A 56,311-nucleotide genomic window follows, 5' to 3' on the forward strand; every position below is an offset into this window, starting at 1 on the left:
CGACATTGTTGAGATCATCTCGGGCCCCTTCCGCGGCATGAAGGGCCAGGTGGTACGTGTATCGCCTAGCAAGAATGAGGTAGTTTTAAATGTGCTAGAGGTTGAATACCCACTCCAAATCACGGTGCCAGGTGACTCGGTAAGGCCGAGTAAGGAGGAGAGAGGGAGCAGGTAATGGGCATCAGAGTTATCAACGTCAAGGTTAGGGGTGGCGAAGCTAAGCCCGCCCCACCACTTGCACCAGCAATCGAGAAGCTGGGTCTAGACGTAAACAAGGTAGTAGAAGACATTAACAAGGCTACCGAGAAGTATAAGGGGTTCGAAGTCGCTGTTAAGCTGATAGTCGACGAGAACACCAAGGAGTACGAGATAGAGGTTAAGCCGCCAACAACAACAGAGCTCCTCCTAAAAGCTGTCGGTGCTAGCGAGCCCTCGGGAGACCCGATGCACCAGAAGATAGGTGACCTGCCCTTCGAGAAGATTGTCGAGATCGCTATACTGAAGAAACCATCGCTAAACGCTAAGACACTAAAGGCCGCCGTTAAGACTATACTTGGCTCTGCCAGGAGCATAGGAATAACGGTTGACGGTAAAGATCCAAAACAGGTTACTAAGGAGGTTGAAGAGGGCCTCTATGATGCAGTACTAGCCAAGTACGAGGAGGAGTGGGAGAAGGCTTAGACCCCTCCAGGCCTGGGAGGGCTCGCGGGGAGGGTGAGTAGAATTGTCGTTTGTACCACGAGAAGCTGTTGAGCAAGCCGTTAAGGAGGCACTTGAAATTAGCCCTAAGAGGAACTTTAAGCAGTCAGTAGACCTCATAGTAGTGCTTAGAGACATCGATCTGAGAAGCCCCCAGGGCCGCATACGAGAGGTTGTTATACTCCCTCATCCACCGAAGAAACATGTACGTATCTGCGTAGCTGCTGATGGAGACATGGCTGTTAAGGCTAAGGAGGTTGCAGACCGTGTCCTAACAAGGGAGGAGCTACAGGGACTCGTGGGCAACCGTAAGGCTGCTAAGAAGATTGCAGAGTTCTGCGACTGGGTAATAGTCAAGGCTGACCTAATGCCACTTGTTGGCCGCACCCTAGCACCAGCCCTAGGTCCGCGGGGCAAGGTACCAATACCAGTACCGCCAAACGCGAACATAGCTGAGATAGTTAAGACGTACCGCTCTGCTGTGATGCTAAGGGCTAAGGATCAGCCACAAGTTATGTGCCGTGTTGGCACTGAGGATATGCCGGTAAACGAGATAGTTGATAACATATTTAAGGTGCTTTCAACGCTTGAGGGCAAGCTGCCAAATGCACGCCACAACATAGCTAAGGTAATCGTCAAGCTGACCATGGGCCCACCGGTAGAGGTTAAGCTTAGGTAATAGACTTCGTGGAGGTGTATGTACATGCCTCCCTCGGCCGTGGTGGTGGCTAGGCGCGAACGCAAGATACCTGAGTGGAAGATACGCGAGGTCGAGGAGCTAACAGAGCTCATAAAGTCCCACAAGGTAATAATCATCGTTGATCTAACTAAGACTCCTACTGCTCAACTACAGCGTATCCGTAGGAAGGTTGAGAAGAAGTTTGGCGAGAAGGTAGTAATGAGGGTTGCCAAGAACACGCTCTTCAAGCTTGCACTCAAGCGTGCCGGTATTGATCCCACGCCACTTGAGGAGTACCTTACAGGCACCAACATGTTCATATTCACAAACCTTAACCCATTCGAAGTTGCACTAGCACTAGACAAGATATATACCACCAAGCCCGCGAAGCCTGGCGACATAGCACCCACGGAGATCGTGCTGCCTGCCGGTGATACCGGCTTCAAGCCAGGCCCGATAATGAGCGTGTTTGGTAAGCTCAAGGTGCCAATAAGGGTGCAAGGAGGCACCATATGGATCGCCAAGGATACAGTTGTCGCAAAGCCAGGTGACACTATATCCCCCGAGTTGGCCTCAATACTCCAGAAGCTAGGCATCGAGCCGATTATAGTTAAGCTCAAGCTTAAAGCAGCCTATGATGCCGGCGTAGTGATTCCTGGAGACCAGCTAGTACTAGACCTTGAAGCGTATCGTAAGGATGTAGCCCAGGCTCACCTTGCAGCACTCGCAGTAGGTGTTGAGATAGCATACCCAGTGCCAGAGGTGCTAGAGATAGCAATACCACTAGCTGTGCGCAGAGCCTTCGCTGTAGCAGCTGAAGCTGGCTACGTAACACCAGACAACGCCGGGTATGTGCTAACACTCGCCATATCCAGAGCCCTAGCCATCGTAGCAGCCCTCGGTGATACTGCAAAGGAGCTAGGCATTGAGGTGCAAGTGCAAGCCCCAGCAGCACCCGCTGCCGAGGAGAAGAAAGAGGAGGAGAAGAAGGAAGAGGAAGAGAAGAAGGAGGGTGCTAGCGAGGAACAGCTTGCTGCAGGCCTCGAGAGCCTCTTTGGCGGCTTCTAGCCCTCCCACTACAGCTTTTACAATGTCCATGTGCGGCGGACGTAGCTCCAGCCTATACACTATTAACTACCCGTAGAGCCGCCCCTTCCTCCGGGGGTCTGTATTGAAGCTCGATCCTAAGGTGTACCAGCTAGAATTCTTCCGCGAAAAGGGCTTCACGCGGAAGCAGTGCCGTGTCTGTGGCGAGTACTTCTGGACACTCAACCCCGACCAAGAACACTGCAATGACGCGCCCTGTGTCGAGTATTATTTCTGGGAGCTGCCAAGGGTTCGAGGCTTATCGGTGCGTGATGCTCGTAGGAAGTTTATAGAGTTCTTCAAGAGACATGGCCACGAGTATGTTGAACCTAGGCCGGTGGTTGCTAGGTGGCGCGAAGACCTCTACCTAACCATTGCTAGCATTGTAGCATTTCAGCCTCATGTGACTAGTGGTATTGTGCCGCCACCTGCTAATCCCCTTGTCATAGTTCAGCCCTGCATTAGGCTCGAGGACATAGACTTTGTTGGGTTAACTATTGGCAGACACCTTACAAGCTTCGAAATGGGTGGTCACCACGCCTTCAACTATCCCGACAAGACTGTCTACTGGAAGGAGGAGACTGTACGGTTCGCCTTCGAGTTCTTCACAAAGGAGCTGGGCATCCCAGAGGATATGGTAACGTTTAAGGAGTCGTGGTGGGAGGGTGGCGGCAATGCTGGCCCAAGCTTTGAGGTTACCGTTGGCGGTCTGGAGCTAGCAACACTGGTGTTCATGCAGTACAGGGTTGTGGATGGAAAGTATGAACCCATGGATATACGCGTGGTCGATACGGGCTACGGTATCGAGAGGATTGCCTGGTTCTCCCAGGACGTGCCAACAGCCTTCCACGCAATATATGGCGAGTTACTTGACGAGTTTAGGAAGCTTCTCGGAGTAGCGGAGCCGCCACGAGAGCTTCTATGGGGTGCTGCCAGGGCTGCTGGTAGGCTCGATCCCGAGGATCCGGAGAGTGTTGAGAGGTACTATCAAGTCGTAGCTGAGCGTGCCGGTCTAAGCATTAGGGAGGCCAGGGAGCTACTGGGAAGGGAGGCTGCACTATATACGCTCCTAGATCATACCAAGACCATAGCGTTAATGCTTGGCGATGGCATAGTACCTAGTAATACTGGCGAGGGCTACCTTGCAAGGCTCGTTATACGGAGGGCCCTCCGCACCCTACGCAGACTAGGAGCCGACATAGAACTCGCCGTACTTGTCGAGAGACAGGCGAGATACTGGGGTGCGGACTACTATCCTAGACTACTCAGCCACTTAGACTACATACTCCGCGTTGTACGGCTCGAGGAGGAGAGGTACTCGAAGACCCTTGAGAGGGGCCTGAGGGAGGTTACCAAGCTGCTAAAGCGCAAGAAGAAGCTAAGCATTGATGACCTGATAACACTTTACGATTCCCATGGCGTGCCGCCAGACATGGTTGCTGAGGCTGCATCAAAGCTTGGTGTTAACGTTGATGTGCCCCATAATTTCTACGCGCTAGTAGCCAAGAAGCATGGTGCTAGCGGTGCGGTTGCTAGGGAGGTTGAGGAGAAGCCCAAACTACCCAGGGACATCGAGGAGTGGGCTAGAGGATTCCCGGCTACGAGGAGGCTATTCCACGAGAATCCCTATGCTAGGGAGTTTACGGCGAACCTGTTAGGCGTTAGGGGTAGCCATGTCATCCTGGACGCGACATTGTTCTATCCGACAGGCGGCGGTCAGCTCCACGATACTGGCGTGCTAAGGCTGTGCGGCGAGGAGTATCGCGTCCTGCGGGTTGAGAAGGTCGGCGATGTTGTAGTCCATGTCCTAGACCGCGAGCCAAGCTGTAGCAGCGGAGAGGCATGGGGCCGCATAGACTGGGATAGAAGATACAGGCTAATGAGACACCATACAGCTGTCCACGTACTACTCGGCGCGGCGAGGAGGGTACTGGGAGACCACGTATGGCAGGCTGGTGCAGAGAAGACACCTGAAAAGGCTAGGTTGGATATCACGCACTATGAGTTGCCAAGCCGTGAGGAGATTAGGAAGATTGAAGAATTAGCAAACAGCGCTATCCTGGCCCGTATACATGTCGATATCGAGGAGATCGACCGCAATACCGCCGAGAAACTTTATGGATTCCGGATATACCAGGGAGGCGTTCCAATGACGCCAAGACTGAGAATAGTGAGGATAGGTGACTGGGATGTAGAGGCTTGCTTTGGCACACACGTAGCTAATACTGCTGAGATAGGTGCCATAAAGATTGTCAACGTGGAGAAGCTCCAGGATGGCGTAGTTAGGTTTGAAATCGTTGCCGGCAGCGAGGTTGCAAGATACGCTGCAAGCCTTGAGGATAAGCTCGACACTATAGCCTCAATTGTGGGTGGCGGCCGCGGAGAAGCCGTGAAGAGGGTTGAGAAGCTAGCTGAAGAGTTGAAAGAGGCCAAGAGGCAGGTATCTAGACTGCGTAGCTTCCTTGCAGACATGCTTGTTAAATCTGTGAAAGCCACAGCTAAGAGCATTGATGGCGTTAAGGTATACGTTATGACTGAAGAGCTGCCCGACGAGAACATCTATAGGGAGGTCATGCTGAAACTTAGCAGAGAAGAGCCAGACTCTATAACCATAGCTGTTATCCGCCGCGGAGAAGACCTCCTAATGGAGATAGGTGCTGGTAGCAAAGCTGCAAAACGTGTTGACCTACGAGCTGTCGCCAAGCAGTTGGCGAGCAAAGGTCTCCGGGGCGGTGGTAAACCGAGCCACATAACGCTCTACGGACGCGGGCTCGCAGAGAAAGCCAGCAAGGTTGCTAGCGAGGTTGTAGAGGTGATAGCATCGCTGGTGAGCAGAGCCGGTACAGCATAGCCCTTCCTCCCGAGGCGTTTTACGAGCTATACTTCCTACTCACCCGCGGCTACCCGCGTAGCCGTGCCGTAGAGCTGGTCCGGGAGAGACATAGCCTACGCCGTGAAGACGCGGCACTCCTTTCACGCTGCATACACCCCCTAGACAAGTCTAGAGCCATAGCCTCCAAGCTAGTAGCTGTAGACAGGGTGAAGGGCGAGAAGCTGGTAGTAGACGGGTTTAACCAACTGACAACAGTCTACGCAGCCTATGCCGGGTATCCAGTCTACCTCTGTAGCGACCACCTGCTCCGCGATGCACTACTTGCAGGCCCCAGATACGTCGTCGAAAACATCTCCACCATAGCCCGCCTACTCGCCAAAGCACTTGAGATACTAAAGCCGGGCGAAACACTCGTCGTACTTGACAGCCAGCCAAGCTGGAGCGGTAGGACGGCACAACAGCTACGCGCACTAATACCCAGAGCAACAGTGATACTCTCACGTAACGCGGACAAGACGGTTATCGAGTACGCTGGCAAGGGCTACATAGTAGCGTCAAGCGATGTAGCGATACTAGAACGCGTGGATAGAATATTCGACCTAGCAAGATACATCGTTGAAAACCTACTGGAGGGGCCAGCGAGCATAAACAATATACCCCACCTCATAGAAGGACAGCACTCCAGGTGGTGTAGAGAGGCGGGCCCGTAGCCTAGCCAGGATAGGGCGCCGGCCTTCTAAGCCGGTAGTCCGGGGTTCAAATCCCCGCGGGCCCGCCACCCTCATGATCCCCATCAATATCAAGAAGATCTATGAAGCGAAGAAAAGGTTTGACCCGAAGTGGATATTGGACCCAGGGAAAGTATTACCTTCAAAGCTCGACAAGAATTCCCCGCAAAGGATCTTGCAAAAGTGATTAAAATGGGTGTTGATGCTGGAAGATTTGCAAAGCTAGCTACAATATTCTTGAGTGACAAAAACTGATAAACTCAAGCCTACCCGACATGCTTAAGTACGACTCCTTTGCGTGCGCTCAGTGCGGCTTCTATGAAGCAGTATGTACCGTTTACGATGCTGTAAAATGGCCATCAGCATCACCAAGAGGGAAATTCTACCTAATCAAACAATACCTCCTTGGAAACTATGACTTCGATCAGAGAGCATTAGACATGCTCTACTTGTGTACAACATGTAAGAAGTGTGAGCTTGTATGCCAGACTGCCATACCTATAGTTAACCACTGGCTTGAGATGCATATACCGATGACAGCAAAAGGATATGAACTTACATCACTGAAACAAATAAGAGAAAACGTGCTAACAAAGGGCAGCTTCTGGGGTGTGGATCCGAAGGAAAGGTGGAGCTGGCTTCCAGGGAAGTACAATGAGAAGAGAAAGGGTAAAGTGGCCATCTGGTCCAGCTGTTGGGAATCAATAATCGCCAGAAACATGTCCCAGAATATGATAAAGATACTAGAAAAAAGCTGGCATTGACTTTATCATGTTTGGTGAAGAGCGAAAGTGCTGCGGGCTCTATCTCCTCCTCGGAGGCTACATAGAAGATTTCAGAGAAAAATGATGTAGTACAATATAAAACTATTCAAATCAAGAGGAGTTAAAAGAGGAGTTAAAACAATAATAGTTCACTGTCCAGGCTGCTATGCTACCTTCAGCCACGCATATCCAGAGTTTGCAAAGCTCTTTGGACTCGAATGGGACTTTGAAGTTAAACATGTACTCGAAGTCCTTGAAGAGTTAGTTGAAAGTGGGAAACTCAAGTTTGTAAAAAGCATTAACGCAACCGTCACAGTCCACGATTCATGCCACACTGGAAGGTGGGCAGGACTCTACGATGCCCCCAGAAAGATACTTAGCATGATACCAGGACTGAAGCTCTCCGAAATGAGACATAACAGAGAGAATTCGCTTTGCTGTAGAGCTGTTGCAATGCTATCAAATCCAAAGATTGGGCTCTCAATTGCCGTAAAGAGAGTGCGCGAGGCTGTAGAGGCAAATGCAGACATAAATGTCACCAACTGCTCCGGCTGCCTCTCCGCATTAACCTTTGCTTCACACTACTCAAAGGCTGACGTCAAAGTCAGGGACATCACCGACCTACTAATGGAGGCGCTAGGAATGCAACCCGAGAAAACCAAGGAAAGGATAATCAGTTACATGGAAAAGGCCGCAAAAATGCTCGAAGGTTCGAGGGTTACGCAAGGCAAACAACGCCTCTAACCTTCAAAGAACAAGTCGATCTCACTCTATTTCATAATCTGATAGAATGAGCCTAACCTGCAAAATCCAACACTGGTTTAGCTCAAAGGCCACACAAGGCCAGGAATCCTTACCACGTATAAGTCTACTGTGATCTCACATTCACGTTATGAAGCGCTAATATAACTACATGGAGCTACTCTGAGTCTAAATTTTGATTTCATGTTCATGATAAAATAATATGTTATGGTTTGAGAGGTTTCGAGTCCGTGAAATGAAAATTAGGGTTAAGATGGAGTAAAGAGTAAACACAGCATAGCTAGTGAGAACCCCACTGGGTAATGTGAGGTACAATAGGAAGGCTGTAGCTCTACCCTTGATATATTACAAGAATTTATTTCCATTAAAATTACTCAGGGAACAATCCCGGGCTCTGAAGACCTAGAGGGTGAACCTCCATGGAGAACCTCCAGGAATGCGTCAATCTGCTCTTAACGCGGAGGAGTATTACGAAGGTTTAAGGACGAGGAGGTTCCATGGAGCCTGGTTGAGAAGGTACTCGACGTTGCAAGGTACGCACCCAGCGCGTTTAACAGCCAGCCTTGGGAGTTCGTGGTGGTCACGGACAGGTCACTGCTGGACAAACTCGCCAACATACATAAGTGGGCCTTGCCCTCAAGAGGGCTCCGCTGGGCATAGTGGTTGTCTGTGACAAGACCAAGTCCCCGTCTTACATGCTGGACTGGCCAACGTAACCATGTATATCATGCTTGCCGCCCACGCCTACGGGCTCGGCACTGTGTGGATACAAGCGATAGGTTATCAGAACGCAATCAAAGAGATCCTCGGAATACCAGAAGACAAGGAGCCGGTATCAGTGCTTGCGGTAGGCTGGCCAGCCGAGCAGCCTCCACAAAAGCCCCGTAAACCCCTAAGCGAGATCCTCTACGTAAACAAGTACGGAGAACGCGAGGCCTAGGCCAGTATAGAAATGCTTGGGCTGGTATAGCAGAAGAAGGAGTTGACAATCTCGCGTTGACTAGAACTCTGGCTCCAGTTTGGGCTGACACATGCTTAATTATTTTGCCAAGTTATGTTTTCGGCTTAGGCCATGTGACGTACCATGGTTTTCAATGAATCTGATCTATAGTGCCTAGTTCCCTAGGCCCGGATCCAGGCAATTCTAGTTTTCAGCAAGGGGTTCATAGCTCGTTCTTAGCCGCCATCTAGCCCCAAACAGTTCCATTACTTTAGCCTTGTCTGTAATACCAGCCAGTGCGAAGAGTTCGAGGAACGGGGAGACTACAGCTTCAACCAGATGACCTGCATATACTTCGTCTGGCCTCCTGGCAACTGCTACATGTATGTGGGGCTTGCACTCACCATCCCCACATACAACATTGCCGCTTAAAGCTATCACCTCGAGCACATGACCCTCCAACGGCTGTACATCAACGTAACGGTAGATCGTGCGCACTGAGTCGAATACTGCTATGCGAGCCTTTCGGAGCCCGCCAATACCAACAACGTATACCACATCCGCCCCCAGACTCGATGCAAGCCCGGCCAGAGCCTGGGGGAGTCGGTCACCCTCCTCAAGCTTCACCATGTAGAGGCGTAGACCCTTAAGCTCTACACTCTGCACACAACTCACCACATACATAGGTGTTTGCAGAGCTGTAAATACAGCTACCACTAGCGGCACCGAACACACTGCAAAAGCTAGGGCCTGAACACCACTAGAAGCGGGGTAGGCGAGGGGGTCTACGACTCCATGCAGGGCAGGGTGCTCGTTACAGGCTTCATGGTTTTCGCAGGCTACCAGTTCAATCCGAGCGAATGGATAGCAGCTACCCTAGACGGCCAAGTGATTGAGGGTTATCGTGTCCACAGCCTAGTCCTACCCGTATCACTCCGAAGGGCCCTCCCCATCCTCAAAGAGCACCTTGAGACTCTGAAGCCACAAGTTGTGCTGGGTCTAGGGCTAGCACCACGGGCGAGAAAAGTGACTGTTGAACTTGTAGCAGTGAGCCTAGCGCACTACCCTGACTATCCTGACGAGGACGGTTACCGAGCAGATCTTCAACTTCTGGACAATGGCGGCTTGAGGACGTACACTACACGGATTCCACTCGAAGCGGTGCGTGCATGCCGCGGGAAAGGCTACCCTGTCACCGTGTCGGTTAGCGTTGGCACCTACCTATGCAACGCCGTTGCCTACGCGATACACCGTTACGCCCACCACAACAATGCTATTGGGGGCTTCCTGCACCTGCCCCCCACAACCGAGCTAGCCCACCGTCACGGGCTCACAAACACGACGCCACTCTGGTTGGAGCTAGAAACAGTCAAGTGCATATTGAGGGAGACTATCCGCCTTCTCCACAAAGCTCCCGGAAAGCTTTAGCAACAACATCAGCTATATCCTCCAGGGAGACCCCGACAAACACGCCTCGAGACCCAGCATCTAGGATTCTCCCACGGATGCATCCCACACTATCACAGCCAATAGCAGCCTCCTCAACAGCCTCAACGACATCCTCTGGATACACGAAAAAATCTCCCGCCACAACAAGCCGGGCAACCCTACACCCATCCGAAACCTCCAACACAACCTCCAACGTCTTACCGCCGGAAACGCGTTCCACCATAACCACACGCCTAGTCAAAACAAAGCCACCTACACACCAAGAGGCAGCCACAGAGGAGAAGAAGCGCCAAGAAGCCGAGCTAATGGTGCCGCCGCCGGGACTTGAACCCGGGACCACCGGATCCCCCAGGGACCCCCGAGGCCGACTCCGGGGCTGTGGACCGGGGAGCCCCGTATGAGTCCGGCGCTCTGACCGCGCTGAGCTACGGCGGCACCACTGGCCGGCGGCGGCTAGCCATTTAGACTCAAAATAACTACCCCTAGTAGGGGTTATTCATTCTTTCCCTCTAGCACACCCAACTCAACAAGAACCCGGGCAACACGCTCCACAACACCAGCATCAACGGAGGGATGCAGAGAACGGTATATCGTCACCAACTCACCCACATCCCTAGCCATCCAGCTAAGCCTCAACAACCCAACCAGCACAGCTAAATACAACCCACTATCCGCAATACTGCCGCTATCGCCAAAGCCTCGTAGCACGGCAACACTAGCCAAGCCCTAAACCCCGAGAGGAGAGGGCATGCCGCACAGCGATAGGCTGCAACATCATAGAGTTTACAGAGCACCACAAACCAATGTAATAACACCACAAGTACAAGAGTAGCACCCCACCACAGAAACATAGAAAAACCCCACACAATAAAGCACCAGCCATATACATGGCGGGTAGCCGGGTCGTCTAGCGGCCAAGGATGCGGGGCTCTGGCCCCCGTGACCGGGGTTCGAATCCCCGCCCGGCTACCATTCCTTTCATCCAATTAACACTGTCCGTGGAGAGTAGTATCATCATACACGCTTTTGGCTTCTGGGTTTTGTCTTCATTACCTGTGATTAGGCATCTTCGCAAGTAGCTCTGCTAGTTTTAGAGCTGAGAGCACAGTTGCTTTGAATGGTCTACTGCTTGTGCTAAGCCTCTTCGGGTCCGCATTAATGTCGGCAGGGACTGCCTTCACGTTTGGCATCAGCCTTCCAATGTTTGTAACTCCTACAAGATGTGTTGAAGGCGGGACCGGGCACGACCGTGTGGTGGGCTTCCTCCACGGCTAGGTATAGGAGGGGCTTGCTGTCTGGCCGCCTCCTCTGGAGCAGGTAGGAGGCAACCAGCTGGGCGTATAGGCTGCGGTGGCGGGGCGGGAGCCCGCTGAGATCCACCGCGTAAACCGTGCCGGCACGGGGCCTGCAGGGATCCAGCTTCTTGCCCTGCCCCGGGCTCGAGAAGCTCCAGTACGGGCCGGATGCTCCACAGCCGGCGCACCAGCGCGTAGATACTGTTTCTAACGTCGCTCCTCTGCTCACACCCAGCCATCCCCTCGAGCTCCCCCACGAGGGCCTCGATGCGCCTCCGGGTCCTCGACAAGGCCCTGACCAGCCGCCGGAGGGAAGATTGTCATGTGCACTAGCATGAAAGAAGGTGAAGGTTTTGAAAAGAGTTGTTTTTCACTATGCTCCTCCAGGGGTCGGGGCGCGCCGGAGACCAGGGCCGTAGAGACTGAAATACAGTGCAGTATGCTAGACTCACTATGCAGTACTCCGGCAAAAATACTAGGTGGCTTCACTAATACCTGTCCGATACCGAGAATCAGGAAAAGCTACGCAGCAGCTTGCGGAATGCTAGCATTCATTTATGGTGACGGAATCATAGAAGTGTGCTTAACATCTACGGGGAGAAAATGGGCTGCCGTTAGAGTAAACAGCCTTCGACCTTCAACACTGTTTGCTGGAATTGCTTGGATACTACCATTTACCAGTAAAAGAAGCCATGGCAGCCTATTTTGTAATAGGGGGGTTGCGGTACAAGCATGACTTTTAAAGCAGTACTTGACCTAAAAGCCCTAGAAAGCTACAGCCTAACAGGCATACTAGGAGTAAAACCAGGCATCAAAGAGGATTTATTGAAATGCCTCAAAATAGATGAAGGCCTATTCAGTGTTGTTGCAGGCCTCATAGACTCTGAAGGCCATGTAAGAAAGAAGGCCCGGATAATAGAAATAGGAATGAAGGATGAGGACCTACTAGAAGCCATTGCTGAAGCTCTAAATAACAAAGGTATTATAGTGACTAGTGGCCCCAGGAAGATGGCCAAAGTATCAATGATAGAGATCAAGGTGGACAAAAATGCCAGACCAATCATTGAGAATATGCTAAACCCCGATAAGCGGCTAACAGCAATGCGAATGCTCGCGGACAATAGTGTAACACGAACAAAGCTATACCAGCATGCTCTCAGAGAACTCGTATGGCTGCTTGAAAGAAAAAGAAAACTACCCAAGCAACGCTGCAAAGAATGCGCCAATACAGTACTACAGGAAGCGCGGGCCCTGGTCTCCGCGGGCCTAGAGCCCGCAGAAAGCAAGGGTGGAGAATCTAACTCCACCCCTACCTCTCTACATGTCTTTAATACTACATCACCAACCATATATGCAAAAGCTGTCTCTGCCACAGTTTGATCGAAGTAGCAAGTGGAGATAATTAAGAAAAAGCTTAAACCCCGCTTAACCCTCCATAGGAATCACACACGGCTGAGCACACGCTGGTGGGGCCGTCGTCTAGCTTGGCAGGATGCGGGGCTTGGGCCCCCGTGGTCCGGGGTTCAAATCCCCGCGGCCCCACCACTAAACCCTTATGTGTCCTCCCAACTTCCCTCTTAGTCCTGAGGTGCCAGTCTCCCGATTGTTGACACACTTGTTTGTTGTTCTTGATTTGACGCCACATGCTCCCGGCATGTGTTGTTCTGGTACCTAGTCGTGTAAAGTGGGCGGATCCCGTGTCTCGTGATGCCATGCATGGCTCAGGATTAACCGAGGCTCTCGGCCGAGATGTGCTTCCCCAGGAATGATAGAGCTGATTAGTTACTGATCAATATAACCTAATGAAGTCCCAGGTCTCTGTCTATGTGCTTCTTCTCCCTGGCTAGGCTTGTTACTTTATCGCTTTCGACTAGATGAGGTGGGTTATTGGGTTATGATGGTTATGGGTGCTGGGGGTGTTGAGCCCGGGGGTAAGCCCATATTGGGTTGCTGGGGCGATATGTTCTGTGGGGATGTTTGACACGGTGTCTAGGGTTATCCGTGTGAGATTTGAGAAGGGGGTGTTCAAGCCCCTGGACCGGGTTGACTTTAGGGAGGGTGAGGAGCTAGTAGTGTTTGTGAGGAGGTGTAGGGTGCGGGAGGTACTGGACAAGTACGTTGGACTGTTCGGTGAGGCCACTGTTGAGGAGCTTGAGGAGGAGGAAGCCCAGGTGCAGCGGCCAAGGCATTCATAGGCACAAACATGATTCTACAACCTACTCTCCGAAACAAGGCTCACTTCTCTATACTCTTGGCTGGCGCCGGTAGGCCTGGCATATGGCGGCGTGATATTTCGCAGGTAACTATCGGAGAACCGTTAATCGTTGTTCGGAAGTGTAGGTTGGGGTCTAGCGTTAGGGTTATGGGAGTTTGTTGTATTTTGGATATGGCGGAGATATTGTGGTGGATTGGTTTGACTAGCTTGCTGCATAGGGTGTCTAAGGTACTTGGTGTTGAGGCTGGTGTTTTGGAGAGGGAGGCTCTGTATCGATACATTTTATCCGAGCTTAGGCGTGTTAGGTTAGAGGCTAAGCTCATTATGGCTCGGTATGGCGTGTCAAGTATAGAGGAGTTGGACGAGAGGATTAGACGGGGTGAACTGGAGGAAACAGAGGTCTTTGAGGATCTTACCCGCCTTGATTACCTGCTTGACCGGGAAGAGAGGTTGAAGAGGCTTTTGGAAGAGCTAAGGGGTTGGGGGAGTGGGAGAACGCGGTAATGTAGACGAAATACTTGAGAGGCTTAGGGAGTTTGCTGCTAATTTGTATCCTGAGGTGGTTGTAGACGTAGAAATAGTGTATGGTAAGCTAAGAATATACCTTATCGACGAGAGTTTCATCGATGTATGGATTTCACGAAGACTACCTAATAGATATGCTATACATTGGAAGAGACGTCATATAGATGGCACTATATACCGATGGGATAATACGCCGCATGAAATAAATAGGCACATACCGACATTTCCTCATCACTTCCATGAGGGGAACGACCGCGTGGTAAACCTTTCTATTACCCTGAAAGTATTGAAGACGCGCTTAAGAAGGCTTTAGAATACGTAAAGAAGAGGATTGGACAACAATAGCAGGGTAAAACTAAAAACTAGATTGAAAGAGTGCCTATCACTAATAGACTTACCTTTGAGGGTTCAGGGGTAACTCCTGGATGGCGGCAGCCGATTAGTAAGATAATAATCATGTAGCTGTGGTATGGCAACGGCCGATAATGTTGGAGCCGCAATATACTGTGGCAGAGTGTTTCATTGTCTGGGAAGGCTGGAGCGGGGGTGCTGCGTAGAGGGGAGCCGCCAAAATCTCGATTATGCGCCCATCACGTAAGTGGATTGTGGTGTCTAGAGTTCTTCCAGTTAGGGTTGCGAGAATACCAGCCGGGACAATAGAGGAAGAGTAAGAGGTAGCGGATAGAATTACTGTCCTGCTCTATGATTTACTGATCAGTATGTTTACATAGTGCCTCATTCTTGCTGTACTTGTCATTGTTGTAGGTTTTAGCACGTCTGCCTCTTGTGTGTTGCCTTGGCTGGATAGCACTCTTTATCCTGTTGCTGGTAGCTGCTGTGGTGCTTGGGGTTGGGTTTTCTTGTTGCGTGTCGGTATCGATGTTGGGGGCACCTTTACCGACATTGTCGTGTTTGATGAGGAGTCGGGGAGGCTTGTTGCTGGCAAGGTTTTGACGGTGCCTCGTGAACCTTGGCGTGGTGTTTTGGGGGCCTTTGATGCTCTTGGTGTTAGGGTTTCGGATGTCGGAGTGTTTGTTCACGCTACCACGCTTGGCACTAACATGTTTCTAGGCCAGGTTGGTATTGAGCCGCCTGTCGCTGTGCTCATTACTAATGCTGGGTTCCGCGACGTTATCGAGATTGGCCGTCAGAATAGGGCTGAGCTTTACAACCTGTTCTTCGAGAAGCCCCAGCCGTTGGTGCCGAGGTCTAGGAGGTTTGGTGTCAGGGGCAGGGTTAGCGCCCGGGGAGAGGAGCTGGAGCCGCTGGATGTAGGGGCTGTTAGGCGTATTGCTCGCGAGTGGTGTGGCCGTGCGAAAGTGTTTATCATCTCCTTCCTACACTGCTACGCCAACGATGCGCATGAGAGGCTTGCGGCGAGGGTCGTCCGCGAAGAGTGTCCCGGCGCCGAAGTTGTTACCGGCTGTGAGGTTGACCCGGAGCCTGGCGAGTTCGAGCGCACTAGCACAGCTGTTGTCAATGGTCTTCTCCGCCCCATATTGTCTAGGTATCTTTCGAAGCTCGCGAGGGAGATGGAGCAGCGGGGGTTTCGGGGCAGGTTTCTAGTAATGCAGAGTAGCGGAGGCGTAGCATCGCTAGAGTATGCTGTGAGGTTTCCGGCAGCATTTATCGAGAGTGGCCCTGCAGCAGGTGTTGTTGCTACAGCATACTTTGCCGAGGCTATGGGTATAAGGTATGCGTTGAGCTTTGATATGGGTGGTACTACTGCTAAGGCTGCAGCAATCGTTAACGGCGAGCCAATCGTAGCCGACATGTACGAGGTTGGCGGCAAGGTCCACATGGGCCGTGTACTGCGGGGATCCGGGTACCCTGTAAGGTACCCCTTCATAGACATCGCAGAGGTTAGCGCGGGAGGAGGCACTATAGCATGGGTGGATGCCGGGGGCGCCCTCCGCGTCGGGCCGATTAGTGCTGGCGCTGACCCCGGCCCCGCATGTTACGGGCGTGGAGGCCGCGAGCCAACAGTTACCGATGCCAACCTCGTGCTGGGCCGTCTACCCGAAGTGCTGGCAGGCGGCCGTGTACGTCTTCACCGCAACCTAGCCAAGGAAGCCCTAGAGAAGCTTGCCAAGGCTGTAGGAATGGATACCGTGGAAGCCGCCTTAGCCGTCATACGCATAGCTGACACCGTTATGGCACGCGCGCTCCGCCTTGTCAGCATAGAGAAAGGCTATGACCCTAGGATGTTCACACTATTCGCCTTCGGGGGTGCTGGGCCCCTCCACGCTGTAAGCCTCGCTAGGGAGCTCGGCGTGCCACGGGTCGTTGTGCCGCCCTATACAGGTGTGTTCTCCGCACTGGGGCTACTGCTTACCGACTACCGCCACGATCTACGGAGACCAGTTGTCCGCCGAGCCGACGAGCTCGAAGAGGAGCAACTAAATAAGGTTTTCGATGAGCTGGCAGATGAAGCTAAACGGATACTAGCATCGGAGGGCGTGCCAGAGGAGCGAGTTAGGCTTACGAGGCTTCTCGAAGCACGCTACGAGGGACAGGCATACTCGCTAACCATCCCCTACCACGGCTCGCTCAGTGAGGCCGTAAACGAGTTCCACAAGCTACACGCTGCGAGGTATGGTTACAGCATGCCAGAACACCCCGTGGTCATTGTCTCGGCTAGACTTGTAGCTATAGGAGTCACGCCAAAACCCCGCCTACCACGCAGTAAACCGCTACGACATACACCGGAGCCCGTAGGGTACCGGGAGGTCTACTTCAAGGATGATGGGTGGACCCGTACCCCCATCTATCGCAGAGACAGGTTGAAGCCCGGAGCTGTGCTTAAGGGCCCTGCAGTTATAGAGTCTGATGATAGCACCATACTAATTCCACCAGACAGTGTTGGCACAGTAGACGAGCACCATTCCATAGTTATTAGCGTTGGGGGTGGCAGTGTTGAAGCTTGACACTGCTACCGTTGAAGTTATTAGGAATGCTTCGATATACATTGCCGAGGAGATGGGTGTTGTGCTGAGGAATACAGCGCTAAGCCCCAACATACGCGACCGTCTAGACCATTCATGCGCCATACTCGACGCTGAAGGCAATCTTGTAGCGCAAGCCGAGCACATACCAGTACATCTCGGCAGCATGTCGGTTGCAGCAAGGAATATCGTCGAGTGGCTCGAACGCAACGGTGTCACACTCGACGAGGGCGATGTAGTAGTCTCCAACGACCCATACATAGTCGGCACACATTTGAACGACTTGATGCTCCTCAAGCCAGTCTACGCTGAAGGCAGGCTACTGGGCTACGTGGCTGCTAAGGCCCACCACGTCGATATCGGGGGAGGTGTACCCGGGAGCCTAAGCCCAAATGCGAAGAGCCTCATAGAAGAGGGGCTTGTCATACCCCCCGTCAAGCTCGTGGTGAGGGGCGAGCTTAGGAGGGATATCCTGCGTCTCCTCGAGGCTAACGTGCGTACCCCACGGTATCTCCGCGGCGACCTCCTTGCCCAGATTGCAGCTGTCAACGTGGGGGAGCGAAGGCTCAGGGAACTAGTAGACCGGTATGGCGCCAGTATCGTGATGGAGGCGTGGAAGAGGACGCTGGACTATACGGAGAGGTATGCAAGGAACCGTATACGAGCCCTTGTAGAGAAATATGGCGTTTATGGCAAGGTGTTTACCGCCGAGGACTACCTGGAGCTGGGGAGCGGTCCCGCGCGGATAAGGGTCTCGATACTGTTTAGTGGTGGCAGCATAACCGTGGATTTTGCTGGCTCGAACCGCCAAGTTGATGAACCGTTTAACGCAGTATATGGGGTAACTGTTGCAGCTACAACGTTCGCACTGAAGGCCGTTATTGACCCGGAAATGCCTATGAATCAAGGGTTTTACCGTGTTGTAAACATAGCTGCGCCTAGGGGGACTATAGTTAACCCGGAGCCGCCAGCGCCGGTTGGAGGTGGCAATGTTGAGACCTCGCAGAGGATTGTAGATGTTGTGTTGAGGGCTCTCGCGGATGCTTTCCCGGACCGGGTGCCCGCGGCAAGCTGTGGCACCATGACTAACGTGGCTCTCGGTGGTAGGGGATGGGCTTTCTACGAGACTGTGGGATGCGGTAGCGGCGCTAGACCATGCTGCGATGGAGTTGACGGCGTACACACCAACATGACTAACACTCTTAACACACCGATAGAGGTTGCTGAGGCTGAGTACCCGATACTCTTCCTAGCTTACGAGCTTCGCCCCAACTCAGGCGGATCCGGCAAGTATAGGGGCGGCCTTGGGATTATACGGGCATTTACAGTGCTCGAGGACGGTGTTAAGCTTAGCATCATAGGTGAACGTGTTAGGCTTAGGCCTTGGGGGCTTCGGGGCGGAGGCAAAGGCGCCCCCGCGAGGTTTATCATTGTACGGCGTGATGGACGTGTAGAGCTGTTGGAGTCTAAGGCTAGTGTTGAGCTGCATAGAGGCGATCGTGTCTACATAGCTACGCCAGGCGGAGGCGGCTATGGCGACTCTTGCAGCCGTGACCGCGAGCTAGTTAGGCGTGATCTCGAGGACGGCAAGATAACCCAGTGGCACGCCAGGAGGTACTATTGCTACGAGACTGAGTAGACCATGGCTGAAAGATTCGCCCGAGCAACCCCCACTGGCTACATCTTACTGCTATAACACACGTTTTAGCTGCTACCATGTCTTGCCACCGCTCGAGACTATGGGGAGGCATCGTCGCAGCAATTTTATTTAACACTTCACGCCGTCCAGCAAGCTCGTCAACAAGGGACCCTGCCCCTCACGAGGCATCCAGACATCTAGCCTCTCGCTCCTACAAGTTGCAACCCCATTATTCACACACAACATGCATGATAGTATTGTGTTATTCTCTCGTCGGGCTGGCCTTTCACTACCAACCTACTCTTCATCATGCTTTAGAGAAGCTTGACCTCTGAGGCGTATACCCGGCTATGCTAAATACATGGAGCATACACTGACGATAAGCCTATCCTGCGCCATCCCGCTGAGGCTGCACACATGTTGAGGATGCATAGTGGGAGAGGCTAACGCAGCATATATATCTAGCTAGGGCAACACTATATAGATGGATATGGGTGTTTTGCTTGTACACCTCACTTATTACACCGACTTGTAATACCACCCTAGAACACTAACAGTGGGGTGCCAAAGGTTGGCCTATGAGGAGGTTTTAGCACCAGCTGGTAGCAAGGTCCTAATGCTCGGCAACGCGGCCATTGCGCGTGGCTTCCTGGAGGCTGGTGTACAGTTTGCAGCAGCATACCCCGGCACACCCAGCACGGAAATTGTTGAGGCGCTCTCCGCTGCTGCCCGCATGCTCGGCGGTAAGCCCTACGTCGAGTGGAGTGTTAACGAGAAGGTCGCCCTCGAGGCTGCTCTTGGTGCAGCAATAAGCGGCGCGCGGGCCATCACTGCAATGAAGCATGTAGGGCTAAATGTTGCTGCAGACCCCTTCTTCAGCAGCGCCTATATTGGTGTAAGGGGCGCCTTCGTTGTAGTATCAGCCGACGATCCATGGATGCATAGCAGCCAAAACGAGCAGGATAACCGATGGTATGGCCTCCACGCCTATATACCGGTCGTGGAGCCCACAGGGCCCCAGGACGCGAAGGAGGCTGCAAAACTGGCGCTAAAATATAGCGAGAAGTATAGGAGACCATTCCTTCTAAGAACCACTACACGCATAGCACATACGAGGATACCAGTAGAAACCGACGAGATACCGGTCAATGAGCTTGAGCCACAAGGCGTCTTTGAGAAGAACCCCGCCAAGTGGACCCTTGTGCCGCAGCATGCACGCCGGATGCGCATCGAGCTTCTAGACTTCTGGGACCGTGTTAGGAGGGAGCTGGCAGACTTCCCGCTGAACAGTGTAGAGTATGGCGGAGCCATAGCTGTTGTTGGCGCTGGTCTAGGCTATCGTTACGCTAGGGAAGCAGTAAAGCTGCTCGGCCTAGAGAGCGAGGTAACCCTCTTCAAGCTCGCAACTACTGTACCGCTTCCAGAGCCCATAGCAGACAAGATACTGGAACATGAGACCATTATAGTGGTAGAAGAGGGCGATCCCGTTGTAGAGATCCAGCTAAAGACCACTGCGCAAGAGAGAGGTGCAAAGGCGAGAATCCTCGGCAAACACGGTAAAGACACACTGTTAAGAAGGTATGGCGAGCTAACACTAGACATGGTCGCCGACGCCCTCGCAAAGGTGACAGATAGGGAGCCACCCGCGTGGGCTGTCGAGAAACCCGAACCTCCCAGAACGAAGATACCGCCACGCCCACCGGTACTATGCCCCGGCTGCCCACACCGCAGCCTCTTCTACGCTCTCCGCAGGGCTGTGAACAAGCTGAGGATAAAACCGGTCTATAGTGGCGACATAGGCTGCTACAGCCTTGGTGTACTACCGCCATTCGAGATGCAGGACACCATAATCTGTATGGGTGCGAGTATAGGTGCTGCTAATGGCATGGTCCACGTGCTAAAAGATCCCAATTCTGTACTAATAGCGATTATAGGCGACTCGACATTCTACCATGCAGGTATACCACCACTCATTAACGCAGTATACAACAATGCCCCAATGCTAGTTGTAGTCCTCGACAACAGAACCACCGCTATGACCGGGCACCAGCCACATCCAGGCGTAGGCATTAGCGCTCTCGGAACACCAGCCACAGAGATACCTATAGAAGAGGTGGCCCGTGGTGTTGGTGTCGAAAAAATCCTCGTAGCAGACGCATTCAATATACGCGATGCAGAACAGAAGCTTGTTGAGGCGCTAAAATACGTGATTGAGAAGAGGAAGCCTGCAGTAGTAGTGTCAAGGGGTGCTTGTATCCTGCTAGCCCTAAGCGTTGCACGTAGAGCCAAGGTAAAGCCACCAGTCTACTATGTCGACGAGGAGAAGTGTACTGCATGCGGCATCTGCTACACAGCATTCAACTGCCCAGCGATTCGGAGGAGGCCAGACGGCAAAGCCATGGTTGACCCAGCACTCTGTACAGGCTGCGGTGTATGTGCACAAGTATGCCCGTTTGGCGCGTTTAAACCGAGCCAACCACCGAGCGAGGAGTGGCTCAAGATAATGCGCACAGCCAAGCCCGCATAAAAAACCATGGGGTGGATGAATCATGAATCAAGCCCCAAAGACACTGAACATCGTTATTGTAGGGGTTGGAGGCCAGGGTCTGCTAACTCTATCTACGATAATAGCTAACGCAGCTCTAAGCAGGGGCCTACCAGCACTAGTCTCTGAAACTCACGGCCTTAGCCAGAGAGGTGGCACAGTAATAGTACACGTACGCCTAGGCGAAGCTGACGCACCCCTCATACCGGAGGGTGCTGGAGATGTACTGCTAAGCATGGAACTCATAGAAGCTATCCGCTACCTACCCTACCTCTCCAGGAATGGCGTGGCAGTAGTCAACGACTATATGATACCGCCACCGCTCCCCAAAGTAGAGGTTCCAACGAGAGACGAAATCCTAGACGAGCTTCGTGAGAGAAGCCGTAAACTCATAGTGGTACCTGCAACCGAGATAGCGCTGAAGCTTGGAGATGTAAGAGTAGCCAACATGGCTCTCCTCGGTGCAGCCCTAGAAGCAGGGGTCTTCCAGGGCACCATAGGCTTCGACGACATTGAGAAAGCTATAAGACGAGCATTTCCACGAGCAGCCGAGATAAACATTAGAGCCCTACACGAAGGCGCTAAGGCAGCCAAAACACTGTAACCCCACATTTTTACCCATATCCTCGACCATCCCATGCTTCAGCTCCATTCCCCGCTACAGATTAACTTGTCAGAGTAACTCTTTACACCTGGCTCTCCAAGCCTCCTTGCCCTGGAGAGGGGGGACTATGCCCTTCAACATTACAGGTATGAAGGTGCTCGTAACAGCTTCTACCCGTGGCATAGGCCGCGGCGTCGCCGAGGTCCTCCTCGAGGAAGGAGCTCACGTTGTAATTAATGGCCGCACCAGGGAGAGCGTGGAGAAGGCTCTTGAGGCGCTCCGTGGTAAGGGTAGGGTTTACGGTATTGCCGCCGATCTCTCGGTCAGAGAGGACGTTGAGAGGCTTGTAAAGGAGGCTGCAAGGCTGATGGGTGGCCTAGATGCTGTTGTGTACATTGCTGGGCCGCCACGGCCCGGGAAGTTTGAACAGCTAGGTCTAGAGGATTGGGAGCTTGCTGCTAGGCTACTTGCCCTAAGCGCTGTCTGGATAGCCTACTACTCTCTACCCTACCTCAAGGAGAGCAAAAACCCATCGATGGTCTACTTGACCAGTGTTGCCACGAGGGAGCCCCTGGAGGACCTTGCACTCTCAAACACTATGCGTATTGCTGTCCATGGACTCGTGAGAACTCTCGCAAGAGAGCTTGGAAAGTACGGTATCAGGGTTAACGCGGTAATGCCGGGCTACATTCTCACCGACCGAATTAGGCAGATAGCTGAGAAGAGAGCAAAGGAGAGAGGTGTACCTGTCGAGCAGATATACCAGGAGATGGCGAGCACCATACCTCTCGGCAGAATCGGCGAGCCTCGAGAGGTCGGCTATCTCATAGCATTCCTCATAAGCCCCTACGCCTCCTACATTAACGGTGCCTCCATACCAATCGATGGCGGCTATCTACGCTCGGTATTCTAGCAGCCCTCCCCGGAACACCCTAGGGAGAACAAGCCTTGGCAACGCCAGCCAGGAGGATACCTAGGGTAAGGGTTAGGGGTATCTACGCGACAGCCCTGACAAAACTGGTAATCGATATGGGTTTTCAAGTAGTCCAACCATCGAGAATCATAGCTGATAGGTTTAGCCTGCCAATGCTGACACTGCCAGCTGATGTTACGATAAAGGATAGCGACAACAACCCATCAGAACTGCTCATAGTGGGATATGAATGGGCTGTAAATATTATACTCGAGAAGCTAAGGGATACACTCCCATACTCATTCTATTGGCGGAGCAGCCTCCCCCTACACTCCACGGTCAAGGCCAGGGTTATTGGCCTCCGCGACAATCGCTGCATAGCACGCGTCGGTGATGTTGAGGCAGAACTTCTCGTAGATAGGAGCGAGTGTATTGAGGACCGCGAAGTTGTTGGCGGCGTTGTTAGACCCGGCGTAAAGCCGAGAGAAACCCCGAGGATAGTGCCGGGAGCAAGGGTGATAGGAGACTACGCAATACTGATCGAGTCCAGCGAGCCTAGGGTAACGATAAGCGAGCATGTTAGGAGCCCGGAGAAGCGAGCACTACTAGCAGCAATAGCTACGAGCTTTACCGAGCAAGGCTACGCTGTACACTGGCGTAGTAGTAGCCAGCATGCCGAGAGGGAGGAGTTAGAAAAACACCTTAGGCAGCTACGTGAGGCGCTAGCCGAGGCTAGGAAGAGGGCTGAAGAGGGCCCGCCCGGAGTGTATAGCGAAGGAGAAGCCGTGGTACTAGTGCATCTCAGCTCTGCAGACAAACAGAAGCTGGACGAGATAAGGGATAGTGTTGTCGCAACGATTCCCTACCACCATACTGTAAAGAGCTTGCAGCCAAGCCTCTCAAAAGTCATAGACTACGCCGAGAAGGTGAAGGCCCTCGGCGTAGACTCAGAAAAGCTCGTCCGTGCACTGTTAGAACTCGTAGCCGAAGACCTAGCGTCCAGGCGCAGAATTAGAATCCTACATGTTAAGCCCAGCGGCGAATACATAGAGCTTGGAAAGGCAGAGATAAAGTCGGTATATGTTGAAGACAAAAGCCTCGTAATTGTGCTCGAGAGGACTGTAAAGAGTCGAGGAGTCTATGACGGCCTAGGTGTTGAAAAGGAGCCTGGAGACAGGATAGTAACGGAGGTTAGGACGGACGAGTGGATAGTAAAACACACATACTATGCTCCCGATGGCACAGTCAAAGGCACATACATAAACATAAACACACCACCAGAAATAGCCGAGGATGCAATAGTATACCTAGACCTTGAAATCGACATAGTCAAGAAGCCCGGCAAGAAACCAAAAATAGTAGATGCGGAAGAGCTAGATAAGTACCATGAACAAGGCATAGTGACAACCAAGCTGAAGGAAAAGGCCCTCGAAATAGCGAGGAAACTAGCAGGCTAGCCAATCACAGTAAAGCTATTAGAACCCACCCAGACCACAACACCATTTTCCTACGGGAGCCCAGGCTGCGGGGGTGCCCGAGCCAGGTCAAAGGGGGCGGGCTCAGGACCCGCTGGCGTAGGCCTGCGTGGGTTCAAATCCCACCCCCCGCACCACCCTCCTCTCCTCAACTAGTTACGGCAAATCACTGTACGGCTTCCCAGCCTCAACAGTTGCCCAGCTGGACATGCTCAGCTGCCTAGGACAGTATTATTGCACATATGCTTAATTTGGTAGTACCGGCATGTATCTTGTATAGGTGGAGGTTGCTGGAGGGAGTACCGCCTCCTTCTTAGTTTCGGTGTTGTCTCCCCCTCTCCCTAGGCTCAAGTTACATACATCCTCATATCACATGTTACGGTAACACTGGATAAGTGGGTGTCACGTATGCAGCGTATTGTCACATTTAAGATCGAGGAGGAGCTACTAGCGTTACTCGATAGGTATGCTAAGTCCAGGCGTCTAACTAGGAGCGAGGTCATACGTGAGGCTATTGAGAAGCTATTGGAGAGCGAGGGTATACGTGTTCCTAAAAAGCCTTCTCCGCCACGCTATGATCCACGAGCCCTAGTTATCGAGGTTGCTATCTAGCCCTTGTTGTTTTTGACGCTTTCTGGATGTTAGTCCCTTACTGTTTCGAGTAGGGTTATTACGTTCCATATGAGTGTCCTGGCATAGACTGGCATGTTTGGATCCTGGCTTATCTCGTCTAGGATGCTTATCGCGTTGGCAGCTCTTACGCCCGGGCTTAAGCTCTCGTCTCTAAGCTGTTTTATGGCCTCTGTTGCTGCACGCCGTATGTTTCTCGGTACAGCGGTATCATTGATTATCCTCATGAGTATCATTATTGCTTGTCTTATCTTTGCCTCGTTGTCATAGGCTGGTGCGGCCACGGGACATCACCCCACTATGCAAGCTCTGAGTATTTGGGTGCTGCACTCTCGGGGTGGTGTAGCCGCTGAGTTTAGCTGTGGCTGTCTAGCTTATTAGCTTACACTTCTCCCTAACGGTTTAGTAGGGGTTTAGGGAGCTATGACGACTAGTGTTCCGCGCGACCCGAAGGTTATGAAGAAGATGGCTGACCTGCTGCGTGCCGGCGCTACCATGCTCGCTGAAACCTGCCCCATCTGCGGGCTTCCACTGTTTAGGCTTAGGAGTGGCGAGATCGTATGCCCCATCCATGGCAGGGTGTACATTGTCCGTGATGAGAGCGAGGCTGCACGTGTCGAGGTTCAAGGTGTACTCGAGGAACTCGAGAAGGTGGTTGCACGCAGTATAGGCGAGACATTGTCCCGTGAAGGGCTTACAGCAGAGTCTCTGGAGAGGCTAAAGGACCTACTCGATGTGCTTGAAAGGGTTGAACGTATACTTGCGCTGGTTCGTGAGACTAGAAGCAGCACCAACGGTGAGAGTAGGAGGCAGACTAGCACTGGGCGGGAGCGGAGAGAATAGCTTGGGGTGGTTTAACCTCTAACATCGCCTTCGTACCAGCTTGAAGTCTTGACATGTCCTCCTCGGTTATGCCTTCAGCTAGCGGGATTTCTGCGAGTACGGCGCCAGCTACCAGCATGGGCTCAGCCTTGGGTACAATGAGGCCTGCCGGTGCTAGCCCCTTCCGCCGGAGGGCATACATGATGTATGGACCTACTGTACTTCCCCTTGAGCCCCGGAAGACCAGTATTTTGCCAGCTATACTACCGACACCCTTCAATACCCCTGTATCGGGGTCTACCTCGCCGTAAAACGATATACTCCTATCAACTATGAGGAGAGGGGCACAAGCTCTACCCTCTACGAGGCCTCGGAGGAGCAGCCGTATACCCTGCAAGTCCCAGCCCCCTGGGGCTAGTCTCCGTAGAGCTTTATGAACTCCTTGAGCGTTGATAGGGCCACCCTGACTCCATGTCTCTTCGGCAGATAGAATGCTGTCTTAACAGAGTCTGTTGCTACAACATCTACCACACCTCTAAGCCTTGACACAACAATACATGTACCTGGTAGCAGATGCACATTCTTGCCGCGTAGCTTGGCTGCAAGCGTTTTTACCCCAATTGGGTAACTTGCCTGGAAGAGCTATCCACATGGGCTTCCTGAGTCTTCTTACTCCACTGCTCTCTAGAAGTGTAAGGACAGTATGGACTATGCTCCAGTCGTGATGAGGGCATCCGGTGAAGAATACATCTGCCTCCTCGAGGCTTGCTGTCTCGACAAGCTCACGCTCGGCCTTCAAATCCCTCGCTGTAACCTCAACAGTTTCAACCTTCTCGGGTGCTCCACGATCTTCAGGCGAGTAATTGCGTACAATACACATTGCCGTGTTTCCAGAGGCTGCAGCTGCACCACACATTGATATCACCGCACGGGTACCCTCAAGCTCCGCGTCTATGTATGGTAGCTGGTCCTGGTAGCTTCGGCCCACTAGATGCCCCAGAAGTCCTGCTGCAAGCTCGTCGAGCACAATGTTCTTCACACGGATCAGCATGGTTGGCTTCCGATTCTCGTCTAGGTGAAGGCCCCAGTAGTAGATGCGACCGGTTAGCGCTGCCGCTAGGGCTACCGGGCCTCCCTCCCTGTTAGTCCTCGCCCCGTAGAGTGTATTTGCAACGGCTACCGCGCTAGACTCTCCCCACGCCAGGTGCTCACCGGGCCTGGGGCGTCGCAGCTTGTAGGGTATACAAGTCGCAGTGAACTTGAACCCCATACGGGTTAGCGCACGTATTATTCGGAGCTGCTTCTCCGCCTCTGCAGCCCCAACCAGGATAGCATTGTCTTCCCATAATCCCTCCTCGGATAATGGTATGCCGGTAGGGTTGAATGTGGCATGAACCCTTACCCTGCCACCCATCCTGGCAAGCTCTTCTATGAATTCTAGCCCTACATCACCTATGTTGAAGTATGATATGCCGCTGACATGCGCATGGGTTATTTCCACGAGTCTTTCAGCGCCCAGAGCCTCTCCAACACGGACAATAACCGTTAGCGCCTTACGCACAGCCTCGCCGTACTCGCCACTAAGCATACGTTCCTCCTCACGTGTAAGATACATAGCCGCTTACACCCTTGCTATCGCTCAACCCTCACTGCGCGACTATGATCCCGGTATTATGGGCCTAGTGTACCTGCTCCTCTCCCCAATGGGTACAGTAGCATCCACGATGAGCTTGGCTGTTAGCCCGTCGACAGCACTTGGGTCGAGTGTTGACCCCCTCGCATGGGAGACTATGACTATGCCACGGTCCGCCTGGAGCCTCGTAGCTATAGCCCACTCCACTTGTTGGGGGTCATCAGGGTCTATGTCCGCGTCAACCACCACTACGTGCTTTAGGCTTGGATGGCCTGCTAGCGCTGCAAGCCCAGCATTCTTGCCATCTCCATCATGCTGTTTTTCTATCGAAATGACAGCATGTAACCACATACCCGAACCAGGTGTAAGCCTAACCTTTACCACACGCGGCACAACACGGCGTACAGCATCGTATATCGAGGCTTCGCGAGGGAAACCCATGAATAGCTTGTGCTCCGTACCTCCCGGCAGTATAGCGTGTAGCACGGGCTCGTATACCTTGTTTACGTAGATAGACTCTACTTTCAGCTCCGGCTCGCTGCGTACGTTATCGTAGAGTCCTAGCAGGTCTACAAAGGGTCCTTCGGAGCGCCGCTCTGGCCCAAGTACAGCCTCTATAACCATGGATGCCCCACAAGGAACTGGCAGCCTGTACCTGGGGGTCTCGCAAACCCTAAGCCCTCCAGTTAGTGCTGCAGCAAGCTCTAGCTCGAAGACTCCAAATGGAGGGCTGAGTGCAGCTGCAAGCATTATCCTGGGATCCACACCCACAACGACTGCTACAGGTGTCGAGCCACCACGCTCCATTAGTATCCGGTAGAGGTGGCGTGGGACAACCCTAACAGCTGCATAACTATAGTCGTCGCTAACCATTATACGATGTATCGACGCATTACAAGCTTTACCATTACACGCTATGAATATCGATGATGTCACATATAGTCCTCCATCACCTTCATAGAATCTCAGTGCTGGCAGCAGATCCAGCCCCGAGCCTGCTTCCTCAAAGTAATCGCTAAACTCGCCTCTAGCAAGGCTCTCTGGTTTTAGCGATAATATTTTCTCGTAAGCTGACATATCACTATCGGCTTCGAGGAGCATGTATAGTATCTTGCGACTATATACTATGTTTGAAGCGAAAACATAGGGTAGCTCCTTAATATTGTAGACAGCTACTGCACGTCCATCAAGCTGTGCAGCAAACCTTGCAGCTTCGTAGACTCTGCTGAGCCTACCTTCTGCCCAGACTATTGATGCACCCTTCTTGACCAGATGCTCTAGTACCGGGGCAAGCGCACCATCTAGATTACGCATCTCAGTGGCCTCCCAGTTTCTTCTAGCTCCTCACTTAGCCTAATGTTGCCCAGGATTAATCCCTTAACCTCGCCCCGATAGGGTGTTAGCACCCTTATAACTCCGCTGGCAAAGTCTATCTCCTTCACTATTGCCAACCCTTTTTCCTCGCCATCACTGCCAACCAGGGAGGCTAGAGCATTTACTGCGAGGTTTATGTCTAGTATGTAGACTTGCTTTTGCAAAGTCTGCGATGCTTTCTCAAGATTCTGCGGGTTCGGTTGACCGTTGGTGACAACGTATACCGTGTCGTAGGTCTCACTAGCAGCTATAACCGGCACCTGGAGAATCTGAGCCAGCCTTGCCGCCTGCTGAGGTGGCAACCTTTCTCCGCTAAAGAAACAAGAGCCCATTATTGAGACTGAATCTATGTATATCATTCTCTCGTAGAGGGGCTCAAGATATCTACGATAAGCTTCTCTACGTAGGCTCCTCCTCTCTACTCTATCTCTCTCACGCCTAACACTCGGCATTGGTAATAGCGTAACGCCACATGGGATACCCGCGAATACATGTCTAACCATCGCATAGAGCTTCTGGTCTCCTATAACGAATACTGCTGATACCCCCGTGTAGCGCGCAATCTCAGCCTTGTACTCTATCGAGTTTAGCCCTTGAACCCAGCCATCGGTATCTATTGCTATTACCTCTGCGCCACGGCTGAGGAGCCGGTGTACTAGCTCCACGACTGCTGCTACTATCCGGCGCTCGCTACGCTGTGGCGTTATGTTGCCTATGAACCTTATGTGGTCTGCTCTGAGTTCCCGGAGCCAGAGTATAGGCTTATCCACTAGAGCCGCTGAGACAGACGCTGGTGGGCCTACATCCGCTTGTCCGACATCAGCATCTACTACTCCTACCCTAAATCCGTAAAGTAGTGCCCGGTTTACCACTAGTGCAGTAAGGCTAGACTTGCCAGCATCTGTAGGACCCAGGACCATTACTCTTTTACAACCACGTCTCAGTGTGCTATCTACAGCCGAGACCCACGCGTCGAGAACTTCCTCGCCTGGTTGAGGGCTCTCGACGGCTGCGCCGGCACCAAGCTCTACTTCAACAATGCTATCGTCTAGTGCTTTAACGCCATAGCTACGGTAGCTGTGTATGCTGAATTCGGCGCCGGCACCGAATATTGCGCCTAGAACCATGACTTGTCCCGATGCTACGCGTGCTCTCGCTGGACCCACGATTCTTACTATCCTGCCTGGCTCCATGTAGAGCCTCATCCTCATATTGTTCACCCTCTACCAGCCATGTGTTCTCCAGTACTCTGTGCATCTTCGTATAGACGCGTAAAGCTATCTGTATAGCTGCCAACACGTCATCGTTAACTGCATCACTTGCACCCTTGAGCCCATAGGCTCTAAAAATATTTGACTCGTACTCGTCTACCAGGTATACCCTTTCGCTACACTTGAGCAACTTACCACGTATACTTAGAGCCTCCTCGTAGACTGCCGGCGATGCACCTATACCTGCGACAAGCTCCCTATGTGTCCTCAGGGCGCTGCATATGTTTGCTAGTAGGTTCCCCTTATTCGCCTCGACCCCCGCTAGAAGCACCGATCCCGCAGCCAACACCGCATAGGCGATGCGCGTTGCACCAACGTCAATACCTATGCTGGCCTCGCGCACTCTCCACAAAGCCTTAACGATGCTTAAGGCTGTGCCTATAGTGTTCTCCTTAGCATCCGTCGGGTCTACGTAGAGAACACGGCATCTCGAACCATGCTCCCACATCCCTAGACGAATGCTGCCACGCTCCACAATGATTATGTCACGTCCTCCACAGCTTGGTGGAGCATTCGGGATAACATACTCTATCTGCAGGAGCTTAGCTATGCGAGCCACTAGCCTCACTATCTCCGGGCTAGACGCCCACACTATTATCCTGCTGGTAGTCCCTACTGTTTTAATCCCGGACAACCCCCTGGTGCTGGTTCTCCTGGGAGGCTTATGTGGCTATATGCAGAAGGCTGCTGAGGGCCATAGAGTGGCCTACAACACTACTGGTATATGGGCCTGCAGGGAGCGGAAAGACCCTCCTAGCTCTCGAGCTTACAGCGCACCAGTGTAGAAGCGGAAAATGCCTGTACATAACTACTGAAGGTGTACAGTTTCTCGAGAGGGCAGCAAAGCTGAAACTTAGTGCTGACCAGCTAGTGGTGCTCCAGGTCTTTGACTACCTTGACCTACTACATATTGTTAATCTACGCCAGCTGCCACTCTATAATATCGTTGTTCTTGACTCTGTAAGCAGTATAGCACGTGAAGGCTCCGAAGAGGCCTTGAGAACCTTATCTCTGGTTTCAGCACTTCTATACCGCGTGTACGAAGAATACATGGTTCCAATACTGTATACCGCACAGCTATCCTGGAAGCCAGGAGAAGGCGAGAAGCCTTCTGGAATAAAGCCTCTAAGCCTGTGGCTTAGAGCTATAGCTCGACTTGAACGCGTTGGGCAGAGATATAGGCTTATCATCGAGGAGCCAGAGCATAACCGCGGATGGGAGTTCAGCTACAGAATTACGGAGCGGGGACTTGTATGGCTCAATTGTTAACCCCTCTAGAGTCCATACTTGCTATCATTCCCGCACTAGCAGCTAATGGTGCACCCGTCCTGCTAAAATACCATGGAACACCAATTGACGGTGGCAAACGCTTCCTGGATGGAAGGCCGGTTCTAGGCCCGGGAAAAACTTGGGAGGGACTGGCAACCGGAATTCTCTACGGCTCAGTTATAGCCCTACTAGCTGCCAGTGCTACCTGCAACCCCAAACTCTACGCTGCAGGTGTATTTGCAAGCATAGGCGCCATGCTCGGGGACATGCTGGGAGCCTTTATTAAGAGGAGGCTTGGCCTGGAGAGGGGTGCTCCAGCACCGCTACTCGACCAGCTGGACTTCTATAGTGGTGCTCTACTAGCACTCTACGCTGCAGGATACGTAGTGCACCCAGCTGTAGCACTCACATTCACACCAATAGTAATTGCGCTCCACAGGTTAACAAACATGGCCGCTAATAGGCTGAGACTGAAACCTGTGCCATGGTAGGAATCGAGCAGCTATTGTTGCTAGGCTTGACTCTCGCTGCGCGGTATTAGTCCCGCAAGCATCTTCATCCTATAGCGATATACTACATACTTGTCCTCGGGGGAGAAGCGTGGCGGATGCGGTACAGCTACGGGGCCCCCACAGACTGGGCAGCGGTCACGTTGCAGCGTGTACCTGCCACAGACTGTACACTTCCTCATGAGCCACTGCACGGGGTTCACCCGGGCTTACTGCTTCTCCCTCGTAAAGCTAAACTCTACACCCAAGCTCTTAGCAGTCTCCTCACCCTCCTCAAGAGCCTTAGCTAACGCCTTCTCAAGCGTCTTATAGTCGTATGCTTCCAACTCAAGCCTATACCTTGGTGCTCCTACAGTGTATAGTTTAACCTTTATGTCGGGAGACGAGTTCTCAATAGCATCTTTCACTGTTAGCAACACCTTTTTAACTCTCTCAATACCATCGCCAGCCAGACTTCTAACAGTGAGAACGCCAGCTATCTTTACACGCTTAACCTCCACATGCCTCTTAATTTCCTCAAGTAGCGGTTGAACCCACTCCTCTGGGACTCCTGCCTCGCGCAACGCTTGCTCGCCGCGAATGACAACCTCCTCAAAGGCTGCCATGAGTTCTCCATAGTAGTCCTCAAGCTTCTTCCCCACAGCCTCATAGGCCTCCTCGAGGCTCTTACCGAGCTTTTGCGCGACCAGCTCTAGTATCCTCTCAGCTTTCTGAGCTCTTTTCCATTCCATCATCTTCCTGCGGCGTTCGCTATCGGTTACACGTTTTAGCGAGACGTCAACCTGCTTTTTCCTCTTGTTAACCCTTATAACCTTGACAACTATCTTCTGACCAGGCTTAACAACATCGTGTATGCTGCGAACCCAACGGGAAGCAACCTCGCTCCATGGCAGGTATGCCTCGAGACCACCGTATTCGTCGAGTGTAAGGTATGCACCGTAGTCGTATACCTCCTTTACAGTCGCAACCACGAGTTCTCCCACGTCTGGCAGCTCCTTCCTCTGAATCGGCACCCTGTTTCACCGAGAAAGCTGGATAGAGAGCTGGGAGCCCTAAAATATTGGATGCGTATCCGTAGCTGAGACTAAAACCCAGACTAGAGGAGGCGGTAGTACTTAGCCTAGGACACGTACCACCTGGCCAAGTATCTTAGCCTTACCTCCTGTTGGTTCTACTAGCTGTGCTCCACACACAAGGCATCTCGCTGGGAATGTTGCATGGCTGAATATCACTTGCTCATTACCGCAAACCGGGCATCTCACTAGGAGGAACCTGCTACGCGGCTGTGGTACTAGTATCTTGAACTTACTGACCATGCTAGTGCCTCACCTCCACCAGCTCTACCTTCTTGAGCCTAATACCCCGGCGGTGTAGTATGTAACCACACTTCTGACACTTAAGCTTTAATACTATCTTCTTTGTAACTTTCGCGAAGCGCTTCTGCTCCGGCTTCCTCTTGCTACCATAACCCTCTTGCTTTCTCCTATACCTCCTCTCGCCCTCAGCTAGGCTACGTCTCTTGCCATGCTTATATACCGTAACACTGTGCTGTGTATGTGTACGGCATCGGGGACAATACGTTATAATGACCTTTGGCACCTTCATGGCCTAGCCGCCTCGTAGACTCCCCTAGCGTGCCCATCACACCCTAGGCAAAACCCGCCTTAAAACCCTACTATTGCTCCCGAGCCTCCTTCAGCCCTGTCTCTACTAGGCGGGCAAACCCCAGCTCAACCAGTCCAAGGGCCTTTATTGTTTCTAGGCACGTGTAGTCACCGCGACGGTAAAGCCTGCCCTCAAGCTCTACTGAAGCCTCAAAAATTACCGGTGCACAGTTTGTTGAACCAAAGTACAGTGCAGAGGCCAAACCTCGGTATGCATTTGCTTTCTCACTACTAAATCCTAGAAGCTTGAGAGCAGCTGCAGCTGTATCGGCTACCGCGCTGACGATATTCATGTAGTTCTCGACTATGCTCGGCAGGCTGATAGCTCTCCTATCAAGAAGTGTTGAAGATATACCTTCATGCAACGCTTCTACTATGGCTGAGGCAAGTTTTCCATCACGTCTATCAATTAGATCTCCTAGGAGCCTCACAGCACGCTGTAGCATGTACTCCTCCGCCATCGTACTATTCACCTCCCTCTGCCAGCCTACTGGGCTAGGACTGCCACACCCTTAGCCATTAAGTATACAGCTACTGGGGCAGGAAGGCGGGGGCTATCACCCTCGCGTAGCTTCAGTCTATTACCCAATATGGTCACCGAGCTAGGGAGACTCGTAACAACACGTATCCTCACTGGGGGCTCGCGTGCAAAGGGTGAAAGCGTCTCATCTACTACGAACTCGTCTAGCTCATCAACAGTAACTGGTTTTACTAGGAGACCCGTCTTGCCGTTTATGCTGTAGGGTACACGTATAAGCCGCTTAACATCAACGGAAACTTGCTCGTCAATCTCGACACCTATGAGCTGGCGAGCCTTATCCTCGTATTCTCTAAGTTCCTCACTATAAGTTGTAGAGGGACCCTCCACAGCCTTTACAATATCTATAGCGCCGTCGCGGAGTGCTAGGCGTCGTATAATCCTTGCAACCCTACCCCTCGCACCCGCAAGCTGAACGTTTGGCGGTATGGGTATAGGCTTCCCCCTCCTCACCTGCAGCATTGTCCATGGCTCAAGTACGTCGGCACGGAGACCGAGAGCCTTAACATAGTTTACTATTTCACGCCTAACATCTGATCCCGCCTTTGCATAATCATCGAAGTCGTCAAGGTATACTGTTACGTGGAACCCTCTATGCCCCGAAAACTCTATAGCTATGCGGGACTTGTCAAAGCCCAACTCGTAGACAAGTATGTCGTACAATATTTGTGCTCTGAGAGCAGCAGCCCTCATGCATAATGCCTCTTCTATAAAGCTAGTCTTCCCCTCAATACCACCGTCAACCTCTACTATGCTGCCACTACATTCCGGCAAATGATCTGCGTCAATATCAAATGTTAGGTCAGCCGAGCGCCACCCCTTAGCATCCATGTCGTCTGCGCCAGGCTGGTCGTAGCGTGCTGAGGAATAGTAGAAGTGCCGTGGCGCTTTCTCGACTAGTAGCCTATGTACAGCCTCTGTACTCGCGAATGAGAGGTGCCGTAGATAGCTCTTACCTGTCCAGGTCTGGAGAGCAAACTCGCGTAGGCTAAAGTCTCCGGGTAGTTTGACACGCGCCCTCTCATAGTACTTGCGGGTTAGGTGTTCTAGGAACCTGCGTGTCCTCATTACGGGATCCTGGCTTCGCGGCATGCGCTAGTCTACCCTCGGTGCTATGAGGAAGCTGAATTTTGCCCCTTGCTGGAGTTCATGCTCTATGAGAGCGGGCATGTCGCTGCTAAACTTTATCGTTATAGTGTCTGCAACCCTAGCAGCACCGGATAGATCGCTGAAGTATTCGAGCGTATAGCTGGCCTGCTGCGTATCCTCAACCTCCATCTCTATGATGCTACCGCTCTCCCGCGTATAGATTATTTCAGCCTCACCAATATCACTTGAAGAGACTACCTTAAACTCGTCCTGGGATGCTATGAACCTTATAACATCGCCTATAAGCTCAACATCCTTTATCGCATCGCGATACACGTCACTCATAACTTTCACTATCGCCTTGAACTCTAGCTGTGGCTCGGGAAGCTCCTCAGCAGTAATATCGAGGAGCGGCAATGTAAACTTCCTATACCCCTTACCTATGAACGCGAACGAGACCGTATTGCCATCAGAAGTTATCTCAAGCTTGTCCTCCTTCGAGGCTCTACGTAGAACCTTAGCTACATCCTCAAAGTTTACTCCCAGCTCAACCTTAGAGTCTACCTCGAATACCTCGAAGGAGTCTCGTGGAAATCTCATATTCAACATTATGACATGTGATGGGTCCATTGCACGGAAGAGGAAACCCTCCTCGGGATCTACAACGAATACCCCCTCCTCTATAACCTTCGATATAGCTGACACTATGTACCTCCAAATCCTCGCATCAAAGAATACAAGCTTCAATCCCTATCTACCTCCCCTACCTTTCTTCTACACCCGCTACGTTATGTACTTGTTTGAGAGGCCGATTAGAGCCTGGCCCCACCTCACCCTCCACACGGGCTCTCTTGCACTCTCTAACCAGCGCGTAGGCTTGGGCTAGGCCTGCTTCGGCCAACCGTAGTGCTCGCTCTATGTGGGGCCTAGAGGATATCACTGGTGGTGTACGGTTGTAGGCCTCGAAAACATCCTCGTATAGCTTGCGTAAGAGCCTATAGAAGAATTCGTAGTGTATGCACACGTTGCTGCTAGTCATACTCCCTCCACACGTAGCCGCAGCTTACGCATTTGAAGAACCTTGTGGGTGGCTCGTCAGCACGACGGGTCTGCACAACCCAGACATACGCCTCGTGGTAGCCACACCGTGGGCATACCGCCTTTGTCTTAGGCATTGCCTTCCAGTTTACATTGGGGTCTACAACTACTATCCTCTCCTTCTCACTATGCTTTATCTCCTTGCGCAGTACCGCAAGCTGCGCCTCACTAGCCTGGCTAAGCTCTTCAGTATAGCCGCAGCTCGGACAAACCCAGACGGTACGGTCGTTAGTCCTCCTCAGCGTCATTAGCGAACCACAGCGCGGGCAGAACTTCACGGCACACTACACCCCGCTACGCTGTTTTGACCGGTCTGTAGCTAGCCGGAGAAACTGGGCACTTTTGAGCTAAGCTTATGAGTTTTGTTCGCTAGCGTGTGCTAGTAATAGGCTCACACCCCTACATAAATCGTTTACAAACACGTAGAAACAATCCATGCAGCGCCCAAGGTAGTCTTCGAGTTTCTCAACAGATCTCAAGCCTAGAGCTTGAGCAAGCTCTTGCGGCCATACAATTCTAACCTCATATATGAATGTTGAAGATCTAATAGCTCGCAGTAACTCGTCAAGCCTCTCCGAGAAGAATAATGCTTCAACACGCGTGGAGCCTCTAAACACTAAAGCTATGTGGCCAATATCCCCACAGCTGTGGAAAAGTAGAAGTCTCGATTCAGGCTTTAACTTCACACTTTTCACCGCTTTCAAGGGCCCGGTCAAACTCTTCGATGAACTTCTTTGCATCAGTTATTATGTCCTTGAGAACCTCCTCCAGTACATCTAGCGGATCGCGGCTCCCATCCGTACTTAGCACGATCACAGGGTTTGAAACTAGGGGGTGCGATATTATGTAGGAGGCGTAGACTACGCCGGGCTTGCGTATTGCATACTTTGCTATTAGGTTGGCTATTGTTTGGTCCTCACCCTCCAGCTCAACCTCTATAGTGTTGGCTTCTCGTTTTAGTAGCTTAACCCTGCCAGCCTGCGGCATGGCCTGCTACTCACCTAGCTGGTCTAGTGGAGCCTCAGCCCCCTTAAGAAGTACCGCTATCTTACGTAGCCCGCGGCGCCATTCCTCCCGGAGTTCGATACCCTCCTCTGTTTCTTCGAGTACACGGCTGCGAAGCCCATACTCTATAACCTTTTCAGCGGGTTCTTGCAGGCCTGCTGCTAGTGCTGCTATCATCCTCTTAGCTGCCGTACCTTTAACCCTAAACCTAAGCTCGTCAATGACCTCCGCTATGGTTCTAGCAACTTCTACAACAACATCTAGCGGCGCATTAGTTGTTATTCTTGACTTGTCGTCGCTGAGTTCAGCCTTGTAGCCGCGTAGCCTTAACGCATATACTAGTGACTCTGGCGGAAATGTGCGACCAACTTCTCTCACAAGGGCCTCTATGCTGGCCTCCATGCCCTTTGAGAGTCGATATAGCTCCCAAAGCTCGGAGACTGCTTGACGTACACGATACCATGTGTCCTTGATCTCGTACTCGGTACCGACCACTTCAAGGAATAGCTTGTTTCCTTGGATACTGATTTCTGCATAGCCTGCCTTGAAAGCTGACGAGACTTTCTCGTAGATCTTCTCCAGGGGGATTCCCGGCGGCAGGTTTATCGTGTAAAGCTTCCTCTTTATAACCCTTGGCAAGCCAAGCTACACCCCCTAGGCCCCTCCTACCTCTTACGTCTAACAGTTAGCACGTAGAGGGGTGAGACCTTCCTCTGCTCTTCATTGCCGCAACGTAGGCATACGAGCTTGTTTGACCCTGGTACACGGTGTAGGGGTGCTCCGCAAACCGAGCAGAACGCCATTATGACACCATCCTGCGGCCTCTTTATGGAGAGTACGTAGACCGGTGCTGGGGATAGGCTTGTCGCTCTGAGAATGTCACCTGGCTTTACATAGTCGTATATGCTTCTTTGCTGCGGCGAATCACTAGCCTGTAGTATGTGGAGTATGCCGGTGAAACTACCGTTGTAGGGTACTAGCCTCTCATCAGCAAATATTTTTACAAGCATTAGTTCCTCGCGTGGTGCGCCAATAGCTACACCGTACACAACACTATTCCTCCTAGGTAGCCTAGGCTTACCGGTTACCGGCTTGACACTTATGCGGCGGTTAGCAAAGTCTATCTCGACCTGGCCGAACCTTGCAGCCCTTATAACGCCATCATCGACGTAGACACCGTCACCAGGCAGAAACTCTTCAATAGTGCATAGCGGCTCGCCGGGGAAGACCCTGCGTCCCCTAAGCTCCGCTATTGGTGCCAAAGCAGTCATCCCGGCAACTTACCTCCTCCTAGCCACCATTTGCTCTTACTGATGCGAGTATAATAACCGGTACACGGTGCACCTTCTTGACATGCGTTTAATAGGTAGCACGGATGGGGAAGACGTGATGCTCAACAACCACGATTCTATAACCTAGCTCTTTAAGCCTAGCCTCAAGGAATCCTAATGCACCCTCAACATCCTTGTGTATCGAAACTATAAGCTCGGCGCCAAGCATTGATGCTGTACGTAGAAACTCTACATCAGCCCCCTTACGATGTACCCCGAAGGGTGGATTCTGGAGCACACAGTAACTAGCCCTTCGGAGAGGAAGGTGCCTCGCATACGCCTGGACAAAGTCTACTAGGAGCACCCCATAGAGCTGAGAGTGGACAGTCTCCACTAGCTGTCGTTCATCAATATCGATGCCTATGCTATAGGAGCCTAGAATTAGTGAAGAGGCAAAAGCTATCATACCAGTTCCAGTGCCCAGGTCAACCACAATTCCACAACCCTGAGCCATTATTGCCATTCTAGCTGCTAGTTCGGGCGGAGTCCTATATTGTTCGAGCTCGCGTTTAGGCCGCGTAAATTCTGGCACATATCTCTCTAGGGTAATCACTATCCTTGAGAGTCTTGGTAGCTCCTTAATGCTACCTCACCCTCTACCAGGGGAAACGGTACCTCTCCAGCCTACCCGTGATAGCTACAAACGCTTCTCCCGGCGTTAGTACGGGCTTCCAGTAGTCACCAAGATCCTCTATTGCAAGCCTGGGACAAGACGTTACTATGAAGGCATCGTAGTCGTCTGGCGAGAGATTGTCAAGGTATTCCCTGCTAAGCCTCTCACTGTATAGCAGCCTATAGCTTTTGCCAGCTCTTCGGAGGAGCTTCGTGACTGCCTCAACGACGCCAGGCCTATACTGGCCGGGAAGCAAGCCTACTATTACCCCAAACCTATCTGCACTCATCGCTTGTCTTATCACCCAGTATCGTTTTGCAAGCCAGCGCCTCGCAGTACCCGTTACATTCTCCACAGTCCCGGTATATGGATCGGCACGGTAGACAGGCTTTGAAGCCTCTAGGGCCAGTGCTAAACCTATGGCGTGGAAGTAGCCACCGGCAATAACAACATAGGCGTCCGCATTGCTCCTCACTAGTGGCTGGTAGTAGCAGCCGAGAATCCTAGCTGCCGCCTTAACCTTGACCCCCCACTTCGCTAGGAGCTCTGCAACACGTATACCGAGCCTCTTGTGCTGGGCTGGGAAGCCTATGGCTAGCGTTGGGGCTTTTACGGTTTCGACGATCCGCGTTGCAAGACTGGAGAAGTCAGCACCAACATACTCACCCTCAACATAGAATACTCTTGGCGGTGTGGTGTAGAGGCATCGGCTACCCATACAGAGGGGGTAGGGGTACTCGTCGTGGCCTATGTGTACTATGGCGTCCACAAATCCTTGACTGAGGAGTTGTAACGATGTGCTACAAGACCCGTAAACTGGCTCGAGGCGGATGATTACCTCGATGTCCTCCCCTAAACATTCAGCTATGATGCTGGAGAGTTTTTCGGAGAGGTGCAACATGCCAGGAGGTGCTTCGAGGAGAAGCCTCTTGTAGCCATACCTCCGGACATGCTCTATGAGTTTGGAAAAATCGAAGAGATAACCATCAACTATTCTTACACAGTCAGAGCTTCTGCTCACTGTTATGCAGCCGCCTTAGCCTCCTCCTTTAACGGTATGACACGGATACGGGATGGTAGTGGAAGCTTTGAGGCGCCACGCCTTAGTGCCTCCTTTGCATGGTCTAAGTGTTCCTTCTTGACCCGCACCTCTAGCACAGCCTGGCCGGGATAGACTCTTGCAGCTGTGCCAACAGGCTTGCCAAAGGCCTGCCTCATACCCTCCTGTAGACGGTCAGCACCAGCGAACGCCATCATCTTGTTCTCGCGCAACACATGGTGGGGGTACACCCTGACCCTGAAGAAGTAGTTCTGGTCGCCAATCGTTGTTGAGAGATACTTGTGCACAGCTACACGTGCCGCCTCCAGCGCGTTATGCCTTATCTGACCGCGTTCGGTGACATAGACTTCTACTATATAGTCATAGTCGCCATGCGGATTGCCCATGACGAACTTCTGTATTTTTGGCGGTGGCACACCATGTATATACTCCTTTCTAGTGTATGGAGGCCCTGAGAATGCCTTCGACCTTCTCTTGGTGTAGCAGCGTGCTGGCTTCTGCGGCATAGGCTACGCCACCCCATGAGAGCCGTTTGTGTATCCTGGTAGGGTTAAATGCTATACGCGCCCCCTAGGGCCTTGCAACTATTATGAAGGGGTATAGGTTTCCGTGAGCAACCCTCCTCTTATGCGTTACCCTCCAGCCGTACTCGCCCAGTAGCTTCTCGACAAAGCCATGCTCGGTGGTTATCAGTGTCATGGACTTCTGCACAACCTCCACAGCCTCCCCTATAAACCTGGCATAGAGCCCCCTAACCTCCCTCGGGCTGCCGAGCTCTTATCCCGTAGGGCGGGTTAGAGACAAGCACATCAACAGACGATACATACCTCCGCAGCTTGGTCGCATCGCCGACGATAAACTCTATCCTCTTCTCAACCATTGCTGCCCTAGCATTTAGTACTGCGCCCTCGATATGTCTTCTACTCTTATCCATACATATGATTCTTGAGTCTTCGAAGATGTATGCCGCCTCTATAGCTATGGTTCCCCCACCACACATGGGGTCCATCACGGTATCGCCATCAGCTGCACCGGAGAGGAGAAGCATTGCATAGGCTAGTGTTGGCTTCAACGCTGCCGGGTGGTCGTATATCCTGTAGCCTCTGCGGTGCCAGGATAGTTCGCCGCCAATATCTATACCAACCATGATATTGTCCTCTATAACCTCGACAGCAACCACCACTGCTGGATAGTCCAGGTCAACTGGCGGTCTCACACCATACCTGCTTTTCACAGCGTCTATCACGGCATCGCCTGCAACCCTTGCTATGTCTAGTGATGTGTACTCGTGCGTGCCTGCTCTTTCAGCCCTTACTGCAAAGCTTGTCCACGGCGTAACGTAGAAGTCAACCCCACTACCTTTAACTATCTCGTAGACCTTCTCTAGACAGCTCCGTGCCGGGCAAACATTGGATTCTGCGAGCACTATCACAGCGCGGTGTATGGATCTCATCTCCTCGACGAATTCTAGCATATCCTCATCTACTTCCACGTATAGCCTGCCAAAGCCGTCTCTAGCCTCTAGGAGCCTAGCTGAGATCTTGGCTTCTGCTTCGTGTGCAGCGATATCCTCTATACCCGGATTGGTTGTGAGTAGTAGCTTAACCAATGCTGCAGCTCCCTCATGCCTAGCACGCTTCAAGCCGCTTTCTCAGCTTCTTAGCAAAATAGTATAGCATTGATGCCTCTCCACCCGTAATACTGCAGCGCCACAGTATGTGCTTAAGTGCCGCCTTGACCTGGCTAACTCTCTCCCTGTCGACGAGCTTCTCGGCGAGCCATGATAGGTGCTCGTATATTCGTTCCAGTGTCTCGCCGCGGGCTGGCTCGTGAAGTTGTTTTTCTCCGCGCCGCGTGTTGTAGAGTTCGTAGAGGAGTATTGCTACTGCGTGGCTTAGGTTTAGGACGGGATAGTTTGGGTTAGCTGGTATGTGGACTAGAAGGTGGCATTTTGCCAGTTCATCCCTTGTTAGTCCTACACTTTCCCTCCCAAACACGACTGCAACACTCTCATAGCGTGGCGCTATCTCCTCGGCGAACTCGCGGGGGGTGACAGCGTGGCGAAGCACATCCGACGCCTGGCCTATCTTTGCACTCGTACATACCGCTAGATCCACACCCTTCAACGCCTCTTCAAGACTATCAACCACTATTACACGATCCAGCATGTAGACTCCATTGGCGGCAAATCGCCTAGCCTCACTGCTTTCAGGGCTCGCAACCGGCGATACAAGGTAGAACTCGTCTATTGCAAAGTTGGCAGCAAGCCTAGCTATAAAGCCTAGGTTAATCTCGCCCTCAACACCGACAACTACCAGCCTCACCCTTGGCGGGCCAAGACTCTGCAAGCCCTAACACCCACTATGTCCTCGAAGAAGAAGTGTATTTTGTATCTCTCAACACCAAACCCCCTATCCCTAAGCTTTCCAACCAACTCCCTATCATCACCGCTAAGCGACGAGTATACCAGTATGATGCAGCTCGCCCATTCCCCAGCAATATCCACAATCCTCTGCGCTTCACGTAGACCCCCACTCCATGCAAGACCCAATAGTTCATCGTACTCTTCTACGGGTAGGTACGGCGTATTATAGACGGCTAGTGTTCTCGTCCCTAGCCGCCGGATACACGTAGCATTATCACACTGGACTATGTCAACATACGCGCTGAGGCCTAGTCTCTCAGTATTAGTCTTTGCACAATATGTCGCACAAGGATTAACGTCTATGAGCACCGTATAGGTTTTAGTTTTCGCTGCAGTATATACTCCAAGTACGCCTGTACCACAGCCAACATCCAGAACAATACTATACCCGTTGCTTACAAGCGTCTTCTCTAGAATGTCTAGGGCTAGCCAGGTATCCTCAGCAGGCTCATACACATTCTCGCAGCATGAGAGAACAAGGTCCCCGAGCGGTGGGCAGTTACTTGTGACTCGGAGCTGGCAGCTATAGCCGGGCCTTATCACGGCTCCTACCCATTCTGGGAGTCCAGCAGCTGGATAAACTTCTCCGGCTCCAGCTGATAGACTCTTATATCTCTGCCAACAAGACCCTCAATTTTACTTAGCTCGATTCCAATGCATTTAGCTGCGACCTTTGCAGCTCTCTTATTCCTCTCTGAGAACATGCACTTGGTAAGCTCCTCAACCCTCCTCAACATATCTGGGCTGGGGGCGTCAGGCCTGGGTACTAGCTCAACTATTCTCGAGTACACCTTTGGCCTAGGCCTGAAAGCTGATGGAGGTACCACTGGGCCTGGCTTAACATCGTAGACGAGCCTCACGAGAACCGTTATCCTGCCATAGCTTGCTGTGCCCGGCTTTGCAGCCAGCCGATCAACAACCTCTCGCTGGAGAAGCAGCAGTGCCGGTTTCCTAGCCTCGACAACTAGTAGCGAGAGCAGCGGCCCCGTGATGTTGTAGGGTATACTTCCATAAACTGCATCCACACCTCCCAGTCTTAGCGGAGGCTCCACAGCATCAGCTATGACGGGCATGAACCCTGTAAAGTAAAAGCTTATTGAGGCAAGCTCGCCTACGAGCCGCAAATCAAGCTCTAGGCCGGCTATCTCGACGCTACAGCTACGCAGGATCGTCGAGGTAAGAAATCCCTGGCCAACACCTACCTCAAGTAGCCTCCGAAACCTACAAGCCCAGCCAGCAAAGATTCTCGCAACCCACCTTGCAACGAGGAAGTGTTGCCCAAGTTCGCGCCTAGCTCTTAACACTTCTCAGCCCTAGCCCCCGCCACTACTCTCGCTTCCGAAGAGCCGCTTATAGATTAGTGCGAGGTAGTTTAGGAAGATGGGTCTAGACTCAATGCTTTGCAGTTCTCTACGGGGAGGCTCTATGAAGAGGTAGTAGCGCTGCCCACCCCTTAACTCCTCAACTATTCTCTCAACAAGGATCTTGACTGGGTCTATACCAACCCTGCTAGCTATATCCTCAAAGTCCTTGAAAGGCTCTTTCTCGCGCTGCTCAAGGATTCGGAGTACAGTCTTCTTGCCGACGCTGGGTAGTAGCTCCAGACTGTGAAACCTAAGCGTTATCGGACCAGCAATGTTGAAGAATTCTACAAATATCTGCTCTCGGTTCCGTACAATCTGCTCTACAATACTCGGCAACATACTTTTAGCAAGGCTTGTGAGGTCGTCATATTCTATCCTGTGTAGATCCATGTGCCTACGCTTCCTGACTCTATCATAATGCTCGGCGACTACATCCTTAAGGCTTACCCTCTCACCAACCTCGAGGCTGAACTCAGGCTTCACCGAGGCATCAAAGAGCACGAAGAAGTTCTCACCGATAAGCTGAGCTACGGGTCTATTCTTATGCCACGGATGCCTATCCACCGGGTTGCCTACAGGCATAAAGTCAAGTACATATGCATAGTCTTCGCGTGGCCTAAACTCGCGGTGTCTCGCATCCCTCCTGCCAGCCCTACCGTAAGGTGCCATTCTCCTAGACCCTCTCCACAATACTAGATGCCAGCTAGTAGCCGGTACACCCAGAAACTAAGAGAGCAAGACGTGAAGGATTTAAAGAGAATGCCTTAGCTGGACGCTTAGCTCTCAACCGGGCAGTATTCCTTCAAAACCTCTAGGGCCTTAGCTATTTTCTCCTCCTCATACCCACCATCAATGTCGCCAAGAATGGCCTTCGCCTCCTCAACATCGACAGGCACGATGTTTACAAGGATTGCAGCCGCAAATTCTGTAAAGCCTATCTCAACTATGCGGCGAAAGGCTTCCTCTGCATTATCGGGGTCGCACTTCGAGAACTTTGCCAGGTAATCGTAGGCACGTGCAACAACAGGATTCTCCTCCACGAGCCGCCGGTGCTGCTCTAGTATCTTTTTAGCAACGGGGAGAGGCACATATCTCGACTCAACTATTTCGACCAAGACTAGCACCCTACAGCTTCACGTCTTAACAACTCTAACCGTATTGCATGGGAGGGATAAAATGCAGATACAGCTGATATCGCGTAGCTGCACGCTCCTAGGGGTTACTCACGCTTTGGAGGTGTTAAAGCCTCCGGCGGTACTGGGCGCAGATGCTCGGGTCTCACGAAGAGTATCTTAGTCTTACCGCCCACCCTAACCTCGACAATGTATGCCTTTCCACGCTTACCGATTACTGTTCCAACCTTGCCATGATATCTTTTGTGCGGCATACCCTTCATAACTGATGGATTTATGATTATGTAGACTTTGTCGCCCGGCTTGTACTCGTACATTAGTAGGCTTAGTGGTGGTACTGCACCACGCTCACGTATGTGCTTCTTTAGCACCTTCCTAGTACGGTGCCTAAAGCCTTTGGACGGCTTCACTGTTCTCCCCCGACGCCCCGCATCTATAACTAGCTAAAATAGGCTTAGCTTCCATGACGGAGTGACTCCTAGCTAAAGACTCCGAGGACGTCCAGCTCGGCACAGTATGCACGTGCCGAGAAGTACTCGGCGAAGCTCGGCCTGGTATCGCCTCCATCACCGCTCACAAGCTCCTTTATGTACAGCCCTCCCTCAGCATGGATTATTGCCTCAAACACGTTATCCGCTAGCTGCCTAGTCTTAACGCTGAAGACTATCTTCTCGCGGACCACGTCAGGCCGCCGGTGTCTAACCCTCCGCGGGGTACGCTGCATTATGGACCTCATGTGGAATGCTTCCTCAAGCCCCTTCAGCTCATCCTCGGAAATTGGCCGCTCGACAACTACAAGTGCCTTGTAGAGCTTGGCGCGGTGCTGTGTTTCACCCTTTATCGAGGCGACGTCGCTGCGTCTCGCCTCAGATAAGAGCTTGTACTCGACAAGGCCTGCAGCATAGCTGTTAGCTTCAACCTCGGCTACTGCAAGACCTGAGATCCTCTTCCTAGGCCGTTTAGCTTCAACTATGAATGGCCGCCCTGTCCCCAGCATGCGTGCATCTGCATCCTCCCGGCCGGAAGCATGTATCACTATGTTGTCTGCTTCGAACACCTCAGCCAGTATAAACAAACCATCCTCCACGCTGAAGGGATAGCGGCGCTCTCCCCTCCTGGTAACCCATGCTGACTGCGAGACGCGGCGCGCTAGCTTCCAATACCATCCCCTCAGGAGGAGCGGCATAACTTGTAGCTCAACTCTGCCTTCAGGAACGTGAACTAGAACCACTACATCAGGCTTCTCAAAGTCCGGCTTAACGCCTATGAGCTGCTGCAGTTTCTTGCCAACCTCTCTCTTAACCTCTGAGCCTATGGACTCGGCATACTCTAGACTGAATCTCCTCTTAACCTCGTCCTCCCTAAACCGAACCTCATCGTTCACCCGGGCAGCAACAATAAACCCACGAAACTCCAGTCCTTCAAGCATATGCCTTGCACGTTTAACAGCAAGACTGATCATCTCTTGCAGCCGCGACTCGCAAATATAGCAGCGATTAGGAACCAGCTTTTCCCCGAAAACCTCTTCATACAATTTTGCTGCTAGCTCACCTATATTTGGCGCAAGCCTTCTCAACTGCTCACGTGCCCCGGCATCGCCTTCGCGTATACGTGCATGCAGCGACATTACAAGCAGAGTCTTTAGGGCCCTTCCACGCTCTTCATTACTGAAACCTCTACCCAGGAGACCAAACATTCTACCGAGGCAACTGTCACAAAGAGGAATCTCCTCTAGGAGCCTCAAAGCTTTGCTAGCAATACCAGTTATTACTGCCTCAACGCCGTCGCTATGTACACCAGTCATCATACACTACCATGACTGCAGATGCTAGCCACCAGGCATTAAATCTAAGCCCCTCTACAGGCTCCAACGATATGCAAGTTGGACATTTCCTTTGCGAGAGAAACACCTCAACAGACACGCATTCTTCACAGTGATTAGTGGGCATTTCAATTCTAGATATACTAGTGCCAGGCCATCTTCCCTCGCCCAACAACCTCTTCATAATGCCTGTAACTGTTCTCTCATCCATTCTAAACCCTTTAACTCTAGATCCGCTAGCTCGTAATCTATACCAGAGACACCTTGAGCCGATAGGGACTCCAAATACTACGTCTGCACATGCATAGCGACGGATGTTATTGGATAGGAGTAGGGAGGCAGCAACAACAAGCCCTGCAACTAGCGGCGAATCTTTTCCGCAGCCAGCATTATAACATATCGTTACCTTACACTCCTCCAAGCCTAGCAAACCTCTCTAACAAATCTTTCCTCTTCTTGAGCTGTCTCATCATCTTCTTGACTGACTTGTAGTAGTTGTATAGCTCTCTAACCTCGCTAGGCTCGACGCCAGCACCAACTGCTATCCTCTTGACTCTACTCCTTTCCTCTAATAGGTTGGGGTTATCAAGCTCTTCATAGGTCATAGAGTTCATTATTGTGAGCCACTTCTTGACCTTCTCCTCGCTAAGCCTTGCAGCTTCGTCAAGGCTCTCAAGCATAGTCGATATACCGGGTATCATTTGTAGTATTTTCCGGAATGGACCAAGCTTAGTAACTTGCTGCAACTGCTTATAGATTGTTCTAAACGTTATCTTACCGGACATCATCTCGGCAACGGTCTTCTCAAATTCTTCAACACCCCTAAGTCTCTCAATCTTCTCTAGTAGTGACTCTAGATCACCCATGCCAAGAAGTCTCGCTACAAACCTCTTGGGTCTAAACACCTCGATCTCATCAATGTCCTCGCCTGTACCGATGAATTTTATCCGAGCACCCGTAGCCGCTACAGCTGACAGCGCACCGCCACCCTTTGCTGTACCATCCATCTTTGTCACTATGATGCTACCTACGGGTGTGGCTTCATGGAATCTCTTAGCCAAGTCGTAGCTCTTCTGTCCCATGGCAGCGTCAATAACAAGTACGACCTCATCGGGCTTAATTGCTTCTGCAATACGCTTCATCTCATCTAACAGAGCTTCCTCCTCGCCGTAGCCGTGGCGGCCAGCAGTATCGACGATTACTATGTCTGCGCCACGCTGCTTGAGCTCCTCAACCCCCCTTCGGGCGATGCCAACTGGATCCTTAGAGCCGGGCTCACCGTAGAACATTGCACCAGCCCTATCGGCCAGCTGTTTAAGTTGCTCGTAGGCGCCGGGACGGTAGGTATCTGCAGCAACAACACCTACACGGTAGCCCATGCCACGATAGAACTTTGCTAGCTTGCCGACAGTTGTGGTCTTACCGCTACCCTGCACACCAACCATCATGATTACATAGGGTGTATAGGGCGGCTTAACCTCTGGCTCATACTCGCCGCCAAATAGTTTCACAAGCTCATCATAGGTGAGCTTAACTAGCCATTCCCTCCTACTAAGGCCGGGCGGGGGCTGCTCCTTCAGAGCCCGCTCGCGAATACGCTTGGTGAGGTTGAAGACGAGCCTCACATTGACATCAGCTGAGATGAGGGCCCTCTGAAGGTCACGGATGAATTCATTTACAATGTTCTCGTAGGGCCCACTACGCTTTAACAGTTTGCTGACAGCCCTGCGGATATCGTCAAGCCCAGGCATTTACAGCCCCATAAGACACTGGGAAACATGGAACTAGCCCTAATAACGCCAGTGGACCAGGCTACACAAGAATAGCGAATAACACAAGAATAAGTATGGACTAACACATGCAATAGGAAATTATAAATCTAGCTAAAACAACAAAAATATTGAAGAAGCCTCCAAACCATGGTTAGCTCTTTGGCGCGCCTCTGACTCGAGTAATCATATAGCGGCCCATAACTACCCAGTATTCAACCTCAACGCCCGGCTGAAGCTTCGACTTGAGATCCTCGTCCTTGGGCTTCTCAACCTCGAAGGTCTCATAGGTCTCCATATCCATTATCTGAACCATATCACCCATATCAGCTATAACCTGGCCAATCCTCTTATCGATAATCGGCACCTCAACACGTGCATCAACTGGCGCAGTCAACGTTTTCTTGTTCCCCGAGAAGAGGCAAACCGCCACCACGTGGGCCTTAGCACTACCATGCTTACCAGTCTTAGCCTTACTCATCTCCACGATACGACAAGGCTCACCATCGATCACAATGTAGCTGCCAACCTTTAGTTCGCCCAGAGTCGCATACGTCACACTCACAGCGCCCACCCAGTCCACGCCGCAGACCACAAAACCCTACTTATAAGTTAGGCCCAAGCACCCCATAAATAAAGACACAAAACTATTAAACCCCGCCCTGCAAAGGTAACGAGACAACATGGTGCCGCGGTAGTATAGCCTGGCCCAGTATGCGGGCCTGTCAAGCCCGTGACCCGGGTTCAAATCCCGGCCGCGGCGCCAATCTCCTCCTCTCCACTACATGGCATGAACAGAATACCATTACCCAACATCTACTCGGGGGTCTGAAATATCGGAAACTATGCTCCCATCTAATCCGCTTCCACCACCGTTGACAAGAGAGTGTGGAAAGGAGTAGACGTATCTAGAATATCCATGATAGAGAGTTGGAAGCTGTGCTTCTTCCATCCCGTATAACGCTTCACTTCCATCACATTTATTTTAAGTAGGTTAAGCTTACTAACTGCCATGGGGCGGTGGACCAGACTTAGGGTTTAAAGCACGCTATTCTCGCTGTTACGATTGTCGTGCTCCTATCGGCCTCAGTTCCTGCCATAGCGTCAAATCCAAGCAGCCATGTCTATGGGCCTAGGGTATTACATGGAGAAGTTCAGGGCGAGGGGTTTACCTTCAATTATACGCTTATAGCTGAGCCTCTCGTGGAGGGCCAGAATACACTGATACTACTGCTATACTCTTTCGCCTCTAGCCCTGAGGTTTCATCAGCCTCTCTATGGTCTCATAGGCTCATAGAGTCCTCCAGTGTTGCTTACCACCCTGAGAGAATATCCAGGAGCCTCAGCACACCCATGGACCATGGCGCCATCATAGTTAACGTTACAGCCACTAACGCCAGGCCCGGAGAGATGGTGAACCTAACACTCAGTCTTGTGCTCAAGGTAGACTATGCCGGGGGAGAACGCTACCGCAGTAACTTAAGCTTGCCGCTCGAGTTATGGGTTCTCTCTGTCGAGGGCGGGATCCCGAAGGCCCTATCATATGGCGTGGCGTCATCGCTCATTGTGGTGGCCACGTCTCCGATACTGGCATTCCTCTACATTAGGGGTAGTAGGAGGGCAATATTCCTCATACTAGCTCTCGTAGCTGTTATCGTCCTCGCTTCGCTAAAGCCCGTGATCTACGGGTTTAGGAGTAGTAGCTGCACCAGTGACGGCTTTGTGCTTAGGTATTTGTGGACGAGCCCAGAGGGTGTCACGGGGGTCTTCTACGTATGGAGTGATGGAAGAGGACTATGTTCCTAAACCTCACTTATGGTACTGGAGGTTTACAGGAGGGTAGTGGCTGTCCCGCCCCTATCTGCTTGACAGGAGGCACTGAACTCCCTGGAGGTTCAGCTAGGGATGGAAGCTACTACTACCATAACGCGCTTAGAAAAAGCGATAATCTATAGCGTCAAGGAAAGAGAAGCCATATACGACTCTTGTGGCCACCTCTTCAGACTCTGTAGGAGAGTAGATAGCAAGGCATGGTTCTACATACTCAATGCTAGCCTGGGCTATGACCCACCCATGGAGCCAAGGTATTATGCCAAGCTCCTCCTAATCCCGCCCACCGTTTCAGCTATGCTCCCCCTGTTGGTCCTGTATAGGAGTGTTAGAGGGAAGACATGCCCGTCGACATAGTAGTTGAGGGCCTACATAAGTATTACGGGAGAATTCACGCTGTTAGGGGAGCTTCATTCACAGTGCCCAGAGGCTCTGTCTTCGGGCTACTTGGACCTAACGGAGCTGGGATGGGCGTCGTAGGCTACTACATAGCCTTAGGCGCCACAGCCGGGATAGTCCAGAGCGTAGTCGGAGGCAGAACAGGAGAGCTCATAGCAGAGCTCCTAGGGTACGCCGACTTCTCGTACCATGTTAGGGTAGTACTCCACAAATGGATCTACGGCAGCCTAGAAGCATTATCCGAGAGAATTCTAGCGCCAAGCTACCCACATCTCACTCTCAATGCTCGTGGGGATCCCACTCCTACTCTACACGATATCGCTATTACATCCTAGAAACATGGACCTAACATGAACAACGAACAAGAATAATGAATTATACCAAGGCGGTAACCCACAAGCCCATTTGCCAGAGGCCAACACGCCACTATACAACAACATTATCGTTACTGAGTATATTGTTGTTGCTGTTTTATTGATATAATGAGATATAGCTATAGCACTTAATACGCTAGAATAGCTACCATTAATGTGGGGTTAGGATTTAGAACTCGGCTGTATCGGTAGCTAGAATATCACCTTAAACATACGCTGGCTACGCTTTATCTCCATCCTAATTCTTCCGACAAGGGCTCTTTTATTGGCTACAACGGCTATGAGTTTTCCATCAGCTATCTCGGTTATGACTACTGAGCCGGTAGTGTACTCTATGGATAGCATATTTAGCTCTCCAAGTCTAAGCGTTTTCGATAGTTCTAGTGCTGTATTGTAGAGCTTGGCGATTACTTCAGCTATAACATTAATATTTATATTTACTGTGCCATTCTTAACTATGAAGTCCACAACCTTGCCATCGCTTTGCAGTACTATTGCTGCATTCACGCCGTTTATTGCCGTGATGTTTGAAAGCAATGCTTTTACTGGCGTTGTCGACAAATTCCCACACTCCGGCTTCGTTGAGTTGTTAGAGTATAGAGCCTTATTTATAACATTAATCACTAGTAGTGCTGCTAACTATTCAGTCATCAGTACAACCGTTTATCCCACACGGTTGTAGAGTAACTAATGGCTGTGAATAGGACGTTTCCCCGCTAAGCAATTACCTTGCTAAAAATGTTAGCCCTTACTCATAGCTTGTACAAGCATGTATAAGCCCATGGCAATATGGTAGGCAACAGCTATGCCTTGCAACGTTTTAACTCTAAGCTTGACAAGTATTCTTGACCCGATACTCGCTCCTGTATATGTACCGGCAAGGAGGGGTAGCGCTAGGAGAAAGTCTACCCTGCCGGCTATAAAGTGACCTATAACTCCTACCGCTGCTGTGATTCCGACCATGAGCTTGCTTGTTGCAACAGCGTGTTTGAGCCCAAGGCCGAGAATGAAGACTAGAACGGGGACCTTGAACACACCTCCACCTATGCCAAGAGTCGCCGATGCAAATCCAGCCATTAGCGCTACAATCCACGAGGCTATAAGCCTAACAATGCTACGCCTATAGGCCTCAATGGTTGAGCTGAGCTTCCTTCTTGTTGTGAGGAGGAGAAACCCTGAAACTATCAACACTATGCCGAGGAGACCGCGGAGAAACCCTTCGGTAAGCCTGCCAACAGCTATAACGCCAACTAGGGCTCCAAGCCCCGATGCTGTCTCGAGGAAAACAGCCAACATGACGTCAACAAGGCCTCGGCGGAACAGCCTACGGATACCACCCAGGCTCGTCCCAAGGATTGCCACGAGGCTAGCAGGTGCAGCAACTTTTACCGGGACGCCGAGAAGAACCAGGGCAGGCACCATTATGGCGCCGCCGCCTATACCTAGCAGTGTACCAACAAACCCCGCCACAACACCTACAAGAGGCACCGCCAGAACTGCTACATCCAAAGCCCAAGCTTCACCGTAAACAGCTGCTCTAGCGGGAGAAATTTACGCATACCGAGCCCCGGGAAGACATACACATGGCTGAGGGCGGCACGCATTGCAAACACTCACCATAGCCCTACTACAGTTTGGCGCTACACACTCGAAAGAAGAGAGCCTCGAGAGGATAAGAAAGCTCATTTCGCGCTACGAGAGAATAGTCTCCGAGGCGGATCTCCTACTAGTCCCCGAGTACTCCATGGCAGACCCTACAGGCCAGCCACCCGAGGCGATAGCAGCTATAGCAGAGCCCCTCGAAGGGCCCTGGATAGGCTTCTTTGCCAGGCTCGCGAGAGAGTACAGCGTCCACGTGGTTGCAACACTCTACGAGAAAAGCAAGGCCGGAGGAAAACCATACAATACCGCGGCGCTGATCGCGCCTACTGGCGAGCTCCTAGCAGTATACCGTAAGATACACCTCTTTGACGCCTATGGCTACCGAGAGTCGGACTATTTTATGCCAGGCGCAGAACCAGCAAAACTGGCAACCATCAAGGGATTTCGCATAGCTCTAGCGGTATGCTTCGACCTACGCTTCCCAGAGCTATTCAGGACATATGCCCTGCAGGGAGCGGAGCTAGTAGCAGTCCCAGCAGCATGGTACCGGGGCCCCGCAAAGGAGGACCAGCTCCGAATAATCGCTGCGGCAAGGGCGCACGAAAACACAATGTACATAGCGGTAGCCTCACAGTACAATAGCAACTTTACAGGTAGAAGCCTGGTAGCAGACCCCTACGGCCTCGTACTCCTCGATGCAGGCCGTGGAGAGAAGATAGTCCAGATAGAGGTAGATAGGGAATCCCTTGAGGAGGCGCGCAGACAACTCCCACTACTCAAGCTACGCAGGCCACACGCATACAAGCTCTAACAGCTATCACGGTCAGGCCACACGACAACATATCCACCGGAAAAACCTCCACGAACCCGCCTCTTCTCCTCAGCAGACCGTAGAACATACTCCAACCCATGACCCTTCAACCTAAGCCATTCGAGAAGAGCCTCAACAAGGTCAACAGCCTCGCCAACATCCCCTGACTCAGCAAGCTCGATAGCCTCCTCAACAATCTTAACTCTCAACAACGCCTCAAGCTGCTCGCCAGAAACCCTATAGACGAGAACACCCTCACGCCCAGAAAGCTCCTCACCAATGCGATCCCGTACAAGCTTCCAGCAAACCACCACACAACACCAGCCAAGCAAGAGAAGACAACAGAGCCACGGAAAGGAGCGAACACTCAACCACAGAACATGTACACAGCGCGCCATAGGAGTAACTATCAACACTCAGACGGGGGCCCAGGCCCCGCCACAACGCCCCAGGGTCCTAGGCCCCGGGCCCTGGACCCCTGGCGGGCCACGCAGCCCTATGACCAGCGTGGCCCGCCCCCGGGCGAGAAGCCCCACGGCATCCGGGCGATTGGGAGCGGCGGGCTGAACCCCTCGGGCCTAACGGCCCTCGGGGCTTACACCCCCGCCCCATCAACCCCGTCTTCTACGGGAGCCCGGGCCAGCCCGGGTGGCCCCGGGCTGGCGGCCGCCTCTTTTCGGGGAGGGGTTCCCGCTTAGATGCTTTCAGCGGTTACCCCCTACGGCGTGGCTACCCGGCGCTGCCCTGCCGGACAACCGGTACACTAGAGGCCGCGGCGCCCCGTTCCTCTCGTACTAGGGGCACCTTCCCCTCAGGCGGCCCACACCCCCCGCGGGTAGAGTCCGACCTGTCTCACGACGGTCTAAACCCAGCTCACGTTCCCCTTTAATGGGCGGGCAGCCCCACCCTTGGGGGCTGCTGCACCCCCAGGATGGGAAGAGCCGACATCGATGTAGCAAACCGCGGGGTCGATGGGAGCTCTCGCCCGCGACGACTCTGTTATCCCCGGGGTAACTTTTCTGTCATGCCCGGCCCCCACCGAGGGGGGCACGAGCGTTCGCTAGGCCGCGGTTTCCCGGCCGGACCCCCTGCTTTTAGGGGTCCGGTCAGGCCGGCTTTTGCCCTTGCACTCTACGGCGGAGCTCTGACCCGCCTGAGCCGACCTTTGGGCGCCCGTGTTACCTTTTCGCGGGCGTGCCGCCCAGCCAAACCGCCCACCTGGGGCTGTCCCCCCGGCTTCCCGCCGGGGGTAAGCCCCCCGGGCCTGGGTGGGTGGTGTTTCATTGGCGCCTCCCCACCCCCCGGAGAGGGTGGCTCATCGGCTCCCACCTACGCTACGCACCCAGGCCCGAAGGGCAACCCCAGGCTGCGGTAAAGCTCCACGGGGTCTTCTCGCCCTGCGGGGGGATGCCGGCCTGTGCACCGGCTCCGTGGGTTCACGGGGCCCCGGGCCAGGACAGTGGGGACCTCGTTGATCCATTCATGCGCGCCGGAACTTACCCGGCAAGGCATTTGGCTACCTTAAGAGAGTCAGAGTTACTCCCGGCCTTCAGCGGCGCTTCGCCGGGTTGAACCCCGGTTTCACGGACCGCCAGTGGCCAGGATTCGGCCCCCGTACACACCCTTTCGGGCTTGCGGGGACCTATGTTTTTATTAAACAGTCAGGCCCCCCTAGGCACTGCGACCCGCGGTCCAGGGGGTCTACCCCCAGACCGCGGGCACCCCTTCTCCCGAAGTTACGGGGCCAATTTGCCGAGTTCCCTGGCCCGGGTTGCCCCCCAGACGCCTGGGGCTTCTCACCCAGGGGCACCTGTGTCGGTTCTCGGTACGGGCGCGGGGGATCGTTCCCCGCCCCCTTTTCAAGGGCCCCCGGGATCGGCCGAAGGGGCCTAACGGCCCCCCATTCCCGCCTTCGGCCGGTTCTCGCCATTACGGCACTCCCCGGCCTTCAGCGGTTAGCCGGGTCGCGGCCCTTCGGCCGCCCCCGGTCGGCCTACCCGGAGGCGTCGGAGGCGGGGCTTGCGTTGCCGCACCTACCCCCGCGGCACGGGAATATTAACCCGTTTCCCTTTCCCGGGGTCCGTGTTACGGCCCCGGTTAGGGCCGGCTCACCCTCGGCCGACGACCGTTGCCGAGGAACCCTTGCCCTTTCCGGCGGAGGGGATTCTCACCCCTCTTCGCTGTTACTACCGCCGGGATCCGCACTCGGGGCGGCTCCAGCGGGCCTCACGGCCCGCCTTCTGCGCCGCCCCGACGCCCGCCTACCGGATGCGGGCCGCATAGCGGCCCGCCCCCGGGGTTTCGGCGGCCGGCTTAAGCCCCGACATATCTTCGGGGCCCTCGGCCTCGGCGGGTGAGCTGTTACGCACTCCTTAGAGGATGGCTGCTGTTAGGCCCACCTCCCCGCTGTCTGAGGCCGAGGACGCCCTTTCGTTGGCACTTAGCCGGCCCTTGGGGGCCTTAACCCCGGTCTGGGTTGTTCCCCTCTCGGCCCCCGGGCTTACCCCGGGGAGCCCCACTCCCGCCATCTACGGCGGCCGCGGGTTCGGAGTTTGATAGGGGGCCGGGGGCATTACGCCCCCTGCACCCCCAATCAGTGCTCTACCCCGCGGCCCGGCCTCCGGCGGGGCTGCCCTGCGAGGCACTTCGGCGGGAACCAGCTATCACCGGGCTAGATTGGCCTTTCACCCCTAGACGGGGGTCAGGGGAACGAATTGCACGTCAGAACCCCTTCGGGCCTCCACCGGGCTTTCGCCCGGCTTCACCCTGCCCCCGCCTAG

71 protein-coding genes, 6 tRNA genes, 1 rRNA gene and 1 pseudogene (2 of these 79 only partly in view) are annotated in these 56,311 nt (G+C 52.6%); 35 read left to right on the top strand and 44 right to left on the bottom strand.

Going from position 1 to position 56,311, the window contains the following annotated elements; all coding sequences use genetic code 11:
- The 12 genes and pseudogenes from HBUT_RS08390 to HBUT_RS09930 form a co-directional block, all read left to right on the top strand.
- Positions 1-175, top strand: the final stretch of a protein-coding gene (locus HBUT_RS08390) for a transcription elongation factor Spt5 (protein WP_011822741.1). The gene continues 344 nt to the left of window position 1, outside the view; the window shows 175 of its 519 coding nt (coding positions 345-519); its start codon lies off the left edge, out of view; its stop codon occupies positions 173-175.
- Positions 175-681, top strand: a complete 507-nt coding sequence (locus tag HBUT_RS08395; RefSeq protein WP_011822742.1) for a 50S ribosomal protein L11 — start codon at positions 175-177, stop codon at positions 679-681. The genes HBUT_RS08390 and HBUT_RS08395 overlap by 1 nt, the downstream gene beginning before the upstream one ends.
- Positions 682-724: 43 nt before the next feature.
- Positions 725-1,378 carry a 50S ribosomal protein L1 gene (locus HBUT_RS08400; RefSeq protein WP_011822743.1) on the top strand — a complete coding sequence of 218 codons (654 nt, stop codon included), beginning with the start codon at positions 725-727 and terminating at the stop codon, positions 1,376-1,378.
- 24 nt (positions 1,379-1,402) lie between these two features.
- Complete coding sequence (locus tag HBUT_RS08405) at positions 1,403-2,446, top strand: 50S ribosomal protein L10 (protein ID WP_048061587.1); 1,044 nt, start codon at positions 1,403-1,405, stop codon at positions 2,444-2,446.
- 103 nt (positions 2,447-2,549) lie between these two features.
- Entirely contained in the window at positions 2,550-5,315 is a 2,766-nt protein-coding gene (gene alaS, locus HBUT_RS08410; RefSeq protein WP_011822744.1) for an alanine--tRNA ligase, read from the top strand.
- A pseudogene (locus tag HBUT_RS10155) lies at positions 5,312-5,473 on the top strand (DUF434 domain-containing protein); the annotation flags it as partial. The gene alaS and the pseudogene HBUT_RS10155, both read left to right, overlap by 4 nt.
- 30 nt (positions 5,474-5,503) lie before the next feature.
- Positions 5,504-6,007 carry a DUF5616 domain-containing protein gene (locus tag HBUT_RS09305; RefSeq protein ID WP_011822745.1) on the top strand — a complete coding sequence of 168 codons (504 nt, stop codon included), beginning with the start codon at positions 5,504-5,506 and terminating at the stop codon, positions 6,005-6,007.
- A tRNA-Arg gene (locus tag HBUT_RS08415) sits at positions 5,998-6,075 on the top strand. The genes HBUT_RS09305 and HBUT_RS08415 overlap by 10 nt, the downstream gene beginning before the upstream one ends.
- A 225-nt stretch (positions 6,076-6,300) precedes the next feature.
- On the top strand, positions 6,301-6,789 hold the full coding sequence (locus HBUT_RS09115) for a 4Fe-4S dicluster domain-containing protein (RefSeq protein WP_011822746.1): 489 nt from the start codon (positions 6,301-6,303) through the stop codon (positions 6,787-6,789).
- 297 nt (positions 6,790-7,086) lie between these two features.
- The gene (locus HBUT_RS09310) at positions 7,087-7,533 is read left to right on the top strand and encodes a heterodisulfide reductase-related iron-sulfur binding cluster (protein ID WP_228546816.1); all 447 of its coding nucleotides are present in this window, start codon (positions 7,087-7,089) and stop codon (positions 7,531-7,533) included.
- A gap of 522 nt (positions 7,534-8,055) precedes the next feature.
- Positions 8,056-8,211: a nitroreductase family protein gene (locus HBUT_RS09925; RefSeq protein ID WP_228546817.1), complete on the top strand. Its 156-nt coding sequence runs from the start codon at positions 8,056-8,058 to the stop codon at positions 8,209-8,211.
- A gap of 58 nt (positions 8,212-8,269) precedes the next feature.
- Positions 8,270-8,491: a nitroreductase family protein gene (locus HBUT_RS09930; protein ID WP_011822748.1), complete on the top strand. Its 222-nt coding sequence runs from the start codon at positions 8,270-8,272 to the stop codon at positions 8,489-8,491.
- 204 nt (positions 8,492-8,695) lie between these two features.
- Here the strand turns inward: HBUT_RS09930 and HBUT_RS08430 are convergent, their stop codons facing one another.
- Positions 8,696-9,157, bottom strand: a complete 462-nt coding sequence (locus HBUT_RS08430; protein WP_011822749.1) for a PPC domain-containing DNA-binding protein — start codon at positions 9,155-9,157, stop codon at positions 8,696-8,698.
- Positions 9,158-9,286: 129 nt separating this feature from the next.
- On the opposite strand from HBUT_RS08430, the gene HBUT_RS08435 reads away from it, so the two are divergent.
- Complete coding sequence (locus HBUT_RS08435; RefSeq protein WP_011822750.1) at positions 9,287-9,919, top strand: pyroglutamyl-peptidase I; 633 nt, start codon at positions 9,287-9,289, stop codon at positions 9,917-9,919.
- On the opposite strand, the gene HBUT_RS08440 is transcribed toward HBUT_RS08435, so the two are convergent.
- The 3 genes from HBUT_RS08440 to HBUT_RS08450 form a co-directional block, all read right to left on the bottom strand.
- The gene (locus tag HBUT_RS08440; RefSeq protein WP_011822751.1) at positions 9,882-10,181 is read right to left on the bottom strand and encodes a hypothetical protein; all 300 of its coding nucleotides are present in this window, start codon (positions 10,179-10,181) and stop codon (positions 9,882-9,884) included. The genes HBUT_RS08435 and HBUT_RS08440 overlap by 38 nt on opposite strands.
- Before the next feature lie 65 nt (positions 10,182-10,246).
- Positions 10,247-10,375, bottom strand: a tRNA-Met gene (locus HBUT_RS08445).
- A 57-nt stretch (positions 10,376-10,432) separates the two neighbouring features.
- Positions 10,433-10,663, bottom strand: a complete 231-nt coding sequence (locus HBUT_RS08450) for a hypothetical protein (protein ID WP_048061589.1) — start codon at positions 10,661-10,663, stop codon at positions 10,433-10,435.
- Between the two features lie 173 nt (positions 10,664-10,836).
- Here HBUT_RS08450 and HBUT_RS08455 point away from each other — a divergent pair.
- Positions 10,837-10,912 (top strand) — tRNA-Gln (locus HBUT_RS08455).
- Between the two features lie 77 nt (positions 10,913-10,989).
- Here HBUT_RS08455 and HBUT_RS10090 read toward each other — a convergent pair.
- Complete coding sequence (locus tag HBUT_RS10090) at positions 10,990-11,121, bottom strand: hypothetical protein (RefSeq protein ID WP_267195205.1); 132 nt, start codon at positions 11,119-11,121, stop codon at positions 10,990-10,992.
- An 846-nt stretch (positions 11,122-11,967) separates the two neighbouring features.
- Between HBUT_RS10090 and HBUT_RS08460 the strand changes: the two genes are divergently transcribed.
- The 13 genes from HBUT_RS08460 to HBUT_RS08520 all read left to right on the top strand — a co-directional run bounded on the left by HBUT_RS08460 (position 11,968) and on the right by HBUT_RS08520 (position 24,708).
- The gene (locus tag HBUT_RS08460) at positions 11,968-12,615 is read left to right on the top strand and encodes an LAGLIDADG family homing endonuclease (RefSeq protein WP_011822752.1); all 648 of its coding nucleotides are present in this window, start codon (positions 11,968-11,970) and stop codon (positions 12,613-12,615) included.
- A gap of 88 nt (positions 12,616-12,703) precedes the next feature.
- Positions 12,704-12,780, top strand: a tRNA-Pro gene (locus tag HBUT_RS08465).
- Positions 12,781-13,208: 428 nt separating this feature from the next.
- Entirely contained in the window at positions 13,209-13,430 is a 222-nt protein-coding gene (locus HBUT_RS08470) for an antitoxin family protein (protein WP_228546819.1), read from the top strand.
- Positions 13,431-13,648: 218 nt separating this feature from the next.
- Positions 13,649-13,954: a hypothetical protein gene (locus HBUT_RS08475; RefSeq protein WP_110138771.1), complete on the top strand. Its 306-nt coding sequence runs from the start codon at positions 13,649-13,651 to the stop codon at positions 13,952-13,954.
- A gap of 55 nt (positions 13,955-14,009) precedes the next feature.
- Complete coding sequence (locus HBUT_RS10160) at positions 14,010-14,288, top strand: toxin-antitoxin system TumE family protein (protein ID WP_476737638.1); 279 nt, start codon at positions 14,010-14,012, stop codon at positions 14,286-14,288.
- Between the two features lie 547 nt (positions 14,289-14,835).
- Positions 14,836-16,902, top strand: coding sequence for a hydantoinase/oxoprolinase family protein (locus HBUT_RS08485; protein ID WP_011822756.1), 2,067 nt, complete (start codon positions 14,836-14,838; stop codon positions 16,900-16,902).
- Entirely contained in the window at positions 16,889-18,559 is a 1,671-nt protein-coding gene (locus HBUT_RS08490) for a hydantoinase B/oxoprolinase family protein (protein ID WP_420804939.1), read from the top strand. The genes HBUT_RS08485 and HBUT_RS08490 overlap by 14 nt, the downstream gene beginning before the upstream one ends.
- A 571-nt stretch (positions 18,560-19,130) precedes the next feature.
- Complete coding sequence (gene iorA / locus HBUT_RS08495; protein WP_011822758.1) at positions 19,131-21,086, top strand: indolepyruvate ferredoxin oxidoreductase subunit alpha; 1,956 nt, start codon at positions 19,131-19,133, stop codon at positions 21,084-21,086.
- A 22-nt stretch (positions 21,087-21,108) separates the two neighbouring features.
- The gene (locus HBUT_RS08500; RefSeq protein WP_011822759.1) at positions 21,109-21,708 is read left to right on the top strand and encodes an indolepyruvate oxidoreductase subunit beta; all 600 of its coding nucleotides are present in this window, start codon (positions 21,109-21,111) and stop codon (positions 21,706-21,708) included.
- A gap of 127 nt (positions 21,709-21,835) precedes the next feature.
- Complete coding sequence (locus HBUT_RS08505; RefSeq protein WP_011822760.1) at positions 21,836-22,621, top strand: SDR family oxidoreductase; 786 nt, start codon at positions 21,836-21,838, stop codon at positions 22,619-22,621.
- 35 nt (positions 22,622-22,656) lie between these two features.
- Positions 22,657-24,078 carry a ribonuclease FAU-1 family protein gene (locus tag HBUT_RS08510; RefSeq protein ID WP_011822761.1) on the top strand — a complete coding sequence of 474 codons (1,422 nt, stop codon included), beginning with the start codon at positions 22,657-22,659 and terminating at the stop codon, positions 24,076-24,078.
- A gap of 67 nt (positions 24,079-24,145) precedes the next feature.
- Positions 24,146-24,233 (top strand) — tRNA-Leu (locus HBUT_RS08515).
- 271 nt (positions 24,234-24,504) lie between these two features.
- Positions 24,505-24,708: an aCcr1 family cell cycle regulator gene (locus HBUT_RS08520; RefSeq protein WP_011822762.1), complete on the top strand. Its 204-nt coding sequence runs from the start codon at positions 24,505-24,507 to the stop codon at positions 24,706-24,708.
- A gap of 29 nt (positions 24,709-24,737) precedes the next feature.
- Here the strand turns inward: HBUT_RS08520 and HBUT_RS08525 are convergent, their stop codons facing one another.
- Positions 24,738-25,010, bottom strand: a complete 273-nt coding sequence (locus HBUT_RS08525) for a stationary phase-response protein (RefSeq protein WP_011822763.1) — start codon at positions 25,008-25,010, stop codon at positions 24,738-24,740.
- Between the two features lie 139 nt (positions 25,011-25,149).
- On the opposite strand from HBUT_RS08525, the gene HBUT_RS08530 reads away from it, so the two are divergent.
- On the top strand, positions 25,150-25,569 hold the full coding sequence (locus HBUT_RS08530) for an Sjogren's syndrome/scleroderma autoantigen 1 family protein (protein ID WP_011822764.1): 420 nt from the start codon (positions 25,150-25,152) through the stop codon (positions 25,567-25,569).
- Here HBUT_RS08530 and HBUT_RS08535 read toward each other — a convergent pair.
- Genes HBUT_RS08535 through HBUT_RS09935 form a run of 6 tightly spaced genes read right to left on the bottom strand, consistent with a single transcriptional unit; the run spans position 25,541 to position 30,460 of the window.
- The gene (locus tag HBUT_RS08535; protein WP_011822765.1) at positions 25,541-25,945 is read right to left on the bottom strand and encodes an aconitase X swivel domain-containing protein; all 405 of its coding nucleotides are present in this window, start codon (positions 25,943-25,945) and stop codon (positions 25,541-25,543) included. The genes HBUT_RS08530 and HBUT_RS08535 overlap by 29 nt on opposite strands.
- Before the next feature lie 17 nt (positions 25,946-25,962).
- The gene (locus HBUT_RS10095; protein WP_267195206.1) at positions 25,963-26,097 is read right to left on the bottom strand and encodes a hypothetical protein; all 135 of its coding nucleotides are present in this window, start codon (positions 26,095-26,097) and stop codon (positions 25,963-25,965) included.
- Positions 26,084-27,163: an aconitase X catalytic domain-containing protein gene (locus HBUT_RS08540; RefSeq protein WP_052287782.1), complete on the bottom strand. Its 1,080-nt coding sequence runs from the start codon at positions 27,161-27,163 to the stop codon at positions 26,084-26,086. Before HBUT_RS08540 ends, HBUT_RS10095 begins: the two co-directional genes overlap by 14 nt.
- A gap of 42 nt (positions 27,164-27,205) precedes the next feature.
- Positions 27,206-28,495 (bottom strand): UbiD family decarboxylase, encoded by a 1,290-nt coding sequence (locus HBUT_RS08545; protein WP_011822767.1) that lies wholly within the window; start codon positions 28,493-28,495, stop codon positions 27,206-27,208.
- A complete protein-coding gene (locus HBUT_RS08550; RefSeq protein WP_048061591.1) occupies positions 28,483-29,682 on the bottom strand; it encodes a Clp1/GlmU family protein in 1,200 nt (399 codons plus the stop codon). Before HBUT_RS08550 ends, HBUT_RS08545 begins: the two co-directional genes overlap by 13 nt.
- The gene (locus HBUT_RS09935) at positions 29,624-30,460 is read right to left on the bottom strand and encodes a hypothetical protein (RefSeq protein WP_011822769.1); all 837 of its coding nucleotides are present in this window, start codon (positions 30,458-30,460) and stop codon (positions 29,624-29,626) included. The genes HBUT_RS08550 and HBUT_RS09935 overlap by 59 nt, the downstream gene beginning before the upstream one ends.
- A gap of 32 nt (positions 30,461-30,492) precedes the next feature.
- Here HBUT_RS09935 and HBUT_RS08560 point away from each other — a divergent pair, with 32 nt between their 5' ends.
- Positions 30,493-31,095: an RAD55 family ATPase gene (locus HBUT_RS08560; protein WP_011822770.1), complete on the top strand. Its 603-nt coding sequence runs from the start codon at positions 30,493-30,495 to the stop codon at positions 31,093-31,095.
- A complete protein-coding gene (locus HBUT_RS08565) occupies positions 31,080-31,586 on the top strand; it encodes a CDP-2,3-bis-(O-geranylgeranyl)-sn-glycerol synthase (RefSeq protein WP_011822771.1) in 507 nt (168 codons plus the stop codon). Before HBUT_RS08560 ends, HBUT_RS08565 begins: the two co-directional genes overlap by 16 nt.
- Before the next feature lie 20 nt (positions 31,587-31,606).
- On the opposite strand, the gene HBUT_RS08570 is transcribed toward HBUT_RS08565, so the two are convergent.
- The 28 genes from HBUT_RS08570 to HBUT_RS08695 all read right to left on the bottom strand — a co-directional run bounded on the left by HBUT_RS08570 (position 31,607) and on the right by HBUT_RS08695 (position 49,080).
- Positions 31,607-31,798, bottom strand: a complete 192-nt coding sequence (locus tag HBUT_RS08570; protein WP_011821460.1) for an RNA-protein complex protein Nop10 — start codon at positions 31,796-31,798, stop codon at positions 31,607-31,609.
- A 15-nt stretch (positions 31,799-31,813) separates the two neighbouring features.
- Positions 31,814-32,617, bottom strand: a complete 804-nt coding sequence (locus HBUT_RS08575) for a translation initiation factor IF-2 subunit alpha (RefSeq protein ID WP_011822772.1) — start codon at positions 32,615-32,617, stop codon at positions 31,814-31,816.
- Between the two features lie 102 nt (positions 32,618-32,719).
- Complete coding sequence (locus HBUT_RS08580) at positions 32,720-32,920, bottom strand: 30S ribosomal protein S27e (protein ID WP_011822773.1); 201 nt, start codon at positions 32,918-32,920, stop codon at positions 32,720-32,722.
- A 1-nt stretch (position 32,921) separates the two neighbouring features.
- A complete protein-coding gene (locus HBUT_RS08585; protein ID WP_011822774.1) occupies positions 32,922-33,209 on the bottom strand; it encodes a 50S ribosomal protein L44e in 288 nt (95 codons plus the stop codon).
- A 70-nt stretch (positions 33,210-33,279) separates the two neighbouring features.
- Positions 33,280-33,729 (bottom strand): hypothetical protein, encoded by a 450-nt coding sequence (locus HBUT_RS08590; protein WP_011822775.1) that lies wholly within the window; start codon positions 33,727-33,729, stop codon positions 33,280-33,282.
- Between the two features lie 26 nt (positions 33,730-33,755).
- Entirely contained in the window at positions 33,756-34,898 is a 1,143-nt protein-coding gene (locus tag HBUT_RS09125) for a DNA primase small subunit domain-containing protein (protein WP_011822776.1), read from the bottom strand.
- Positions 34,899-34,901: 3 nt separating this feature from the next.
- Complete coding sequence (gene pcn, locus HBUT_RS08600) at positions 34,902-35,642, bottom strand: proliferating cell nuclear antigen (pcna) (protein ID WP_011822777.1); 741 nt, start codon at positions 35,640-35,642, stop codon at positions 34,902-34,904.
- 16 nt (positions 35,643-35,658) lie between these two features.
- The gene (locus HBUT_RS08605; RefSeq protein WP_048061592.1) at positions 35,659-35,934 is read right to left on the bottom strand and encodes a hypothetical protein; all 276 of its coding nucleotides are present in this window, start codon (positions 35,932-35,934) and stop codon (positions 35,659-35,661) included.
- Positions 35,927-36,271 carry a transcription factor S gene (locus HBUT_RS08610; protein ID WP_011822778.1) on the bottom strand — a complete coding sequence of 115 codons (345 nt, stop codon included), beginning with the start codon at positions 36,269-36,271 and terminating at the stop codon, positions 35,927-35,929. Before HBUT_RS08610 ends, HBUT_RS08605 begins: the two co-directional genes overlap by 8 nt.
- A gap of 75 nt (positions 36,272-36,346) precedes the next feature.
- Complete coding sequence (locus HBUT_RS08615; RefSeq protein ID WP_048061593.1) at positions 36,347-36,679, bottom strand: hypothetical protein; 333 nt, start codon at positions 36,677-36,679, stop codon at positions 36,347-36,349.
- Positions 36,663-36,980 (bottom strand): RpoL/Rpb11 RNA polymerase subunit family protein, encoded by a 318-nt coding sequence (locus HBUT_RS08620; protein WP_011822780.1) that lies wholly within the window; start codon positions 36,978-36,980, stop codon positions 36,663-36,665. The genes HBUT_RS08615 and HBUT_RS08620 overlap by 17 nt, the downstream gene beginning before the upstream one ends.
- Positions 36,981-36,986: 6 nt before the next feature.
- Positions 36,987-37,637, bottom strand: coding sequence for a DUF2067 family protein (locus HBUT_RS08625; protein ID WP_011822781.1), 651 nt, complete (start codon positions 37,635-37,637; stop codon positions 36,987-36,989).
- A gap of 26 nt (positions 37,638-37,663) precedes the next feature.
- Positions 37,664-38,269 carry an exosome complex RNA-binding protein Csl4 gene (locus HBUT_RS08630; RefSeq protein WP_048061594.1) on the bottom strand — a complete coding sequence of 202 codons (606 nt, stop codon included), beginning with the start codon at positions 38,267-38,269 and terminating at the stop codon, positions 37,664-37,666.
- Positions 38,270-38,357: 88 nt separating this feature from the next.
- Positions 38,358-38,762, bottom strand: coding sequence for an METTL5 family protein (locus tag HBUT_RS08635; RefSeq protein WP_011822783.1), 405 nt, complete (start codon positions 38,760-38,762; stop codon positions 38,358-38,360).
- A gap of 163 nt (positions 38,763-38,925) precedes the next feature.
- Positions 38,926-39,963 (bottom strand): 2-(3-amino-3-carboxypropyl)histidine synthase subunit 1/2, encoded by a 1,038-nt coding sequence (locus HBUT_RS08640; protein WP_011822784.1) that lies wholly within the window; start codon positions 39,961-39,963, stop codon positions 38,926-38,928.
- Between the two features lie 2 nt (positions 39,964-39,965).
- A complete protein-coding gene (locus HBUT_RS08645; RefSeq protein ID WP_011822785.1) occupies positions 39,966-40,508 on the bottom strand; it encodes a 50S ribosomal protein L16 in 543 nt (180 codons plus the stop codon).
- A gap of 64 nt (positions 40,509-40,572) precedes the next feature.
- Positions 40,573-40,713 carry a hypothetical protein gene (locus HBUT_RS09665; protein WP_153801441.1) on the bottom strand — a complete coding sequence of 47 codons (141 nt, stop codon included), beginning with the start codon at positions 40,711-40,713 and terminating at the stop codon, positions 40,573-40,575.
- A 40-nt stretch (positions 40,714-40,753) separates the two neighbouring features.
- Positions 40,754-41,644, bottom strand: a complete 891-nt coding sequence (locus HBUT_RS08650; protein WP_011822786.1) for a THUMP domain-containing protein — start codon at positions 41,642-41,644, stop codon at positions 40,754-40,756.
- Positions 41,631-42,350 (bottom strand): RNA methyltransferase, encoded by a 720-nt coding sequence (locus tag HBUT_RS08655; protein WP_011822787.1) that lies wholly within the window; start codon positions 42,348-42,350, stop codon positions 41,631-41,633. Before HBUT_RS08655 ends, HBUT_RS08650 begins: the two co-directional genes overlap by 14 nt.
- On the bottom strand, positions 42,323-42,970 hold the full coding sequence (locus HBUT_RS08660) for a methyltransferase (protein ID WP_011822788.1): 648 nt from the start codon (positions 42,968-42,970) through the stop codon (positions 42,323-42,325). Before HBUT_RS08660 ends, HBUT_RS08655 begins: the two co-directional genes overlap by 28 nt.
- A 5-nt stretch (positions 42,971-42,975) precedes the next feature.
- Positions 42,976-43,731, bottom strand: coding sequence for a 16S rRNA (adenine(1518)-N(6)/adenine(1519)-N(6))-dimethyltransferase RsmA (gene rsmA, locus HBUT_RS08665; RefSeq protein WP_011822789.1), 756 nt, complete (start codon positions 43,729-43,731; stop codon positions 42,976-42,978).
- A 9-nt stretch (positions 43,732-43,740) separates the two neighbouring features.
- Complete coding sequence (locus HBUT_RS08670; RefSeq protein WP_011822790.1) at positions 43,741-44,460, bottom strand: DUF655 domain-containing protein; 720 nt, start codon at positions 44,458-44,460, stop codon at positions 43,741-43,743.
- Between the two features lie 107 nt (positions 44,461-44,567).
- Positions 44,568-44,906: a DNA-directed RNA polymerase subunit F gene (locus HBUT_RS08675; RefSeq protein ID WP_011822791.1), complete on the bottom strand. Its 339-nt coding sequence runs from the start codon at positions 44,904-44,906 to the stop codon at positions 44,568-44,570.
- Positions 44,907-45,010: 104 nt separating this feature from the next.
- Complete coding sequence (locus HBUT_RS08680; RefSeq protein ID WP_011822792.1) at positions 45,011-45,334, bottom strand: 50S ribosomal protein L21e; 324 nt, start codon at positions 45,332-45,334, stop codon at positions 45,011-45,013.
- A 68-nt stretch (positions 45,335-45,402) separates the two neighbouring features.
- Positions 45,403-46,728: a tRNA pseudouridine(54/55) synthase Pus10 gene (locus HBUT_RS08685; RefSeq protein WP_011822793.1), complete on the bottom strand. Its 1,326-nt coding sequence runs from the start codon at positions 46,726-46,728 to the stop codon at positions 45,403-45,405.
- Positions 46,712-47,167, bottom strand: a complete 456-nt coding sequence (locus HBUT_RS09670) for an RNA methyltransferase (RefSeq protein ID WP_153801442.1) — start codon at positions 47,165-47,167, stop codon at positions 46,712-46,714. Before HBUT_RS09670 ends, HBUT_RS08685 begins: the two co-directional genes overlap by 17 nt.
- Positions 47,154-48,497 (bottom strand): signal recognition particle protein Srp54, encoded by a 1,344-nt coding sequence (locus HBUT_RS08690; RefSeq protein ID WP_011822794.1) that lies wholly within the window; start codon positions 48,495-48,497, stop codon positions 47,154-47,156. Before HBUT_RS08690 ends, HBUT_RS09670 begins: the two co-directional genes overlap by 14 nt.
- A 172-nt stretch (positions 48,498-48,669) precedes the next feature.
- Positions 48,670-49,080 carry a translation initiation factor IF-5A gene (locus tag HBUT_RS08695; RefSeq protein WP_011822795.1) on the bottom strand — a complete coding sequence of 137 codons (411 nt, stop codon included), beginning with the start codon at positions 49,078-49,080 and terminating at the stop codon, positions 48,670-48,672.
- 123 nt (positions 49,081-49,203) lie between these two features.
- On the opposite strand from HBUT_RS08695, the gene HBUT_RS08700 reads away from it, so the two are divergent.
- The 4 genes from HBUT_RS08700 (at position 49,204) to HBUT_RS10115 (ending at position 51,079) form a co-directional block, all read left to right on the top strand.
- Positions 49,204-49,281: transfer RNA gene (locus tag HBUT_RS08700), tRNA-Asp, on the top strand.
- 437 nt (positions 49,282-49,718) lie between these two features.
- Positions 49,719-50,321, top strand: a complete 603-nt coding sequence (locus HBUT_RS08705) for a hypothetical protein (RefSeq protein WP_153801443.1) — start codon at positions 49,719-49,721, stop codon at positions 50,319-50,321.
- A 99-nt stretch (positions 50,322-50,420) separates the two neighbouring features.
- On the top strand, positions 50,421-50,702 hold the full coding sequence (locus tag HBUT_RS08710; protein ID WP_048061596.1) for a hypothetical protein: 282 nt from the start codon (positions 50,421-50,423) through the stop codon (positions 50,700-50,702).
- The gene (locus HBUT_RS10115; RefSeq protein ID WP_011822797.1) at positions 50,687-51,079 is read left to right on the top strand and encodes a hypothetical protein; all 393 of its coding nucleotides are present in this window, start codon (positions 50,687-50,689) and stop codon (positions 51,077-51,079) included. The genes HBUT_RS08710 and HBUT_RS10115 overlap by 16 nt, the downstream gene beginning before the upstream one ends.
- 231 nt (positions 51,080-51,310) lie before the next feature.
- Here HBUT_RS10115 and HBUT_RS08720 read toward each other — a convergent pair whose 3' ends face one another.
- On the bottom strand, positions 51,311-51,679 hold the full coding sequence (locus tag HBUT_RS08720) for a roadblock/LC7 domain-containing protein (RefSeq protein WP_011822798.1): 369 nt from the start codon (positions 51,677-51,679) through the stop codon (positions 51,311-51,313).
- 180 nt (positions 51,680-51,859) lie between these two features.
- Positions 51,860-52,627, bottom strand: a complete 768-nt coding sequence (locus HBUT_RS08725) for a sulfite exporter TauE/SafE family protein (protein WP_011822799.1) — start codon at positions 52,625-52,627, stop codon at positions 51,860-51,862.
- 94 nt (positions 52,628-52,721) lie between these two features.
- Between HBUT_RS08725 and HBUT_RS08730 the strand changes: the two genes are divergently transcribed.
- A complete protein-coding gene (locus tag HBUT_RS08730) occupies positions 52,722-53,531 on the top strand; it encodes a carbon-nitrogen hydrolase family protein (RefSeq protein WP_011822800.1) in 810 nt (269 codons plus the stop codon).
- On the opposite strand, the gene HBUT_RS08735 is transcribed toward HBUT_RS08730, so the two are convergent.
- On the bottom strand, positions 53,528-53,845 hold the full coding sequence (locus tag HBUT_RS08735) for a nucleoside triphosphate pyrophosphohydrolase (RefSeq protein WP_048061597.1): 318 nt from the start codon (positions 53,843-53,845) through the stop codon (positions 53,528-53,530). The two genes, HBUT_RS08730 and HBUT_RS08735, sit on opposite strands and share 4 nt — an antisense overlap.
- A 215-nt stretch (positions 53,846-54,060) precedes the next feature.
- Positions 54,061-56,311, bottom strand: a 23S ribosomal RNA gene (locus tag HBUT_RS08740) (it continues 859 nt past the right edge of the window).

Source organism: Hyperthermus butylicus DSM 5456 (assembly GCF_000015145.1).
Taxonomy (GTDB): Archaea; Thermoproteota; Thermoprotei_A; order Sulfolobales; family Pyrodictiaceae; genus Hyperthermus; species Hyperthermus butylicus.

Coding starts and splice junctions, on each gene's coding strand:
- HBUT_RS09930 (WP_011822748.1), top strand. CDS start 8,270: ATGTATATCATGCTTGCCGCCCACGCCTACGGGCTCGGCACTGTGTGG.
- HBUT_RS08605 (WP_048061592.1), bottom strand. CDS start 35,934: ATGACTAGCAGCAACGTGTGCATACACTACGAATTCTTCTATAGGCTC.
- HBUT_RS08550 (WP_048061591.1), bottom strand. CDS start 29,682: ATGGTTCTAGGCGCAATATTCGGTGCCGGCGCCGAATTCAGCATACAC.
- HBUT_RS08435 (WP_011822750.1), top strand. CDS start 9,287: ATGCAGGGCAGGGTGCTCGTTACAGGCTTCATGGTTTTCGCAGGCTAC.
- HBUT_RS09115 (WP_011822746.1), top strand. CDS start 6,301: ATGCTTAAGTACGACTCCTTTGCGTGCGCTCAGTGCGGCTTCTATGAA.
- HBUT_RS08690 (WP_011822794.1), bottom strand. CDS start 48,497: ATGCCTGGGCTTGACGATATCCGCAGGGCTGTCAGCAAACTGTTAAAG.
- HBUT_RS08565 (WP_011822771.1), top strand. CDS start 31,080: ATGGCTCAATTGTTAACCCCTCTAGAGTCCATACTTGCTATCATTCCC.
- HBUT_RS08585 (WP_011822774.1), bottom strand. CDS start 33,209: ATGAAGGTGCCAAAGGTCATTATAACGTATTGTCCCCGATGCCGTACA.
- HBUT_RS08620 (WP_011822780.1), bottom strand. CDS start 36,980: ATGCCGCAGGCTGGCAGGGTTAAGCTACTAAAACGAGAAGCCAACACT.
- HBUT_RS08645 (WP_011822785.1), bottom strand. CDS start 40,508: ATGCCGCAGAAGCCAGCACGCTGCTACACCAAGAGAAGGTCGAAGGCA.
- HBUT_RS08580 (WP_011822773.1), bottom strand. CDS start 32,920: ATGGTCAGTAAGTTCAAGATACTAGTACCACAGCCGCGTAGCAGGTTC.
- HBUT_RS08670 (WP_011822790.1), bottom strand. CDS start 44,460: ATGGCACCTTACGGTAGGGCTGGCAGGAGGGATGCGAGACACCGCGAG.
- HBUT_RS08460 (WP_011822752.1), top strand. CDS start 11,968: ATGACTTTTAAAGCAGTACTTGACCTAAAAGCCCTAGAAAGCTACAGC.
- HBUT_RS08540 (WP_052287782.1), bottom strand. CDS start 27,163: ATGTATCTTACACGTGAGGAGGAACGTATGCTTAGTGGCGAGTACGGC.
- HBUT_RS08405 (WP_048061587.1), top strand. CDS start 1,403: ATGCCTCCCTCGGCCGTGGTGGTGGCTAGGCGCGAACGCAAGATACCT.
- HBUT_RS08710 (WP_048061596.1), top strand. CDS start 50,421: ATGGAAGCTACTACTACCATAACGCGCTTAGAAAAAGCGATAATCTAT.
- HBUT_RS08395 (WP_011822742.1), top strand. CDS start 175: ATGGGCATCAGAGTTATCAACGTCAAGGTTAGGGGTGGCGAAGCTAAG.
- HBUT_RS08630 (WP_048061594.1), bottom strand. CDS start 38,269: ATGACTGCTTTGGCACCAATAGCGGAGCTTAGGGGACGCAGGGTCTTC.
- HBUT_RS10115 (WP_011822797.1), top strand. CDS start 50,687: ATGCCCGTCGACATAGTAGTTGAGGGCCTACATAAGTATTACGGGAGA.
- HBUT_RS08505 (WP_011822760.1), top strand. CDS start 21,836: ATGCCCTTCAACATTACAGGTATGAAGGTGCTCGTAACAGCTTCTACC.
- HBUT_RS08545 (WP_011822767.1), bottom strand. CDS start 28,495: ATGCGTAATCTAGATGGTGCGCTTGCCCCGGTACTAGAGCATCTGGTC.
- HBUT_RS08500 (WP_011822759.1), top strand. CDS start 21,109: ATGAATCAAGCCCCAAAGACACTGAACATCGTTATTGTAGGGGTTGGA.
- HBUT_RS09125 (WP_011822776.1), bottom strand. CDS start 34,898: ATGCCGCGAAGCCAGGATCCCGTAATGAGGACACGCAGGTTCCTAGAA.
- HBUT_RS08590 (WP_011822775.1), bottom strand. CDS start 33,729: ATGGCGGAGGAGTACATGCTACAGCGTGCTGTGAGGCTCCTAGGAGAT.
- HBUT_RS08685 (WP_011822793.1), bottom strand. CDS start 46,728: ATGACTGGTGTACATAGCGACGGCGTTGAGGCAGTAATAACTGGTATT.
- HBUT_RS08470 (WP_228546819.1), top strand. CDS start 13,209: ATGTTTGACACGGTGTCTAGGGTTATCCGTGTGAGATTTGAGAAGGGG.
- HBUT_RS08530 (WP_011822764.1), top strand. CDS start 25,150: ATGACGACTAGTGTTCCGCGCGACCCGAAGGTTATGAAGAAGATGGCT.
- HBUT_RS08520 (WP_011822762.1), top strand. CDS start 24,505: ATGCAGCGTATTGTCACATTTAAGATCGAGGAGGAGCTACTAGCGTTA.